At 68.8% G+C, this 44,772-nt stretch carries 37 protein-coding genes and 6 pseudogenes; 17 read left to right on the forward strand and 26 right to left on the reverse strand.

The features are described from left to right. The first annotated feature begins 271 nt into the window (after window positions 1-271). Window positions 272-631: a VOC family protein gene (locus AC559T_RS25785; RefSeq protein WP_498870354.1), complete on the forward strand. Its 360-nt coding sequence runs from the start codon at window positions 272-274 to the stop codon at window positions 629-631. Window positions 632-786: 155 nt separating this feature from the next. Here the strand turns inward: AC559T_RS25785 and AC559T_RS25790 are convergent, their stop codons facing one another. Next, the gene (locus AC559T_RS25790; protein WP_112107305.1) at window positions 787-1,230 is read right to left on the reverse strand and encodes a MarR family winged helix-turn-helix transcriptional regulator; all 444 of its coding nucleotides are present in this window, start codon (window positions 1,228-1,230) and stop codon (window positions 787-789) included. Window positions 1,231-1,915: 685 nt separating this feature from the next. Here AC559T_RS25790 and AC559T_RS25795 point away from each other — a divergent pair. Genes AC559T_RS25795 through AC559T_RS25810 form a run of 4 tightly spaced genes read left to right on the forward strand, consistent with a single transcriptional unit; the run spans window position 1,916 to window position 5,517 of the window. Beyond that, window positions 1,916-3,187: an aromatic ring-hydroxylating oxygenase subunit alpha gene (locus AC559T_RS25795; protein WP_498870355.1), complete on the forward strand. Its 1,272-nt coding sequence runs from the start codon at window positions 1,916-1,918 to the stop codon at window positions 3,185-3,187. Continuing rightward, window positions 3,184-3,525: a hypothetical protein gene (locus tag AC559T_RS25800; RefSeq protein ID WP_112108967.1), complete on the forward strand. Its 342-nt coding sequence runs from the start codon at window positions 3,184-3,186 to the stop codon at window positions 3,523-3,525. Before AC559T_RS25795 ends, AC559T_RS25800 begins: the two co-directional genes overlap by 4 nt. Further along, window positions 3,522-4,766 (forward strand): metal-dependent hydrolase family protein, encoded by a 1,245-nt coding sequence (locus AC559T_RS25805; protein WP_498870356.1) that lies wholly within the window; start codon window positions 3,522-3,524, stop codon window positions 4,764-4,766. The genes AC559T_RS25800 and AC559T_RS25805 overlap by 4 nt, the downstream gene beginning before the upstream one ends. Then, window positions 4,759-5,517, forward strand: a complete 759-nt coding sequence (locus tag AC559T_RS25810) for an SDR family NAD(P)-dependent oxidoreductase (RefSeq protein ID WP_498870357.1) — start codon at window positions 4,759-4,761, stop codon at window positions 5,515-5,517. The genes AC559T_RS25805 and AC559T_RS25810 overlap by 8 nt, the downstream gene beginning before the upstream one ends. Before the next feature lie 379 nt (window positions 5,518-5,896). On the opposite strand, the gene AC559T_RS25815 is transcribed toward AC559T_RS25810, so the two are convergent. The 3 genes from AC559T_RS25815 to AC559T_RS25825 all read right to left on the reverse strand — a co-directional run bounded on the left by AC559T_RS25815 (window position 5,897) and on the right by AC559T_RS25825 (window position 7,874). Then, the gene (locus AC559T_RS25815) at window positions 5,897-6,772 is read right to left on the reverse strand and encodes a hypothetical protein (RefSeq protein ID WP_498870358.1); all 876 of its coding nucleotides are present in this window, start codon (window positions 6,770-6,772) and stop codon (window positions 5,897-5,899) included. Window positions 6,773-6,829: 57 nt separating this feature from the next. Next, window positions 6,830-7,411, reverse strand: coding sequence for an RNA polymerase sigma factor (locus AC559T_RS25820; RefSeq protein WP_498870359.1), 582 nt, complete (start codon window positions 7,409-7,411; stop codon window positions 6,830-6,832). Window positions 7,412-7,625: 214 nt separating this feature from the next. After that, the gene (locus tag AC559T_RS25825) at window positions 7,626-7,874 is read right to left on the reverse strand and encodes a hypothetical protein (protein WP_498870360.1); all 249 of its coding nucleotides are present in this window, start codon (window positions 7,872-7,874) and stop codon (window positions 7,626-7,628) included. Between the two features lie 454 nt (window positions 7,875-8,328). On the opposite strand from AC559T_RS25825, the pseudogene istA reads away from it, so the two are divergent. From istA to AC559T_RS25845, 4 genes and pseudogenes are all read left to right on the forward strand, one after another. Next, a pseudogene (gene istA / locus AC559T_RS25830) lies at window positions 8,329-9,805 on the forward strand (IS21 family transposase); the annotation flags it as partial. 82 nt (window positions 9,806-9,887) lie between these two features. Further along, window positions 9,888-10,829, forward strand: a complete 942-nt coding sequence (gene istB / locus AC559T_RS25835; RefSeq protein WP_498870361.1) for an IS21-like element helper ATPase IstB — start codon at window positions 9,888-9,890, stop codon at window positions 10,827-10,829. Between the two features lie 216 nt (window positions 10,830-11,045). After that, a complete protein-coding gene (locus tag AC559T_RS25840) occupies window positions 11,046-11,690 on the forward strand; it encodes a group II intron reverse transcriptase/maturase (RefSeq protein ID WP_498870362.1) in 645 nt (214 codons plus the stop codon). A 116-nt stretch (window positions 11,691-11,806) separates the two neighbouring features. After that, window positions 11,807-11,971, forward strand: coding sequence for an HNH endonuclease (locus AC559T_RS25845; protein WP_498870363.1), 165 nt, complete (start codon window positions 11,807-11,809; stop codon window positions 11,969-11,971). 800 nt (window positions 11,972-12,771) lie between these two features. Here AC559T_RS25845 and AC559T_RS25850 read toward each other — a convergent pair. Together AC559T_RS25850 and AC559T_RS25855 are read right to left on the reverse strand one after the other, a co-directional pair. Beyond that, window positions 12,772-13,038: pseudogene (locus AC559T_RS25850) on the reverse strand (IS6 family transposase); the annotation flags it as partial. A gap of 61 nt (window positions 13,039-13,099) precedes the next feature. After that, a complete protein-coding gene (locus AC559T_RS25855; RefSeq protein WP_498870364.1) occupies window positions 13,100-14,308 on the reverse strand; it encodes an ABC transporter substrate-binding protein in 1,209 nt (402 codons plus the stop codon). 247 nt (window positions 14,309-14,555) lie between these two features. Here AC559T_RS25855 and AC559T_RS25860 point away from each other — a divergent pair, with 247 nt between their 5' ends. Beyond that, complete coding sequence (locus tag AC559T_RS25860) at window positions 14,556-14,891, forward strand: hypothetical protein (protein WP_498870365.1); 336 nt, start codon at window positions 14,556-14,558, stop codon at window positions 14,889-14,891. Window positions 14,892-15,842: 951 nt separating this feature from the next. On the opposite strand, the gene AC559T_RS25865 is transcribed toward AC559T_RS25860, so the two are convergent. The 9 genes from AC559T_RS25865 to AC559T_RS25905 form a co-directional block, all read right to left on the reverse strand. Continuing rightward, on the reverse strand, window positions 15,843-16,103 hold the full coding sequence (locus AC559T_RS25865) for a cupin domain-containing protein (protein WP_498870366.1): 261 nt from the start codon (window positions 16,101-16,103) through the stop codon (window positions 15,843-15,845). 976 nt (window positions 16,104-17,079) lie between these two features. After that, entirely contained in the window at window positions 17,080-18,072 is a 993-nt protein-coding gene (locus AC559T_RS25870; RefSeq protein WP_498870367.1) for an AAA family ATPase, read from the reverse strand. After that, complete coding sequence (locus AC559T_RS25875) at window positions 18,069-19,088, reverse strand: dioxygenase family protein (RefSeq protein ID WP_498870368.1); 1,020 nt, start codon at window positions 19,086-19,088, stop codon at window positions 18,069-18,071. Before AC559T_RS25875 ends, AC559T_RS25870 begins: the two co-directional genes overlap by 4 nt. Before the next feature lie 77 nt (window positions 19,089-19,165). Next, on the reverse strand, window positions 19,166-20,287 hold the full coding sequence (locus tag AC559T_RS25880) for a maleylacetate reductase (RefSeq protein ID WP_498870369.1): 1,122 nt from the start codon (window positions 20,285-20,287) through the stop codon (window positions 19,166-19,168). Continuing rightward, window positions 20,284-21,795 (reverse strand): aldehyde dehydrogenase family protein, encoded by a 1,512-nt coding sequence (locus AC559T_RS25885; protein ID WP_498870370.1) that lies wholly within the window; start codon window positions 21,793-21,795, stop codon window positions 20,284-20,286. Before AC559T_RS25885 ends, AC559T_RS25880 begins: the two co-directional genes overlap by 4 nt. A gap of 5 nt (window positions 21,796-21,800) precedes the next feature. After that, the gene (locus AC559T_RS25890; RefSeq protein WP_498870371.1) at window positions 21,801-22,799 is read right to left on the reverse strand and encodes a hypothetical protein; all 999 of its coding nucleotides are present in this window, start codon (window positions 22,797-22,799) and stop codon (window positions 21,801-21,803) included. A 40-nt stretch (window positions 22,800-22,839) separates the two neighbouring features. Then, window positions 22,840-23,340 (reverse strand): cupin domain-containing protein, encoded by a 501-nt coding sequence (locus tag AC559T_RS25895; protein WP_498870372.1) that lies wholly within the window; start codon window positions 23,338-23,340, stop codon window positions 22,840-22,842. 191 nt (window positions 23,341-23,531) lie between these two features. Continuing rightward, window positions 23,532-24,413, reverse strand: a complete 882-nt coding sequence (locus tag AC559T_RS25900; RefSeq protein WP_498870373.1) for an AraC family transcriptional regulator — start codon at window positions 24,411-24,413, stop codon at window positions 23,532-23,534. 85 nt (window positions 24,414-24,498) lie between these two features. Continuing rightward, complete coding sequence (locus AC559T_RS25905) at window positions 24,499-25,194, reverse strand: hypothetical protein (protein ID WP_498870374.1); 696 nt, start codon at window positions 25,192-25,194, stop codon at window positions 24,499-24,501. Window positions 25,195-25,290: 96 nt separating this feature from the next. Here AC559T_RS25905 and AC559T_RS25910 point away from each other — a divergent pair, with 96 nt between their 5' ends. Both AC559T_RS25910 and AC559T_RS25915 read left to right on the forward strand, forming a co-directional pair. Then, a complete protein-coding gene (locus AC559T_RS25910; protein ID WP_498870375.1) occupies window positions 25,291-26,721 on the forward strand; it encodes a VWA domain-containing protein in 1,431 nt (476 codons plus the stop codon). 100 nt (window positions 26,722-26,821) lie between these two features. Next, a pseudogene (locus AC559T_RS25915) lies at window positions 26,822-27,022 on the forward strand (IS5/IS1182 family transposase); the annotation flags it as partial. Between the two features lie 45 nt (window positions 27,023-27,067). Here AC559T_RS25915 and AC559T_RS25920 read toward each other — a convergent pair. Genes AC559T_RS25920 through AC559T_RS25930 form a run of 3 tightly spaced genes read right to left on the reverse strand, consistent with a single transcriptional unit; the run spans window position 27,068 to window position 29,592 of the window. Further along, window positions 27,068-27,703: a 3-oxoacid CoA-transferase subunit B gene (locus AC559T_RS25920; protein WP_498870376.1), complete on the reverse strand. Its 636-nt coding sequence runs from the start codon at window positions 27,701-27,703 to the stop codon at window positions 27,068-27,070. After that, window positions 27,704-28,399 (reverse strand): 3-oxoacid CoA-transferase subunit A, encoded by a 696-nt coding sequence (locus AC559T_RS25925; protein ID WP_498870377.1) that lies wholly within the window; start codon window positions 28,397-28,399, stop codon window positions 27,704-27,706. Then, window positions 28,396-29,592 carry a thiolase family protein gene (locus AC559T_RS25930; RefSeq protein ID WP_498870378.1) on the reverse strand — a complete coding sequence of 399 codons (1,197 nt, stop codon included), beginning with the start codon at window positions 29,590-29,592 and terminating at the stop codon, window positions 28,396-28,398. Before AC559T_RS25930 ends, AC559T_RS25925 begins: the two co-directional genes overlap by 4 nt. Window positions 29,593-29,663: 71 nt before the next feature. Between AC559T_RS25930 and AC559T_RS25935 the strand changes: the two genes are divergently transcribed. After that, window positions 29,664-30,578 carry a LysR substrate-binding domain-containing protein gene (locus tag AC559T_RS25935; RefSeq protein ID WP_498870379.1) on the forward strand — a complete coding sequence of 305 codons (915 nt, stop codon included), beginning with the start codon at window positions 29,664-29,666 and terminating at the stop codon, window positions 30,576-30,578. Window positions 30,579-30,747: 169 nt separating this feature from the next. On the opposite strand, the pseudogene AC559T_RS25940 reads toward AC559T_RS25935, so the two are convergent. The 3 pseudogenes from AC559T_RS25940 to AC559T_RS25950 form a co-directional block, all read right to left on the reverse strand. Further along, window positions 30,748-30,985: pseudogene (locus tag AC559T_RS25940) on the reverse strand (DDE-type integrase/transposase/recombinase); the annotation flags it as partial. 21 nt (window positions 30,986-31,006) lie between these two features. Beyond that, window positions 31,007-31,252 (reverse strand): annotated as a pseudogene (locus AC559T_RS25945) (helix-turn-helix domain-containing protein); the annotation flags it as partial. A 119-nt stretch (window positions 31,253-31,371) separates the two neighbouring features. After that, window positions 31,372-31,619: pseudogene (locus AC559T_RS25950) on the reverse strand (GGDEF domain-containing protein); the annotation flags it as partial. Between the two features lie 115 nt (window positions 31,620-31,734). Between AC559T_RS25950 and AC559T_RS25955 the strand changes: the two are divergent. Continuing rightward, window positions 31,735-33,405: a diguanylate cyclase domain-containing protein gene (locus tag AC559T_RS25955; RefSeq protein WP_498870380.1), complete on the forward strand. Its 1,671-nt coding sequence runs from the start codon at window positions 31,735-31,737 to the stop codon at window positions 33,403-33,405. 161 nt (window positions 33,406-33,566) lie between these two features. Here the strand turns inward: AC559T_RS25955 and AC559T_RS25960 are convergent, their stop codons facing one another. From AC559T_RS25960 to AC559T_RS25975, 4 genes are all read right to left on the reverse strand, one after another. Further along, entirely contained in the window at window positions 33,567-33,911 is a 345-nt protein-coding gene (locus tag AC559T_RS25960; protein ID WP_498870381.1) for an integrase core domain-containing protein, read from the reverse strand. 259 nt (window positions 33,912-34,170) lie between these two features. Beyond that, window positions 34,171-34,584 (reverse strand): integrase, encoded by a 414-nt coding sequence (locus tag AC559T_RS25965; RefSeq protein WP_498870382.1) that lies wholly within the window; start codon window positions 34,582-34,584, stop codon window positions 34,171-34,173. 370 nt (window positions 34,585-34,954) lie between these two features. Next, window positions 34,955-37,561, reverse strand: coding sequence for an ArnT family glycosyltransferase (locus AC559T_RS25970; protein WP_498870383.1), 2,607 nt, complete (start codon window positions 37,559-37,561; stop codon window positions 34,955-34,957). Beyond that, window positions 37,558-38,985: a bifunctional glycosyltransferase family 2/GtrA family protein gene (locus AC559T_RS25975; protein WP_498870384.1), complete on the reverse strand. Its 1,428-nt coding sequence runs from the start codon at window positions 38,983-38,985 to the stop codon at window positions 37,558-37,560. The genes AC559T_RS25970 and AC559T_RS25975 overlap by 4 nt, the downstream gene beginning before the upstream one ends. Before the next feature lie 616 nt (window positions 38,986-39,601). Between AC559T_RS25975 and AC559T_RS25980 the strand changes: the two genes are divergently transcribed. Then, the gene (locus AC559T_RS25980; protein ID WP_498870385.1) at window positions 39,602-39,832 is read left to right on the forward strand and encodes a hypothetical protein; all 231 of its coding nucleotides are present in this window, start codon (window positions 39,602-39,604) and stop codon (window positions 39,830-39,832) included. Between the two features lie 140 nt (window positions 39,833-39,972). Then, the gene (locus AC559T_RS25985; RefSeq protein ID WP_498870386.1) at window positions 39,973-40,413 is read left to right on the forward strand and encodes a hypothetical protein; all 441 of its coding nucleotides are present in this window, start codon (window positions 39,973-39,975) and stop codon (window positions 40,411-40,413) included. Between the two features lie 285 nt (window positions 40,414-40,698). On the opposite strand, the gene AC559T_RS25990 is transcribed toward AC559T_RS25985, so the two are convergent. Next, the gene (locus AC559T_RS25990; RefSeq protein WP_498870387.1) at window positions 40,699-42,051 is read right to left on the reverse strand and encodes an IS701 family transposase; all 1,353 of its coding nucleotides are present in this window, start codon (window positions 42,049-42,051) and stop codon (window positions 40,699-40,701) included. A 238-nt stretch (window positions 42,052-42,289) separates the two neighbouring features. Here AC559T_RS25990 and AC559T_RS25995 point away from each other — a divergent pair. Next, on the forward strand, window positions 42,290-44,772 hold a 2,483-nt coding region (locus AC559T_RS25995), incomplete at its 3' end, for an FUSC family protein (RefSeq protein ID WP_498870388.1).

The following is a 44,772-nucleotide window of genomic DNA, read 5'->3' on the forward strand; positions in this document are numbered from 1 at the left end:
GAAAAGGCGCCGCAGCGCGGGCAGGCTCCACCAGCTGCCCGAGCCCGAGCCGCCAGCAGCAGTCGATCCCCGATCTGCTCAACATGGTCCACGATCACATTTGCCAGATGCGGGAACAGAACCCCGAGGTCAGAGAGGCACCGCGCACACGATCGCAGCTATCTGGGTCTGGTCCACCACGGACCAGAGCACGTGGTCGTCGCTCGAACCTGAGCGGGGACGCCACGACCTGACTCACTGTGACCGGTTCAGATCCGGAAGAATCAGCCGCATGGCGGTCCGCTGGTTCAGCGTCGTCGTCGACTGCGACGATCCTGCGGCCTTGGCCGAGTGGTGGGCGACGGTCCTGGGGTTCCGTGTGGTCTACCGCAACGAACGCGAGGTCGACATCGCGGCGGACGCGGCCAGCTTCCCCGGCCTCGCTTTCCTGCGAACGCCAGACCGGAAACGGTCCAAGAACCGGCTGCACCTCGACCTCAACCCCGACGACCAGGCTGCTGAAGTGGCCCGCCTTCTCGAACTCGGGGCGACCCGTGTCGACGTCGGGCAGGGCGACGGCGTCGACTGGGTAGTCATGGCAGACCCAGAAGGCAACGAGTTCTGCGTCCTGGCTCGTCAGGACGGCTGGTAAAGGGCCCTCCAGCATGACCCGGCTAGGCCCCGCCAAGTGGCGCTCCGTAACAGGTTCTGACGACCATCACGTGATCGTCGCCAGAACCGGTTCTCGGCTGCGTAGCCAAGTCCGCCAGCGCCGACTCAACGTCCTCCCCTAGCGACCAAAGATCGCTAGCCCTCCACTGCGTCGTCCTCTGCCGGCGCGCGCTCCACCAGGCGGCGGAGGAACTCCCGGAGCATCTCCTGCTCGGCAGCGTCGAACACATCGAGCAGCTCCTCTTCACAAGTGAGGGCGTCGACATGGCAATCGGTGCTGACCCGCAGGCCCTCTTCTGTGAGGTACGAGCGAAGGATCCGCCCGTGGTTGGCGTCGGGCTTGCGTTCGATCAGGCTGCGACGCTCGAGCGTGGCCAGCGCCAGCTGGACTGCCTGCGGCGTGATGAGCAAACGCCGGGCCAGGTCCGCGCCGGAGAGGCCAGGAGTGTCGGCCAGGCGTTTGAGGACGCCGAGCTGCTCCGTCGTGACACCGTGGCTGCGGATGGCACTATTGACCGCCTGGCGGGTGGAGTGAGCGGCTTGTTTTAGCAGCCACATGATGTGGTCCGTAGTGTCCATGACGATCAACCAGGGGATCGGGCGCTCGAACCGACCGGCGCACGACTACTGAATTGGCTCGTCGCTGAACAAGGCCGTGCACAGAATCCCGTGCGGTGACCTGAGGGCATGGGGCGCCACCTGGCGCAGCCCCATGGATTGGTCAAGATCACAGCGTCACACACCTCCCACTCGTGGCGATACATGAGCTCGAGTGCCAAGCCTCGGTCGAGCAGCTTCTGGCCGCTCCGAGCACATGCTGACCATATGCGAGGCCCCTGCGCCGAGGACCGGGGACCGACGTGAGCGTCGGAACAGGCGGGTGCACCTTCCGCGGCGCCGCTGGCTCTCTCGGGTCTGGTGCACGCCCGTCCCCCGGCTGGCTGCGCGCCAGCGGCCCCGGACGGCTCCGCTGTCGCGGTTTCGCCCGTGATCGACGTTGCACGGCCCGGCGGCGACCGTGGACCTGCCAGGACTCCAACGTCGCGCTCGGGGCGCCCCGCGCATCTCGGCGGTCCGGGTAGCGGCGGCGGGCGGCCCGCTGCCACCTGGCCCAACCCCTCCGCATCAGTGTCAAGGACATGATATCAAGTGCTTGTGTTCGCCTCGGGGGCCGTATAGATTTCAGCCAGAGCGTTCTGGGGCAGCCCGATTCCAGCGCACACTCCCCCGGACCAGCGCTGTCATCTGAGGTAGAGGAGTAGCAGTGGCTCGTTGGCCCAAGCCGCCCGAAGGCAGTTGGACGGAGCACTATCCGGAGCTCGGGACCGAGCCGGTGTCCTACGAGGACTCGATCTCGCCGGAGTTATACGAGCTCGAGCGGGAGGCGATTTTCAAGCGCGGCTGGCTGAATGTCGGGCGGGTGGAGCTGCTGCCGAGGAACGGCAGCTACTTCACCAAGGAGATCCACATTGCCAAGACGTCGATCATCGTCTTGCGCGACAAAGACGGCAAAGTGCGGGCATTCCACAACATTTGCCGCCATCGTGGCAACAAACTGGTGTGGAATGATTTCCCTGGCGAGGAGACGAGCGGTACGTGCAGGCAGTTCACCTGCAAGTACCACGCCTGGCGTTACGACCTCGACGGGTCGCTGAATTTTGTGCAGCAGGAGGGCGAGTTCTTCGGCCTCGACAAGAATGACTACGGCCTCGTCCCCGTCCATTGCGACGTCTGGGAGGGCTTCATCTTCGTCAACCTCGCCAAGCGGCCCGAGCAGTCGCTGCCGGAATTTCTCGGGCCGATGGTCACCGCGATCGAGGGCTACCCCTTCGACAAGATGACCGAGCGTTGGCACTACCGCTCCGAGGTGAAGGCGAACTGGAAGCTCTACATGGACGCCTTCCAGGAGTTTTATCACGCACCCGTGCTGCACGCGAGGCAGTATCCGGCGAAGTTCGCCAACGCCGGACAGCAGAAGGGTTTCGAGGCGCCGCACTACCGGATCGACGGTCCGCACCGCCTGGTGAGCACAGCCGGGATCCGGACGTGGGAACTCGACCAGGACATGCGCAAGCCGATAGACGATATCTGCCGCAGCGGAAATTTCGGGCCGTGGGATATTCCCGACCTCGGCGTCGAGAAGATGCCGCCCGGCGTGAACCCCGCTGGTTGCGACCCGTGGGGGCTCGACTCGTTCCAGCTCTTCCCGAACTTCACGATCCTGATCTGGGGACTGGGCTGGTACCTCACCTACCATTACTGGCCGACGGCGTACAACAGCCACATCTTCGAGGGAACGCTCTATTTCGTCCCAGCGAAGACGCCGCGCGAGCGCGTGGCCCACGAGCTCACCGCGCTGACGTTCAAGGAGTTCGGCTTGCAGGACGCCAACACTCTCGAGGCGACGCAATCGATGCTGGAGTCCCGGGTGGTGGACCGGTTCCCGCTGGGTGACCAGGAGGTGCTGTGCCGGCACCTTCACAGGGAGACAGCCAAGTGGATCGACGACTACCAGCGCGGACGTGCGGGGGTATGACAGACGTGATCGAAATGCTGCCCAAGGAGTTCGCCGACCTCGAGCCATTCGTGGCTGACTGGTGCCTGCCGACCGAGCCAGAGCGTTACGACAAGCGCCTCGCCACCTCGATGGACGACATGCAGGCGTATTACGACGTCATCACGCCACGCGCCGAGGCCGCGCTGACGTACCTCGACCAGTACAGCCTGGACGACATGCCGGAGGAGGCGCTCAGGCTGCTGTACATGCTGTATTCGATGGTCATGGTGTCGTTCCCGGTCGAGTGCTGGCACCAGCAGCGCATCCCTGACTCGGGTGCGGCGCAGCTCGACTGCCTGGTTGCGCCAGTCCCGTGAGCGACGCGATCGTCCTTCGGGCCCATCGCTGGGTCGACATCGATGCCGGGTTGGTGAGGTCACCTGCGGTGATCGTGGTGGAGGGCAACCGCATAGTCGCGGTATGCCCCACCGAGCTTCCGGCGACGGCGACCGAGGTCGACCTGGGCGACGTCACGCTCCTGCCCGGACTGATGGACATGGAGCTGAATCTGCTCATCGGCGGTCCCGGTGGCCCAGACGGGCTGCCGAACCCGATGCACGGCGTCCAGGACGATCCAGTATACCGCACCCTGCGGGCCACCGTGAACGCCCGCGCGACACTGCTGGCGGGCTTCACGACCGTGCGCAACCTGGGGTTGATGGTAAAGACCGGCGGCTACATGCTCGACGTCGCGCTGCAGCGGGCGATCGACCAGGGTTGGCTCGAAGGCCCGCGCATCATCCCGGCCGGGCACGCCGTCACGCCGTACGGCGGCCACCTCGACCCGACCGTATTCCAGCGGCTTGCGCCCGGGATCATGCCGTTGGGTGTGGCCGAGGGCATCGCCAACGGCGTGGGCGAGGTACGCGCCTGTGTTAGGTACCAGATCCGCCATGGCGCGAAGGTGATCAAAGTATCGGCGTCCGGTGGCGTGATGTCGCACTCCACGTCGCCGGGCTCGCAGCAGTACTCCGACGAGGAGTTCGAGGCCATCACCGACGAGGCACACCGTGCGGGGATCCGGGTCGCCGCCCACGCCGTCGGCGACTCCGCAGTCCAGGCCTGCATCCGGGCCGGCGTGGACTGCATCGAGCATGGCTTCCTCGCCACGCCCGAGTCGATCCAGATGATGGTCGATCACGGGACGTTCCTCGTGTCGACGACATACCTCACCGAGGCGATGGCGATCGAGCGGGCGGCTCCCGAGCTGCAGAAAAAGGCCGCGGAAATCTTCCCGCGGGCCAAAGCGATGCTGTCCAAGGCGATCGCCGCCGGGGTAAAGATCGCCTGCGGGACCGATGCGCCGGCGATCCCGCACGGCCAGAACGCCAGGGAACTCGTCGCGCTGGTCGACCGCGGCATGACGCCGATACAGGCGCTGCGCGCTGCCACGGTCACGAGCGCCGAGCTCATCCAAATGGACGACGAGCTCGGCCGCCTCGCGGCTGGCTACCTCGCCGACGTCATCGCCGTCCCCGGCGACCCGTCCGAGGACATCACCACCACACAGGACGTCCTGTTCGTGATGAAGGAAGGTCGTATCTACAAACATGTCTGAGCAGCACGCACAGCACGTCGCCGTCGTGACCGGCGGCGCCTCGGGGATGGGTCGCTCGATCTGCGAGCAGCTCGCGGCGCGCGGGCACAGCGTCGCGGTGCTCGACATCAACGGTGACGCGGCGCAGGCCGTTGCCGACGAACTCCGCTCTGCCGGCGCCGACGCGCTGGCGTGCCGGGTCGACGTGGCCGACCGGCCGTCTGTCGATGACGCGTTGGGGAAGGTGCGCAGCGAACTCGGGCCCGTGGCGATCCTGGTAACCAGCGCAGGCGTGACGGCGTTCGAGCCCTTCACCGAGATCACCCTCGAGTCCTGGCGCCGCGTCCTCGACGTCAACCTGACCGGTACGTTCCACTGTGTCCAAGCGGCGATCCCCGACATGGTCGATGCCCGATGGGGTCGGATCGTGACGATCTCGTCGTCGAGCGCCCAGCGCGGCACGCCCGGGATGACGCACTACGCGACGTCGAAGGGCGGCGTCATCACCCTGACGAAGTCGCTGGCCCGCGAGTTCGCGCCGTACGGGATCACCGTCAACACCATCCCGCCGTCCGCCATCGACACACCGATGGCGCGCCAGTCCCAGTCCGTCGGCAACCTGCCCAGCCGCGAGGTCATGGCCCAGGCCATTCCCCTGGGCCGCCTGGGTACAGGCGATGACATCGCTGCCGCCTGCGTGTTTCTCTGCTCTGAGGGGGCGGGTTACATCACCGGGCAGGTCCTCGGCGTCAACGGGGGGTCGGTCATATGACCCTGTGGGGCTCCAGAACCCCGATTCGGCCTGTGAGCTGGTCTTTTGCGGTTGACGGGATCTTCCGTGCAAGTGGTCGGGCAGTGTTGCGATATTCGTTGATCAGCCCGCCGAGGATGCGTGTGCGACAGGTGTCGGCCCCGCCGGGGTGCGGGGTCGGCGGGGGCAACCGGCGGCTGGTCGAGCCGCTCGGCGTGGATCCCAAGACCGCGCAGCACTGGGTGAAGGGGTGGCCCGCTCTGTCGACACCGTGGGTGGAGGATGGTCACGGGCGATGAGCGACGGAAACGCGCGGAGCGCTCAGCAGGCGGAACGATGTCTGGTAGATCACGTCGGCACGGCTGCAGTGATCTACCAGACATCGTGTGACGCCTCCCGGTCAGCGATGCACCGACGGGGCCGCGCTGGCACCGAGTCCGGCGCCGCCCTGGCCGGCGTTTGCGCCCACCCCCACGCTCGGAACCTGCGCGCCGACACCAGCACCGCCCGGCCCCGCACTCGCACCCACTCCTGCGCTCGGCGCCACATGGACGCCAAGACCCGCACCATCCGGCCCCGCGCTCGCACCCGTACCCGCACCCGGAACCTGTGCGCCGACACCAGCACCGCCCGGCCCCGCACTTCCACTCACACCGGCGGTGGTGCCCGGTGTCGCGGCGGCGTCGGTCTCTGCCTGTAGTGCCTTCGCGCAGAAGGCGTCGACCTTGTCAGGGCTGCCGGCGGCAGTGACGAGCGCGCGCATGTTCGGGGAATCGAGAGTCGTGCGGGCGTCGGTCGCTGCGGCGGCTGTGTAGGTGTGGCACAGGCCGAGCAGTGACGCCGAGACGGACGCGCCGGCACTCGGCACGGGGATCGCCGGGATGCTCACCTCGGCGGAGGGCGAGGCCGTCGGGGACACAGCGGCGCTGCCACCCCCACCGGCGATGGGGAGTACTCCTGTGCTGGCAGCGACGGCGACGCCACCGATAGCCGTGGCCCCGGCCGCCATTGCGGCGGCCTTCACGGTCAGGAGTTTTGCGAACATCAGCTTGATCATGGGTTTTCTCCGCGGCTGGGTGACGTGGGTGAGACGCGCCTCCCGGAAAGCGGCCACGGCCGCTTCCTCACCGTCAAGTTCGCCATCGCGGGCCGGAGCGGCCACGGCGGCGAGCAGGTCGGCAAGGGGATCCGCACCGACCCCGTCGTTGACCGGGCCGCCGCGAAGCATCCGTTCTGCCTCGCCCCGGCCGATCCGACGGGGTCGGTGTGTGCTCATCTCACGTCCTTCAGCGTCGAAGCTCTCGCCGGTGTTACACCGGGCCGCGGCCCATGGTCATCGTCGCGTGCTGTCACCCCGATCATGTTCACCTGCCTCCGGTCGACCGGCTTCGGTGATCCCCTGCTCAGCGAGCTGTTCGGCGAGCCGGCGCAACCCCCGGTGCGCCGCGGTGCGGACTGCGCCGGCGCGCTTGCCCAGGACCCGCCCCGCGGTTTTCGCGTCCAGCCCCATGACTACCCGCAGGAGCACCGCCTCCGCCTGGTCCAACGGCAGACCCGCGATCAGGCGCATGGCGGCCTCGGTGGACATCGCCTCCAACGCCCCTCCGGCGGTGTCGTCGGGCGCGGCCAGTTCTGTCGTCACCATCTCAACCGGTATGTCGTCTCGCTGGCGGCGAGTGCGTCGGCGCAGGTGGTCGAGCGCGCGGTGACGCGCGATCGTGGCTGCCCAGCCACGAAACCCGTCGAAGTCCCCGCGGAACGATGCCAGGTCCCGGGCTATCTGCAGCCACGCCTCGGACGCCACATCCTCGGCGTCGTTGCCGACGAGTACCCGCAGGTACCGCAGCAGACCCGGCTGGATCAGCCGGTAGATCAACCTGAAGGCCGCCTCGTCACCGCGCTGCGCTTCGATCACTGCCGAGGAGAGATCCAGTTCCTCGATCGGCGGACTGTCGGCCCCGGCGAAGGCATGTGGAACCGGTGGCGCCGATGTCAGCGAGGCTGCCGTGCTGACAGATGCGGATGTCGACCCCGCGGGGCCAGATGATCGTCGCGGGGTGCCACCGGTGGCGACTGCGTCTCCGCTCATCTCCGCGCTCTCGCTCACCGCGCAGATGATGCGACCCCGGTCAGAACAGGACGACAGCAGGGGCTTGCTGGTAGCAGGACGACACCGCACCGATACGGTCAGCTGCACATCTCGCCGGCTGATACGCGGTCGAGACCTGGTCGGGTGGCCCGGGGGGATCGCACCCCCGGCTCCCGCAGAACGGAGCGTGAGCCTCTCGGTTCACTCCGCTCTTCTCGTCGCACTGTTGCAGGAGGGGGGACAGCTGCGACCGGTAGAACCGGCCGTAGTAGTTCATCCAACCCGCCACGACCGCATTGATCAGCGCGGCGAGCTCGCCCAGGTCGTGTCTGGTTCGCGTGTGGAGCCGCCTCGGCGGACCTGCTGGCTCATCCTCCCCAGCGCCTCAGGGCTGACCGCGGGCTGGAAGCCCACGAACATCGTCCCGGCGGCTCTCCTGGCGCCTCTGGGCCGGAAGGCGTACCCCAGGAACGTGAACGAGGTGTGCTCGTACGAGCCACGTCGCCTTCCGTCCTTGCAGTACACGATCCTGGTCTTGGTCGGGTGCAGCCGCAGCTGTGGACGGTCACGAAATTCCCCAGTCGTGAGGGGCTGACGGTCACGTAATTCCCCACCTCGATCACGTAATTCCCCGTGGGGACGGGGTGCGTGTCGGGCTTGGAGTGGTCCTCCCGTTCGAGCACTGTTGCTCCTCGTCTGCGCAGGTCAGGCGGGGGGTGCCGATGGCGAGGAGAACCTTCGAAGTGATCGACATCGTGGAGATCCTGGTCCACTGGCACGCCGGCCGGTCGAAGAACGAGATCGCGGCCGCAAGACGATCCGCAAGTACGTGGCCCCGGCGGAAGCCGCGGGCCTGGTGCCGGGCGGCCCGCCGGTGGCCGAGGCGGAGTGGACCGCCCGGGCACGGGAGTGGTTCCCCGAGCTGGCCGACACCCGGTTGCGGCAGGTGACCTGGCCGGAGATCGCCAAGTACCACGACTACATCGCCGACCAGCTGAAGGCGGGCGTCACCGTGTCGACGGTCCACCAGCGGCTCGCCTGCGAGCACGGTCTGGCGGTCTCGGTCGCCAGCCTGCGCCGCTACGTCCGCGCGAACATGACCGAAGAGGCCCGCCGGTCGCAGGTCACCGTCCGCGCGCTGGCCCCGTCGACGCCGGGCGAGATCGGCGAGGTCGACTACGGCCGGCTCGGGACGTGGACCGACCCGGCGACGGGGGCGCGGCGGACGGTGTGGGCGTTCGTGCTCGTGCTGGCCGCCTCCCGGCACCTGTTCGTCCGCCCCGTCGTCGCGATGGACCAGCACGCCTGGACCGTCGCGCACGTGCTGGCGTTCGCCTTCTTCGGCGGCGCGCCGGCCCGCCTCGTCCCGGACAACCTCAAGACCGGGGTCGACCGGCCGGACCTCTACGACCCGAAGCTGAACCGCTCGTTCGCCGAACTCGCCGCGCATTACGGGGTGCTGGTCGACCCGGCCAGGGCGTTCCGGCCGAAAGACAAGCCGCACGTCGAACGGCAGATGCCCTACGTCCGCGACAGTTTCTGGCGCGGCCGGACGTTCACGTCGCTCGAGCAGATGCAGGCCGAGGCGCTGCGCTGGTGCACCGAGGTCGCCGGGGCACGGGCGTGCCGGCCGCTGGACGGCGCCGCCCCGCTGGCCGTGTTCGACGCGGTCGAACGCGGCCCGCTGGTCCACGGTGAAGGTCGGACCCGACGTCCACGCCCGGGTCGAGAACAGCCTCTACTCGCTGCCCTGGCGCTACCTCGGGCAGACCGTCCAGGCCCGCTCCACCGCGACCATGGTGCAGTTCTTCGTCGCCGGGCAACTTGTGAAGACCCACCCGCGCAAGGTGCGAGGCAAGCAGACCGACCTGGGCGACTACCCGCCCGAAAAGATCGCGTTCCACATGCGGACCCCGACTTGGTGCCGCGCCCAGGCCGAGAAGGTCGGACCCGCCTGCGTGCAGCTGGTCGGCGGGCTGCTCGCCGAGAACGCCCTCTACCGGCTGCGCGCCGCCCAAGGCGTCCTCGGCCTCGCCGACCGGCACGACCCCGCCCGCCTGGAGGCCGCCTGCGCCAAGGCCCTCGCGGTCGGCGACCCGTCCTACCGCACCGTCAAAGGAACCCTTCGCCGCCGGCACCGAAACCCAGCCCACCGCGGCGTCGGCCGGCGACGCCGGAGCGGCGGCGTTCCTCCACGGCCCCGACCAGCTGCTGGCCGACGTCATCCCCCTGGCCGTCCCGACCCCCGCCGACGCCGCGGACCCGGCCACCACGCCCGCCCCGACCAGCACGGTCAGGCGTCGTGACTCCCACGACCGCCGTCCCCCAGACGACGGCCACCACCGCGACCGCGGTCCCCGCGGCCGCCCCGACCACAGGCAGGACAACCATGACGACCACCATCCCTCCCACGGTGACCGACCGCAACGGCCTGCTGCAAACCCTGCGCGCGCTGAAACTGTCCGGGATGCTCGACACCCTCGACGCCCGCCTCGCCCAGGCCGCCGCCGGCCAACTCGGCCACCTCGAGTTCCTCCAGGTCCTCTGCCAGGACGAGGCCACCCGTCGCGACGCCACCGCCATGACCCGCCGGCTACGCCGCGCCCGCTTCCCCGAACAAGCCACCCTCGAAGGCTTCGACTTCACCGCCAACCCGAAACTCCCCGCCGCCCAGATCCGCGACCTCGCCGCCCTACGCTGGCTCACCGCCGGCGAACACGTGATCCTCTACGGCCCCGTCGGCGTCGGGAAGACCCACATCGCCCAGGCACTCGGCCACCAGGCTGTCCGCGCCGGCGCCGACGTCCGTTTCACCACCCTGTCCCGCGCGTTGGCCGACCTCGCCGGCGGCCACGCCGACGGCACCTGGACCCGACGGCTCGCCGAACTCGCCCGACCAGCACTCCTCGTCCTCGACGACTTCGCCATGCGCGAACTCACCGCCACCCAAGCCGACGACCTCTACGAACTCATCCGCGAACGCTCCGGGAAGTCCGTCCTCCTCACCTCGAACCGCTCACCCGTCGACTGGTACCCGCTCTTCCCGAACCCCGTCGTCGCCGAGTCCCTCCTCGACCGGCTCGTCAACGCCGCCCACCAAGTCGTCATGAACGGCCCCAGCTACCGGCCCAACAAGCGCCCAAGAAACCCCGTCGTCCCCCCGGCCAACACGACCACCAGCCCGCATCAACATCGCGGGCCACCTGGGGAATTACTTGCACACAGCCCCTGGGGAATTACCTGATGGTTCACAGTTGGGGGCGTAGTATCACCCGTATTGTCTAACATTTATCTGCACCGGTTGGACGAGTTCGTCGAGACAGTTCTCATCCCGGAGTACACCCGAGGGGAACGCAGGGCACCCAACCCTGACTATGAGAGAGCGAAATCGGCTGCCCGGCGGGCACGTGCACGCGGAGACCACGCCACCGCGCGGGAACTACATGTACGGCGGCGGAGCATGCCCAGCACGGATCCGAACGATCCGGGCTACCGGCGGCTTCGCTATATCCGCTATGCCGACGATGCCCTCCTCGGGTTCACCGGACCACAAGCCGAGGCGGAACAGATCAGATCACGCCTCGCGACGTTCCTGCGTGACGACCTCAGGCTGGAACTCAACGAGGACAAGACCCTGATCACGCATGCCAGAACAGGCGCAGCGTCCTTTCTCGGCTACGAGATCATCGCCCAGCACAGCCCGACCCGCCCGCGCGTCAACGGAGTCATCGGGCTGCGCGTACCCCGGACGGTGGTCCAGGCGAAATGTTCCCCCTACCTGAAGCACGGAAAACCCGAGCGCCGCCCCGAGTTGTTGAACTTCGACGACTCACTCGTCATCAGCACCTACGGGGCCGAGTACCGGGGCATCGTCCAGTACTACCTGCTGGCCGGTGACGTCTGGAGACTGAACCGGCTGGAATGGGTCGCCAAAACCTCCATGCTCAAGACGCTGGCCGCCAAGCACCGTTCGACGGTGACGAAGATGGCCCGTAGATACCGGGCCAAAATCGACACCCGCACGGGAAACGCACGTGCTTCGAGGTCAGCGTCGAGCGAGCAGGCAGAAAACCACTGGTCGCCAGGTTTGGTGGAATCCCGCTGAGACGGCAGAAAAAGGCGGTCATCGACGACCGGCGACCCGCCCCGGCCACCACCCGCAAGGAGCTCATTACCCAGCTCCACGCAGGCCGACGCGAATGGTGTCAGCGACACACGGACGTGGTAGTCCACCAGGTCCGCACACTCGCCGACCCCACCAGGCCGGGACGCCCACAGCCCGCGTGGACGCAACTCATGGCCGAGATGCGTAGAAAAACCCTGGCGGTCTGTACCACCTGCCATCAAACCATCCACGCGGACACCCATACCGCAATCACGGCGTAAGTCACTGGAGAGCCACGTGCCCGGAAACAGGCCCGCGTGGTTCGGACCGGGGGCCGGCGGAAAAGGACCCGCCACACAGCGGGTACCTCGCCGCCGGCCTACCGGTGTGGCCGGAGACCTTCAAGCAGGGTGGGCCGTGGGGCGAGGTGTCTGCTGGGCAGATCCTTTTCCCCACGGCCTCCCACCGAACCGGACTGGCCCGTTTCCGAGCATCCGGCTCTCCAGTGATCTCGGAGGACACCAAGCACCGTGTCGGCGTTCTGCATTTCGCATACCTCCCGGCAGTGTGATGTCCGATCACCTGCACCCCTTCGCCCTGTGGACGGCTTTCCCATCCTCCCTGGCGGGTCGTTACTCCCGCGACTAATACGGGTGCTCCGTCGCCGTAGGGCTCGCGCCCCTTAGGCGATCCCACGTTCGTCCTGGCCGTACATAGCAGCGTGACGTAGGCGTCCCACTCATCTCCTTGAATACCCTCGCTGGGCATCGCTCCGCACCCCGAAGGTTGCACCAGCCAACGTACGAAGCCGGTGCAGGGCGCAGCGTCGGTGTCAGGCGTCTTTCCGGCGGACGGGACGTTGCATCATCTGGAGATTGGGATTCAAGCAGTCCAGCCTTCGCCATATCACGCGGGTCTCCCAGCGCACCGCCCCATACGCCTGGGCACAGCCGCTGGTTTCCTGGCATGCTGCTGTCCCCGTCAGCCTTTCGACCTCGGGTAAGCCATCAGACCCAGGGACCTCCCTTCGAATCCCTCCCAGCTGAGCCGGGGATACGGCCAAGCGCCTCGTGGCGCACTACGTTTCGTCGATGAACCATCTGTCTCCGGGACGGTGCCGGCACGGCCGGGCCGCTTCGACCAGCGAGGGTGTGAAGCGCTGCACCCACCGGTAGACCGTGACGTGGTCGACGGCGATGCCGCGTTCGGCGAGCAGCTCCTCGACATCCCGGTAGGACAGCGCGAACCGCAGGTACCAGCGGACCGCCAGCACGATCACCTCCGGTGGGAACCGCAACCCCGCGAACTCCGACGTCGAAGCCGGTGGACGGACACGACGTCGGCGCATCACTCGATCATGACTGATCGGCGGCCTCGATGGCGGACTTCGCCGATGCGACTGTGCCCGCTCAACTCCCCGTACCGTCGGCACAGAGGCGTTCCTGGGTGACCTGGAAGATACGGCCCATCGGATCGACCTGGACGAATGCACTGCATTCAAGCGGCTTGCCGACGTTGGTGGCGAGGTCGACCGGCTCGATCAGACCGCCCGCGTCGTAGCCGGTAACCTCGCGTAGCCCGCTAATGAAGCTTTCCCGGGTCGGACAGGCGCCAGCCTCCTCGAGTCCCCGAATGAACAGGTCCGCATAGATATACCCGTACATCGCGAACTGCTGCTCGGGCATGGCAAGTTCCGGAGCGAACCGTGCGATCGCACTTCGATAACGTTCGATGGCCGCTCCTCCGGCCTCGAATGGACGGAAGTACACCGGAAATGAGACACCAGCCAGGGCGGTCCCCAGTGTGCTCAGCACACCGCGGTCGTACCCGACGAGCGAGACGGCGGAAACAAGTTTGGCGTTTGCGCTGCGAGCAGCCTGCATGATGCTGGCGAAGTCGTCCGGAGTGGTGACGCTCACCAAAGAGTCGGCTCCGGAATCGACCAGCTGCTGTGCTACCCGAAGAGCGCTGTCACCGCTCGAGTACGACACGGTTCCGACCATGGTCAACCCCATCGCCTGCAGGGCCGAGACATACCTTTCAACATAGCTCGCTGTGAAGGCTGACGCACCGGCGGTGATGAAAGCGACCTTTGTCCCGCCATTGGCTTGGATATAACGGCCGACGGTCTGCGGCGACATCTCATAGGAGTTCGAGAACATGTTCGGGTGGCTCTTCCAACTAGCATCGGCGAGGCCTACAACTGGAATTCCTGCGGATCCCAAGCTCTCGATCGAGCCGCTGATCGACGTGGTGATGGCGACGACGCCGAACACAGATTCCACGTTGACAAGCTCGGCGACAGCTTTGGCGTTCTGTGAAGGGGAGGCCGCATCGTCGCGCCATTCGTAGACAGGGCGACGTCCATTGACTCCGCCTTCGTGGTCTGCCAGACCAAGCCTGGCGTCGACCCCGGCACGAGCCGAGGACAGCGTCTGGTTTCCGGATCCCGAGTCAGAGAAGACCAGGCCGAACTTCACCTGATCAGAAGTGACTCCGGGGCTGTCGCAGGCGGTAGCCACCTCTCTTCCAGAGTCAGATCCCGAACAACTGGTCGCGGCAGCCGCAATAATCGCAGCCATCGCGACAACAAGTTTTGCACCCTGCGCTAATCGCATACGCTTCCCCTAGAAGATCACGAACGAGCGCCTGGCGTCTAGTCGGTCGCGGCCCGAGCCTTAGCGGGCACCTCGCGGTCGAGCGCATCGTCCACATAGATCAATATGCTGATACTGAAGGCATACTAGCTAGCTAGCGACCCTCGACGTCGAGCCACACAAGCCCCCGACCTGCGCATCTATCCCGACTGGACCGCCGCGCCATCGGTCAAAAGGTGCCATACTGGCGGTTCCCATTTTTAATGATTTGCACGTCAGTCACGAGTGCGTCACCTATCCGGCATCCGAGACCACGCTGGCCGTTCTGTCACCCGCCGCTGACGCCCTCCGCCAGATCGCGAAGCAGGAATCGGCCGACGAGGACGGTATCGAAGCGATCATCGCCGCGCTCGTCGACCGCCAGGTGGCCAAGGCACCGGCCTCGGCGCTGACCCACGTTGATTCCGCACGAGGCCGCGCCCATGCGCGTTCTGCGCGACCCACCCAGCACCGCAGACCGATCGGCGCCCCGCCCGCTGTACAGCCGGCTCTACCCACCCCTGCCGGTGGCAAGGTCAACCACCGTCCGCACCCCCTGGACTGAGAGCGACTCCGAACAGCCAAACCCCCTACCAGCCAGCAGCGTCCCACCGTCGGGAACGCTCCACCGCCACGCTGTTCCCGCTGGTCGATCGCACCGGCCCGCCCAGCGCGGATGTGGTCGGGGGCGATGGGCCACCGCCCCCGACCACCGGCGGTCAGCCCGGGCGTGGCTCGCGTGCCCCGGACATCGCCGGCTCGCGGTACAATCGGCTGCCGCGGGAGCAGCTATGCCGATCTTCAGCACGGAGCTGTCTCAGACTGCACGATCACCTGGTCTCGGGAAAGGGCGGACAGCCGCGCTGGCCGGTGCGCGTTCGTGGGCGCGACGAGCCCGGCGGGTACCGCCCGCGCCTTGACGGTCGTCGATGTGTCCGGTGACAGTCCATCAGCGGTCTCTCTATCCAGCTGCCAGCGGATTGTCACCGGCAATGATGTGAATGAACTAGTCCGGCGGAACTATGAGCTGGTGGCATGCGGGTCGAATCCCATGTCGATCAACTTCTGCACGGTCGAAAGGCACCCGTCGGGTCCCGTCAACGGGGAGGAATCAGCATCCGCCGGGGCGGCATGGCGCCCCGGCGGCGTCGTTCCCCGAGATCCTCGCCACAGACCCATCGAAAAAAACTATGAATGTAGTTGAGGCTCTCCTGGGAGAACAGGCATGAAATCCGGTCTCTTCTTGTAGCGGTTCATCGAGCTACGGAAGGAGGTCGCCCGTGCACGATCCGGCCCACGCCGGTCCCGAATCCCCAGAATCCTCCTTTACCCCGTCCTGCCCCCGCCCCACAGCCCTGGGCGCGCCCGCAGGGCGGCTCACAACGCGGACGGTCCCACGGCCCCGGCCCTCCACTCGCCAGCGCGCCCGCACGCTGATGTGCCTCTCACCGGGACACAGGTCTTCCCCGGTTGGCATGGCCCATGACTTCCACGGCGCATAGCCCAGACAGCAAGCTCAGGATTCCGGCGTCAGCTCAAGATGCCCGGGTGCGACTGTCACGAACAGCATCCATCGATCGCCTTGTCCTCGTGTGACATGCCCAGCGCCGGTGTCATCGTCGATGAATGCCATGTCACCTGCGACGGGTCGGGTCACGGTCCCGTCACCTGTTTCGTTTTCGGCGCATCCGTTGAGTGTGATGCCCAGCTGCGGACGTGGCCCGTTGTGCCAAATGCCCGGTACATAGGCGGCGTCACCGTAGTCGCGGCGTGTCACGAAGGCTCCCTTGGACTTGGGCCAATGCTCAACCGCTGGGACCGGGGCCAGGGAGCCCGGCCAACGGAACGGCTCTGAGCGCGACGATCCGTTGTCGTCATAGATCCACGTCAGGAGGGGCCGCCCCGTCCGTACGATGCTGTCACGTCGCGCCTGATTGTCTCCCGGTTCCGGTAGCCAGCCTGGGGTGAGAGCGATAAACAGCCAGGCGTCTCCCTCCCATGCGTGAGTGAGGGCACCGGCAGATCGGACGTCTGCGCAGACCATGTCACCGGGACCTAGGTTGACCGGGCTGGCGTGCTGAGCGACGACGCGCACCTCGCCCGACAGGATCACCATGAAGTGACATCCAAATGCGGCCAAATCCGGTGCTGCGCCTTGCCGCAGGCGAGTCAGCCAAAAGGCACTAGCCCCGCTCCTTCATCGCATCAGGAGCACTTTCCTATTTGCCACCGCCCAACAGACGATCAGCCCCGCGAAAGCCCGAGGCTAAGGCCATGCCTATAGGTCCAGCACCCGAGATAACGACGGGAGCCGCCGACGAGGCGTCTTGGGTAACGGGCACGATCTCTCCTAGCGCCTACTCAATTCCGTCTGCCGGAATCTGATTTCAATCTAACAGGTACGGGTCGCTGTGTCGAGGGTCACTTTGCGCTGGTGGGCGGCGTCCGTAGCGAGTCACGCGCCGGACGGCGCGAGGACGATGTCGAACCGCACCCACGACCAAGGCGTGTCGCGTAGCGCGCGGCCGTCGTTCGACATGGCGACCGGTGGATCGGGCGGTCCATCACCCCGCCTCACACCTGGATGATCAGGTTGGGGTGGCTGCAGGTGAGGCGCGTCGCGATCCGGGCGACAGTCTGTCGTCGCGGCGCTGGTGTTGGACGCGTTGGGTCGCGCTGGTCGCCAGTTCTGCCTGGCGAGGTGTTCGAGGCCGCATTGTCGACCTTGATGGCGTCTAGTGGGCGCGAAAGGATCAGTTCCCGCCCAGTTGGGGGATGTCCAGCTCGTGCTGGACCACGTCGATGTCGGCCTGCTGTTTGAGTAATACGGTGATGGTCCTGGCGAAGGTGGACCCGTCCAGCTCGGTGATGTTCAGCAACGCGAGCGTGCGGGCCCAGTCGATGGCTTCCGACAGCGATGGGGGCTTGCGAAGGTTGAGCTCACGGATGGTGTGCACGATCCGGACGATCTGGGTGATGAGTGCGGGCTCGATCTCGGGCACCCGAAGCCGGAGGATCTCCGCTTCCCGCGCGATGTCGGGGTAACTCACGGGGAGGAAGAGGCAGCGGCGTCGCAGCGCATCGGAAAGCTCGCGGGTGCCGTTGGAGGTGAGGAAGACAAGAGGTTGGCTGCGGGCGCGCAGCGTGCCGAGCTCGGGAATGGTCACCTGAAAGTCGGACAGCACCTCCAGCATGAGGGCTTCGGCCTCGACCTCCACCCGGTCGATCTCGTCGATGAGGAGTACTACCGGGTCGGCGGCGAGGATCGCTTCGAGCAGGGGCCGGGCCAGCAGGAACTCCTCACTGAACAGAGCGGCGGAAGTTTGTCTCCAGGCCATCTGATCGGCCGACGGGTGCACCGTCGCGCTGGTGGTCGCCTCACGTTGGCGAGGACCCACCGAAAGGGGATTCGCCGCCTGCAGCCACAGCAGTTGCTTGCGGTAGTCCCATTCGTAGAGCGCCTTCGTCTCGTCGAGCCCCTCGTAGCACTGCAGCCGGACGAGCCGCGCGCCGACGGTCGCGGCGACGGCCTTGGCCAGTTCGGTCTTACCCACGCCGGCGGGTCCCTCGAGGAGCAGTGGCCGGCCAAGGCGTTCGGCGAGGAAGACGGCGTCGGCCGTCATCGCGTCGGCGAGATACCCGCAGCCGAGCAGCCGAGCGCGAATCTCCTCTGGCGAGGTGAATGGCTTCGGCTTGACGCGTGGGAGGTCGCCGACCTCGTCCCGGCGCCAGGGGATGGCGCTCACCGTGCGGCGTCCCAGGTTTCCTGCGCCCCCGCCGCCGACGTCTCCTGCGCGGGCGTCGGCAGGGCGGCCGGCGCGAGGATCACATTGAAGGCGACCGAGTACCAGACCTGGTCGGATCCGACGCCCGGTGGCCGGTCGGCCTCGCCGGGGGCATGCCGGTGGAAGTGGCGGATGAGCGAGTGTTTGACGCCGAACACGGCGTCGCTGTCCAGGTAGCGGCTTTCATCGTCGAAGAGGTGGGTGGTGACCTGCTGGTACCCGGGTGCTCGGACCGTCATGTGCAGGTGAGCTGGTCGCCAGGGGTGGCGTGCGGTTGACGTGAGCAGTTCCCCGACGGGTCCGTCGTCGGGGATCGGGTAGTCCACTGGCCGGACGCCGAGCAGGGCGTAGCTGCCGTCAGAACGGGTGCGGAACACCCCGCGGAGGTTGGTCGGCGGGGCGGCTGGGTCCTGGACGGCGTACAGCATGTTGTCGCCGTTCTGCCAGACATCGACCTCGGCGGAGGCGATGGGCCGGCCGCCGGTGTCCAGAACCCGTCCGGTGAGCCAGGCGGGGTCGCCGGACAGCCGTTCGGCGATGCTCGCTCCGTGCTCGCGGTGGGGGCCGCCGGGGACGTAGAACGGGCCGGTGACGGTTGACTCCGTCATCGCGACGGCGGTGACATCCGAATCGCTCGCCGCGCCGCCGGTCGGGTGGTTGACCAGGTCGACCAGCATGGACAGCCCGAGGATGTCGGAGAGCAGGATGAACTCCTGGCGGGTGTCGGTGCATGTCCGGCCGGTCCGGGTGAGGAAGTCGATCCCGGTGAACCATTCCCGCTCGGTGAGGCGAACCTCCTCGGCAAATGCGTGCAGGTGCCGAACCAGCGTTGTCATCACCTGCCGCAGCCGCGGGTCAGGGGTGTTCGCGAGGGCAGCCACGACCGAGTCAATGACGGATTGAGCGGTTGCTGGAGCGGGGTTCGGGCCGGTGTTCCGCGTCGCGGGTGGGGAGTCGGTGGGCGGGGAGACGGTCATCTCTGCTTCCTCGAGGACGGACGGGTGGCTAGCGGTTCAGCGTGGTGAAGAGCGTGTGCGCGTCACGCTGCTACGGCCTAGACCACGCCGAGGTGTCCCGGCGGCGTCAGCGAAGCCGGTGCATCCGGTGGTTCACCCGACCAGCAGGCTCGTAGCAGTTCGTAGGCGTCGTCGGTGGTCAGGGGCCGCGGGCTTGGGGGGTGCTTTGCGATCAGGGCGGTGGCGATGCCGGGCAGGCTCGCCTCGCCCAGGCCCAAACTGCGCAGCCCGACAGGGGTGCCAACCTTGCGGCCCAGGTCCCAGACCTGCTGAGGGAGCTGTTCCACCGGCGTGTCCAGTGCATCTGCCAGCGGAGCGAGGTGATCGGCGCAGGCCGGTAGCACAAACCGAAGAACATGCGGCAATACCACGCCATGGGTCTCGGCGTGCGGGAGGTCGTGGCGGCCGCCGAGCAGGTGGCACAGGGCGTGGTGCAGAGACGAGCCGGCCGTGTTCAGCGCGTGGCCCGCCAGGCAGGACGCCCACAGCACCTGGGCGCAAGCCCGCGAGTCGGGTGGACCGGTCTGGCCGGGGCGACCGTAGGCGGTGGGCAGCCAGCTGATAAGCAGCCGCGCGCCCTCAACGGCGATCAGTGTGGACAGCGGGTCGGCCTGCGGCGCGTACATCGCCTCGGCGCAGTGCGCGAGGGCGTTCATGCCGCTTGGCCCGACGACCGCCGGCGGGAGGCCGAGCAGCAGCGACGGGTCGTAGACCACGGTGCGGGGAAGGACCAGCGGGTTTCGCCCGGTCGTCTTGGCCCCGTCCGCGCTCTGCCCCCAGATGGTGGTCATCTCGGAGCCGGCGTAGGTGGTGGGCACCGCGAGCAGGGGCAGCCCGGTGCGCAGCGCCACCGCCTTACCCAGCCCCGTGGTGCTCCCGCCGCCAACCGTGACGACCAGGTCCGCGGCGAGCTCGCGGGCCTTCGCCGCGGCCCGGTCGGCGAGATCGACCGGGACATGTTGGCGGATCTCAGTCCACGTGTCGGCGAGCCGGGTGCCCAGCGAGAGCTCGACCCGCCCGCGCAGCCGTGCCAGCGCGTCCCCGCAGATCAGGAGCACCCGTTGTGCCCACAGCCGCTCGGCCTCAGCCCCTACCTGGTCGACGGCGCCGTTGCCGAAGACCAGGCGGGGTGCCCGGGTGTCGCGGGTGAACGGCTTCATCGTCTCGCCAGACCGTTCGCGGCGTCCGGTCCGCGGTACCAGCGCGGCACGGGTGCCTCGACGTTGACCCAGACCGAATGGGCCTCGGTGTACTCGTGCATGGCTTCAAAGCCCATTTCCCGGCCGTAGCCGGAGGTACCGACCCCGCCGAACGGCGAGCCTGGGTTCACCCGCTTGTAGCTGTTCACCCAGACCATTCCGGCGCGCAGCCGGTCGGCGATCCGGTGGGCACGGGCGAGGTCGGAGGTCCACAGCCCGGCGCCCAGGCCGTAGTCCGACGCGTTCGCCTGCGCCAGCGCGTCGGCTTCGTCAGTGAAGGTGCCGACAGTGACGAAGGGACCGAAGATCTCCTCGCGGGTGACCCGGTCGCCGCTGCGGGCCCGGACCACGGTCGGCTCGACGTAGTAGCCGCCGGCGGGCACGCCCCCCGACGGGGCCTGGCCCCCGGTGAGGATCTCACCACCTTCGTCCCGGGCGACCTTGACGTAGCCGAGCACCCGGTCGCGGTGCAGCGCGCTGGTCAGCGGTCCCATCTCGGTTGCCGGCTCGGACGGTCGGCCGACGCGGATCGAGCGGGTGAGGGTGAGAAACCGGTCGAGGAACTCGTCAGCGATGGACTCGGCGAGCAGCAGCCGGCTGCCAGCGATGCAGGCCTGGCCCTGGTTATGGAAGATCGCGAATGCAGAGCCGTGCACCGCGTCGTCCAGGTCGGCGTCGGCGAAGACGAGGTTCGCGCCCTTGCCGCCAAGCTCGAGCTGCACCCGCTTGAGGTTGCCGGCGCTGGCCCGTACAACACCGCGGCCGACGTCCGTGGAGCCGGTGAAGGACACCTTGTCGACATCCGGGTGCTCGGCCAGCCGGGCGCCGGCTGTGGTGCCGAACCCGGGCACGATGTTGACGACGCCTGGAGGGAACCCGACCTCGGCGGTGAGCTCGGCCAGTCGCAAGGTGGACAGCGGCGTGAGTTCGCTGGGCTTCATGACCACCGTGTTGCCGGCGGCCAGCGCCGGGCCGAGCTTCCAACTGGTGAACATCAGAGGGAAGTTCCAGGGGACGACCGCCCCGACCACCCCGACCGGTTGGCGCTGCACGTAGTTGAGGAACCCAGCCTCGACCGGCACCAGCGAGCCGGCGTACTTGTCGGCCATCCCCCCGAAGTAACGGTAGGTGGCCGCCGTGCGCGGCACGTCGAGAACGGTAGTGTCGCGGAGGGGATGCCCGGTGTCCCAGGTCTCGAGCGCGGCGAGTCCCTCGGCGTGGGCCTCGACGGCGTCGGCGAGGCGCAGCAGCAACCGGCCGCGGTCCGCCGCAGCCAGCCCCGCCCAGCCCGGCGCCGCCTTCCGGGCGGCCGTCACCGCCCGGTCGATGTCCTCTGCCCGTCCCTCGGCCACCTCCGTGATGACGCTGCCGTCATGCGGGTCGTAGCTGGGCAGCGTGGAGCCGGAAAGGGCGTCGACGAACTCGCCCCCGATAAACAGCTGGTTAGCGAGCTTGGCGCCTGTACTCATCACGGTCACGTGAAGTCGACGGGCTGCGGCTTGACCTGCCCCGAGCTGATCAGTTTGGGGATCTCTCCGCTGGCGTTTTCCCAGACAAGCAACATCGACCGCTTCGGCGAGTAGCCCTGGTGGCGGATGTCGGCGGGCATCGCGGCCACGTCGCCTGGCTTGGCTATGACGGTGGCGCGCTTGCGACCGGTGTCGCGGTCCTCGACTTCCCAGGTGATCTCGTCGGACAGTTGCACGAACCACTCGGCCCGGTCGTTCCCGTGGATGATCGGCAGGATGTACTCCTCGGTGGTCGGGCACATCAGTGACTCCCGGCAGACGGAGACGACGCTAGGGTTCCACGTCACGTCGGAGCGGGACAGGTAGGCGACGAGGCTGAAGGCGCCTATGCGGTCTTCATACCCCGGTTCCGGGCGCACTTCGGGTTCGTTCTGCGGGACGTCGATGAACTGCCGGTTGACCGGGTAGCCGCGTTCGTCCGACCGCAGCCGCTGGTCGCCGGGCAGCCCGACCATCCGCTCGGCGGTGACCCGCTCACGAGTTACCGCCGGGTTGTTGTCACCGTCCTTCGCTCCAAATGCGGATCCGGTCTCTGCGGGCGAGGCGAACGGGTCGAACCCGGCGTTCGTCCAGTCGGCGATAATGGACTTGAACGTTTCCCGGATCCGCGGCGTTTCGACCGTCTCTAGATGATCGAGCTCGGCCTTGCGGTAGGCGTCGTTATAGCGGCCGGCGAAGATGTCCACGGTGCCGTAGTGGTTGACCGTGCCGAAGACGCCGTCGAAGTTGACGATGCCGTAGAAGAAGTCCCAGGCCACATCCCGCTGCAGGGCGCGCAGGAAAGCGTCCGCGCTCATCACGTGGTAGCCCGTCGGCCAGGAGATGTAGACGAAGTACTCGTCCCGCCGGAACGAGAACTCGCCGAGGGTGAACGTGTGGTATCCATGCTCGTTCGGTGCGCCTGCTGCCTGCTGGGCAGAGTCGGCGTTGGTGTCGAGGCTCACTCGTGCCTTCAATCTGGGGTCGGCCGGTCTTCGGACGGGGTCAGACCGTGGTCTGGCAGATTTCCGCCCACCGGTAGCGGGTGTCGGGGCTTTCAGCGGTCTGGATGAGCAGGACGGCGGGAACCGGGGACGCGTAGCGGTAGGCGCTTCCCGCCGGCAGCAGGGCCATGTGGCCGCGCCGGGCGACAACGGTGCCCATCGCCGGCCCGGTGGGCTCGCCCGGCAGCTCGACCGACCCCAGCGTCGGCCGCTCGACCGCCGCCTCGGGCAGGTCGACGAACGAGAACGTGACCTCCCCGTCCATCACCAGGGCGAACTCGTCATGCCGGCTGGTGCGCCATGGCGAGTCGCCTTCGACCCGGACGACCTCCAGGACATATTCGAGGTTCTTCGCGACCGGGATCTTTTCGAATGGTTTCGCGTGTGCGGCAACCTCATAGACATTGGAGAATGCATAGTTGCGGGGGTCGTCGTCGACGATGACGACTTGGCCCTTTTCGTAGGAGTCGAGTGAGCCGAATCTGGTCTTGTACTCGGGCATTCTGCCTCCGCGTTGTCCGCAGGGCGGCTCGCAGGTCGTCGATCCGCCCGTGCACACGTTAACTAGAGGTCAATTGTGTGCCGTCAGCCGGGGAGCGCTCCTGCACATGCTGCGCGTCCTTCTGCCCAAAATGCGCGCGGCATAGGCGGGTGGCGGGGCGACCCGGGGCCGGGATTGCCGGACGGCCGTGCTCAGCCGTCGCGGCGCACGGCGGCCGGCGTGGTGCCCAGCCGTGCCCGCATCACCCGGGTCAGGTGTTCCTGGTGGGAGAACCCGCACTGGCTGGCGACCTGGACGATGGGGAGGTCGCTGGTGCGCAGCAGGCGGCAGGCCGCCTCCACGCGAAGCCGCAGCAGGAACCGGTGCGGTGTCTCGCCGGTGCTGACCTTGAACTGCCGAGTGAACTGGCTGATGCTCAGCCCGGCCGCGGCGGCGAGGTCGGCCAGTGGCAGGGGCTCCGCGAGCCGGACGTCCATCAGCTCGCGCACCGCGGCGAGCTGGCGGCTGGATAGTCCCTGGACCGTCTCAGTCGTCGCCCGACCCGACGGGGTGACGCTGTGCCGGTGAGCCAGTTGGGCGGCGAGCATGCCGGCGAGATGGTCGGCGTAGGTCTGCGCCGACGGCTCCCACCGGCGTATGACACCGTCCAGGGAGAGCATCAGCTGCTCGAGCAGCGGATCCGCGCTGCCCAGCTCCTCAGCGAGCGTGACGGGGCCGTCCCCGTCGTGCGCTTTCTGAAGGGTCGCATCGGCCAGGTACGCGTGGACGGTGTCGAGCTGTCCGCCGAGCTGGACGGTCAGCTCACTGCCCGCGGGATGCAGGAAGAGTCCGCCGGCGGGGATCTGCCTCGACTGGGTCAGCCGGGCATGGCCACGGCGGACCGTCACCGGTCCGTTCAGATGCAGGATCAGCAGGTGCGTGGCAGCCGGGTCGAAGGTCGCGTGGTACGGGCGCTCCCGCTGGGTGGACACGTAGATCCGGTCCCAGCCCAGTCCCGAACTGGTCCGGCGCGGGCGGATCCAGGGCATGCGCAGGATTCCGTTGGTGTCCATCAGGCCGAGTTCCGTCGCCATCCCAACCTCCCTTCGATCCAGGGTCCTCCGCCCATTCTGGGACGCCTGTCACGTCTTGCGCGATCCCATCCGCCGCGCCCTCCCCTCAACGAGTCGGGCCGCCCCACCCCATCGGCGGCGGCGGGTCCGCCGACCGGCCGGAACCCATCTGCAGTCGCTGCAGGTCGCCGATAGTCGCCGCGGATAGCTGGGCGAGGTGGTCGAGGAGGTCGGTGGCGGGGAACACGCAGCACAGCTCGGACACCCCGGCGGCGGCGAGGTGCAGGATCCGCTGCTGGGCGTCCTCGAGCGTGCCGAACAGCCCTTGCTCCCGGGGATGCCCGGTCACCGTGAACACCGGCTCGGCCGCGGCGCGGGCGGCCGCCTCGGTGACCGTCCGGCCAATCGAGACCGGAACGTCGACCCGTAGCCGCCCCGACGTTCGGTGCCGGGTGACCTTCGCAAGCAGATCGTCCAGGCGTCGCTGCGGCCAGGTGGGAATCCACAGCGGGTCAGGGGCGTCCGTCGGGTCGTTGTCCGCCGGGCCCGCCGCCTGCCACTCGTGGCGTGCGGCGACCGACCAGCGCTCCGAGACAATTTCCGCGACACCGGCTGGGGTGTCCGCGATAAGCTCGCGGGCCAGTGCATCTGTGCTCGCCGGGTCGGGCGTCAGCTCGCCCTCCATCGGTATCAGCACCCGCGACACCCCGAGGCGCGGAGCGGCTGTCAGCAGCAGCTCGGCGGACCGGCGTCCGTGCCGTAGGTCGGCCCACACGGAGACGGTCAACAGGCGCGGTGGCACCGGCGACTCACCCCCGTCATCACGTCATTACTCATCACGATCATTCATCACCTTTATCGGTCGAGACGTAGCGATGTTCAGCGGACGGAGACCGGAATGAACAGTACGGGGACATCGAGGGGCCTGGCGCCGCAGACCGAACTGGCCGCGGCGCCGGACCGGCTGCTCGCCCGCGTCCAGCTCCTTGCCGCCCGGGCGCGGGCGGCCGGCCTGACGGTCTCGGTCGAGCAGGTCGCGGCGTTCGTGCGCGGCATGCGGCTGCTGGACGTGACGGAGCGTTCCGCCCTGCAGCGGCTCGCGGCCGTGACAATGGCCAGCCGGCAAGCTGACCTGCCGGCGCTTCGAACGTTGGTCGACGCGACCTTCCCCGGCCCACGGCCCGAGGGTCGGCCAGACCGTCCCGGGTCGGGAAGCGGCGACATCGACGATCTTCGGGAGGAGCTGCTCACCGCGCTGCACGCGGGCGACGTGCCAGCGGCCCGCCTGCTCGGCGCGTCCGCCGCGGACCTGGCGCCGGCGGCCGGTGGCGACCGGAGCAGCAGGTTGCGGTACGGCCAGCAACGGGTGCTGCGTGCAATGGACCTGTCCGCTCTGCTGCATCGGGCCATGACCGAGGATCCGGCGGATGGTGAGGCAGGAGATGGCCTCACCCGCAAGCTCGCCCAGGCCGACCGGGACGAGACCCTCCGCGCGTTCGAGCTGGCCCTGCTCGAGGAGTTGCAGCGGCGAGCCGTGGCGAACCACGACCCGGACAGCCCGGGTGCTGGACAGGAGCCGATGCCGGACCTGGCCGACGGCCTGCTTGACGCCGACCCGCGGCGGATGTCGCGGCAGGAGATGGCGGCGCTGGCGGAGCAGGTCCGCCCGCTGGCCCGCCGCCTGGCCGCCCGGGTTCGTAGGCGGCGGCGCACCCGGCGGGGACGGTTGGACATGCGGCGCACCCAGCGCCGGGCGCTCGCCACCGGCGGTATCCCGCTCGAGGTGGTGCTGCGGCGCAGGCGTCCCAGCCAGCCGCGGCTGCTGGTGCTCTGCGACGCCAGTGGCTCCATGGCCGACCACGCCCGGTTCGTGCTCGCTCTGCTGTCCGCGCTGGCCGCCGAGCTGCCCCGGCTGCGGTCCTTCGTGTTCGTCGACGGCGTCGCCGAGGTCACCGACCTGCTCGCCCGGCGGCCGGACGTGGTCGACGCGCGGGTTCTCCTGTCGGCACCCGGAGTCGTCGTCGGTGACGGCCACAGCGCCTATGCCGGTGTGCTGGGGGAGTTCACCGACCGGTACGGCCGGGACGTGACGGCTGCCACGACGCTGGTGATCCTTGGCGACGCGCGGACGCGGGGTGAGGACCCGCGGGCCGATCTGCTCGCCGGCCTGGCCCGGCGGGCCCACCGCGTCTACTGGCTGAACCCCGAGCCCGAGGCCGACTGGGACACCGGGGACTCGACAATGTCGGCTTACCGTCCTCACTGCACCGCCGTCGCTGAGGTGTGCACCCTGCGGCAGCTCGGTGCCTGGGTTCTGACGCTCTCCTGACCCGGCGCCGGTGAGCGGGCGCCGCATCTGCTAAGAAGGCGGCTGAGCCAGTCGAAGTGTGCCCCGCGTCCAACCAGTTGGCAGGCGAGCTGATGGGCTGGAAGCCAACGCACTGTCCGACGGCCAGAGGCGGCACAACCGGGTCCACAACGCGCTGCGGGCCGCCGGTGAGCGCGCGAGCTCCCTGCTCAAGAGCACTTTCCGCGCCCGGTGCAACATCAGCCTCGACCCCTGGAAGATCGGCCTCGTCGCGAAAGCCGCCCTCGCGACTCTCCACATCGAGCACCGCCGTACCACCTGAGGGCCACCACAGACACACACCGTGGTTACACACCACAGCGGTGGGTTACAGGGAAGGGCTCAGTGGGGTGTCTAGCCTTGCGTGGAGTTCGTTCACGGTGATGCCATGTGTCTCCCGCACCACGGCGCCGTTCGGCCCTAGTTCGAAGACGGCGAGGTCTGTGTAGACCCGGCTGACGCAGCCGATGCCGGTGAGCGGGTAGGTGCACGCGGGGACGAGCTTCGGGGTGCCTTGTTTAGTGAAGAGGGTCATCATCACGAACACCTGCTTGGCGCCGATGGCGAGGTCCATCGCGCCGCCGACGGCGGGGATGGCGTCGGGCTCGCCGGTGTGCCAGTTGGCGAGGTCACCGGTCACCGAGACCTGGTAGGCGCCCAGGACGCAGACGTCGAGGTGGCCGCCGCGCATCATGGCGAAGGAGTCGGCGTGGTGGAAGTACGACGCCCCGGGCAGCTCGGTCACCGGCACCTTGCCGGCGTTGGTGAGGTCGGGATCGACCTGGTCCCCCGCCGCGGCGGGGCCCATGCCGAGCATGCCGTTCTCTGTGTGCAGGACGACGCCCTGTTTGGGGCCGAGGTGGTCGGCGACCTTGGTCGGCTGGCCGATGCCGAGGTTCACGTAGGCGCCGGCGGGGATGTCGCGCGCGACCAGAGCGGCGAGCTCGTCGATGGTGAGCGCCATTTATCTCGCTCCTTGCACCGCGTAATGGCGCGCGTCCACGCGGACAACTCGGTCGACGTAGATCCCCGGTGTGACGACTGCCTCCGGGTCGAGCGACCCGGCCGGGACGATCTCGCTCACCTGGGCGATCGTCATCGTGGCGGCGGTGGCCATGACCGGCCCGAAGTTGCGGGCCGTTTTGCGGTAGACGAGGTTGCCAGCGGCGTCGGCCCGGTAAGCGCCGATCAGGGCGACGTCGCCCTTGATGGGATACTCCAGCACGTAGGTGCGGCCGTCGATGACGCGCGTCTCCTTTCCCTCCGCCAGAGGCGTGCCGGCACTGGTCGGGCAGAAGAAGGCGCCGATGCCGGCGCCGGCGGCGCGCATCCGCTCGGCGAGGGTGCCCTGCGGGACAACCACGAGCTCGATTCTGCCCGCCTGGTAGAGCTCATCAAAGACGTAGGAGTCGATCTGGCGCGGGAAGGAACAGATCAACCTCCGGACCCGACCGGCCTTGAGGAGCGCGGCTAGGCCGACCTCCCCGTTGCCGGCGTTGTTGCTGACGACGGTCAGTTCCTTGGCGCCGTGGCGGATCAGCGCGTCGATGAGGTCGAACGGCATGCCGGCCAGGCCGAAGCCGCCGACCAGGACGGTGCTGCCGTCCTCGATCCCGGCGACCGCCTCGTCGACGGTGTCGAGGACCTGCGTCCGGCTCACTGTGCAGCATCCCTGGGGCCGACGTCGGTGTTCTCCAGCACGATGGCGAGCCCCTGGCCGACGCCGATGCAGATCGCAGCCACGCCGTACCGCTCCCCGCGTTCCCGCAGCACCTTCGCCAGCGTGCCGAGGATGCGGCCGCCGCTCGCGCCCAGCGGATGGCCGATCGCGATAGCACCGCCGCGGGTGTTGACGATCTCGGGGTCGATCTTCCAGGCGTCGACGCAGACCAGCGACTGCACCGCGAACGCCTCGTTGAGCTCGACCGCGCCGACCCGGTCCCAGCTGATGCCCGCCCGCTCGAGCGCGAGGTTGGCGGCGTCGACCGGTGCGTACCCGAACGCCCGCGGCTCCAACGCGAAAGCGCCGCGGCCGGCGATACGGGCAAGCGGGTCGAGGCCGATGGCGGCGGCCGCACGCTCCGAACCGAGGAGCACTGCGGACGCACCGTCGCTCAGGGGCGAGGCGTTACCGGCGGTGATGGTGCCGTCCGGGCGGAACGACGGCTTGAGGCAGGCGAGCTTCTCCGGCGTCGAGTCGGGACGGACGCCCTCGTCATGGGTCAGGCCCTCCACCGCGACGACCAGGTCGCCATAGAAGCCATCCTGCCACGCGGCGTGCGCGAGCCGGTGCGAACGGGCGGCGAAGGCGTCCTGGCGCTCCCGCGGGACGCCGTACTTCTCCCGCAGCTGCTCGTTGCACTCGCCCATCGAGACCACCCATTCCCGAGGCATCCGCGGGTTCACCAACCGCCAGCCGAGCGTGGTGGACACAGCCGTGAGATCGCCGGGCGGGAAGCCCTTTGCGGGCTTCGGTAGGACCCACGGCGCACGGGTCATCGACTCCACGCCGCCGACCAGCACGACGTCGGCGTCTCCCGTCTCGATCTGCCGCGAGCCGATCATCGCCGCGTCGAGGGAGGAGCCGCAGAGGCGGTTGACGGTCGTGCCCGGAACCGAGACCGGCAGTCCCGCCAGGAGCGCGGCCATTCGGCCGACGTTGCGGTTCTCCTCGCCGGCACCGTTGGCATTGCCCCAGACGACCTCGTCGACCGCGCCACGGGCGAGGTCAGGCGCCTTCGCGAGCACCGCCTCGATCGCGGATGCTGCGAGATCGTCGGGACGGACTCCGGCGAGGGCACCGTTGAAGCGCCCGAAGGGCGTCCTGGCTGCGGCGTAGACGAAGGCACTCACAGCACCGACGTTAGGCGGAAGATTCGATACGGTGAAGTACGAGTATCCCGCCTCATTGAGAGGCTGTGCATATGGATCTGCGTCATCTCCGCTACTTCGTAGCGGTCGCCGAGGAACGTCACTTCGGGCACGCGGCCGAGCGGCTTCACATGGCCCAGCCGCCGTTGTCGCAGCAGATTCGACAGCTCGAGGCCGAGCTGGGCGTCGAGCTGTTGCAGCGCACCACCCGCCGTGTCGACCTCACTGAGGCCGGCCGCGCCTACCTGCACCGGGCCCGCGCAATCCTCGCCGAGGTCGACGACGCAGCGCACGAGGCCCGGCGCGTGGCAGCCGGCGCGGTCGGGCACCTCGCGATCGGGTGCGTCGGCTCGGCGACGTACAGCCTGCTTCCGGACCTCTCCCGTCAGCTCTCCGCTGAGCTGCCCGGCGTGGACTTCTCCTTCCGCGGCGAGATGCTCGCCCCCGATCAGGTCGAGGCACTGCGCGCTGGCGAGATCGACGTGGCGTTGCTGCGGCCGCCGGTAGCGGACGTGTCGGTGACGATGACGATACTGCGGCACGACCGGCTCGTCGTCGCGATCCCACACGACCACCCACTCGCCCGGGCGGCCCGCGTGCGTCCGATGGACCTGCGGGGCGCCGACCTGATCGTCCACTCAGCCGAGCGCCGGTCGGTGATGTACAGCGTCGTGCTGCGCCTGTGCCACAACGCCGGAATCGAACCACGCATCCGCCACGAGGTCGGCGAAACCTCCACCCTGATCACACTCGTCGCCGGCGGACTCGGCCTCGCGGTCGTCCCCGAACCAGTCACCGCGCTCGCGCTCGACGGCGTCACCTACCGACCACTCACCCAGCCCGCGGCCTCGGTCGAGCTGGCAGTAGCCCACCGCGCCGACCGCACAGAGCCACACCTGACCCGCGCCGTAGACGCGATCAAGCACGTCGTAACTCTCACTCAGCGGACGGATCCGCCCGTACGCTGACGTCGAATGCGGCGACGTCGAGCAGCGTGAGGGCGCGGGGCCAGCCGATGGTCTCCGCCACGGACGACGCAAGTGCCCCCGGACGACCGCCCTCACCCGATCATTGCCTCAGTGGGCCTTGTTGTGTTGAGGGGTGGTGGGACGCGGCGCTCCCCGGCTGGTGCCGTGATCAGACGGCCACGGCGAGTTCGGTCAAGCGGCAGACAGCCGCAGCAGCGGGTGGGTGTCGGTTCCGAGTTCGTAGTGGCCGCGGCGGATGTTCCGGACGAGTGCGGGGCCGGCGCTAACGGTCTGGACGGACCGAAGGCGTTTGACGCCGCGCATCGGCCGAAGTCGGGTTTGAGACGGCTGTGATCGGATTCGATCCGGTTGTTCTCTCGCCGGGTGTCGACATGGCAGGCGTCGGGCTGTCGCCGACGCTGGGCGGTGTAGCCCATGCGGTGCCGCAGTTTCGCGACCCCTGTCAGGGTGTAGGACTGCCCGAACAGCCGGTCGATCAGCGTGGCGACCCGCGTCAGGGTCCAGTGCTGGTCCCCTGTCCAGCCGTGCGCGGCCGGGCCGCGGTCAGCGCCGGCCAGCCGGACCCGCTCTGTGTCGTCCGGACGCGGCCGTGACGCCGGCCCTCGAACGCAACCCGTCACAGCCGGCGGTCCGCCAGGTTTGACACCAGACATAGGCCGACTTTCTTTACACCCGCAACCGCACGACCACCTGCGGTGGGGACGACCCGGCGGTGAACATCCCAGCCGGCTGCAACCGGACCTGCTCACGACGGGCGCGGTACGGGGGTGTGGGTGGTGTCGCTGGCGGTGCCGTGAGTAAAGACCTGTTGCAACCGGCGGGGTGAACAGCGTGCGGTTCGCCAGGCCGGTCAGGGGGTCGTGGAACGCCTGGTGGTCTAGTTACTCTTCGCGTTCCCGGATCTCGGCGAGCAGCCGGGGTGTTCTCAGCGAGGGTGACCATCTGCCGAACCAGTACCAGCAGCAGTGTGATCACGCCGTAGGTCTCGAACCGGTCAAAGCGGGCGCCGGTGGCCGGTTTCGCCTGAAGGCGGGCTATTCGACCGCGGACGGCCTGCACGAACGTCAATCTTCGCTGTATCGTAGCTGTCCGAATCCGAATAATTTCGATACGCTTCCATTGAGGGATTCGAGCGATGTCCGGACTCCGCAGCGTCGTCGACACTGTGCACAGCCTGCGGCATCCGACCGGTACGGGTCGCGCGCCGCGGGTGTTGTGGTGCGCCGTTGTCGCCTCCCTGATGCTCTTGGGGCTGGATGTCGCCTTTGCGGTGCTGCTGGACCTGCGATCCGCCCTCGTCGCCACGACGTTCGTCAACGCCGTCGCCCAGTTCGCCGCCACAGCCGCCTGCTTCGGCACCGCCCGGCGGGTGCGCGGGGCGGAGCGCCGCTGGCGGGTGCTCATCGGTTCCATGGCCGGCGGCGCGATGGTCTGGAGCCTCGCAGTGATACCGACACTGGCGGCCGGCGACCTCCTCGACGGTGGCATGTCCCCGGCGCATGCCAACCTTTTCGTTACCCATGCCAGCCTTTTCGTTACCTACGGGGTGGCCCTGGCCGGGCTGCTGTCCCTGCCCACCGACCCGATGGACAGCCGGGGTGGGAGTACCGACCGGCAAGGGCACGGCACCCACCGCTTGCATGCGATCACCCTGCTGGACTGCCTGCTGATCGTCGGTTCGATCATCCTGCTGCAGTGGGGGACGGTGCTCGCCCCGCTCGTCCGGGCCGGCCCGCTCGACACCACGCCCTTCCTGCTCCTCCTGATCCACCTGATCGCCAGTCTGATCCTTGCCGCGGCGGTCATGCTGATTGCCAGCTTCCACCGGCCGCGTTCCCCGGCGACACTGGCGTTGCTCGGCACCGGCCTGCTGACCTACGGGCTCAATACCAATGCCCTGACCTATGTCGTCGCGGAGCAGGGGCTGGGCTTTACGCGATGGAACCCGCTCGGGTTCGCCTTCACCTTTTTGTTGATCTTCCTTGCCACGCTCGTGCCGGTTCCCGCCCGCGCGCCCGAGAACGACCCGGTGCCGCCCAGCCCGCGGGCGATGTGGACGCACGCCGTGCTGCCCTACGCCGTGCTCGCCGCCGCGGGCCTGCTGGTCATCGCCAAGCTGGCGACCGGGGCGCGGCTCGACCGGTTCGAGATTTTCGGCATGACCGCCCTCCTGCTGCTGGCACTGATCCGGCAGATGATCACGCTTGCCGAGAACGCCCGGCTGCTCAACGAGGTCCGGATCCGCGAACGGCAGCTGCACAACCAGGCGTTCCACGACCCGCTCACCGGCCTGGCCAACCGAGCGCTGTTCACCCGACGGCTGCACCGGGCACTCGACACCGACACCGACACCGCCGACATGGTGTCCGTCCTATTCATGGATCTCGACAGCTTCAAACAGGTCAACGACACCTTCGGCCACGCTGCCGGCGACGAGCTTCTCAAGATCAGCGCCGAACGGCTCCGGACGGAAACCCGCGCCGCCGACACCGTCGCCCGCCTCGGCGGCGACGAGTTCGCCATCATCCTCGACGGCGGCGACCCCGACGACCCCCGCCGCATCGGTGAACGGCTGGTAACCGCCATCCAGACCCCATGCCTGCTGGCCGGACAGCCCTACACCCCCCGCGCCAGCCTCGGCCTGGTCACCCTCGACAGCGCTGCCCGGCCGGCCACCCCCGACACCCTGCTCCACCAAGCCGACCAGGCCATGTACGCGGCCAAACGGGAACAAGGAGGCCGACTCGTCATCTACCAACCCGACCTGCCCGCCCGCACCAACCACCCCTACCCCGGCCACTCCTAATCGCTGGTTGGTCAGGTTGGGGTTGCCAGCGGGTGGGAGTGACCTACGTGGTCAAGCAGTGCTGCCAGTTCCGGTGGGGGCGGGGCGTGCGGGTGTCGGAAACTGGGTTCGGGTCATGCGGCCTGCCGGTATTCGTGGATGAGCCCACCGAGCCGATCATGTCAGACGGCCGAGATGCCGGGCTCGGGCGGTGGGCTGGTGCCGGTGCTGAGCGGTGCCTGTTGTTGGAGTGATCGGTGGGGGCGGTGCTGGTTGTAGTGATCGACGTAGTCGGTGAGGACGGCGGTGGCGTGTCGTTCGCCGAGGACGACGAGGTGGTCGAGGCACTCGCGGCGGACGGTGCCGACCCAGCGTTCCGCGAAAGCATTCGCGACCGGGGTCCGTACGGGTGTCCGCACGATGGTGATGTTGTCGTTGGTGAAGACGGTGTCGAAGACGGCGCTGAACTTCGTATCACGGTCACGGATGAGGAACCGGAACCGTGCGGCCCGCTCGCCCAGAGTCATGGGCAGGTTACGGGTTTGCTGCCTGACCCGGCTGTTCGTCGGGTGGCGGGTCACACCGGCGAGATGCACCCGGCGGGATTCGACTTCGCTGAAGAACAGCGCGTACAGCTTGCTCAGCAGGACGGTGTCGACGGTGAAGAAGTCACAGGTGAGGATGCCGTGGGCTTGGGTGTGCAGGAACTGTCGCCAGGTGGGGCCGGCGCGCCGGGTCCGGGATCGACGTGGGCGGAGCGCAGGATCGTCCAGACGGTACTGGCGCCTACCTGATAGCCGGGTTGGACGAGTTCGCGGTGGATGCGGTGGTAGCCCCAGCGGGGTTCTTCTTGGCGAGGCGGAGGATCAGCTGGCGGATCTCCGTTGGGGTGGAGGGCCGGCCGGGTGGGCGGTGCGGCTGGGTCCAGCGGCGGCGGACCAGCTGGCGATGCCAGCGCAGAATCGTCTCCGGGCGGACCGGCAGGATCGGCGATGAGGCGCGCGGGAGCAGCCGTGCCAGCCCGGCGAGGATCGCGCGGTCGGCCCAGCAGAACCGGGGCCGGGACACCTGGCGGTGCAGCACTGCGAGTTCGTGGCGGAGCACGAGGATCTCGGCGTCTTTCGCCGCCGAGCTGCGGGCCACCAACCCCAGCCAGCCCACCAGCCGACAGAAGACGAGGTAGATCAGCCGAACCGCCATGGCCAGAATCATCCACACGGTGGTGTCCCGGTCAACAGCACCTGATGGCCGGCAGAGCACGGCTGGACGACAGGCAGAGGTACAGGTGTCCGATCGTCTTCGACGGAAGGCCTATCGATCACCGGGTGGGATCGTCGAGTGAGCCAAAACCCCTGCTCAGGGCTCACGGACGAGTTTCGGGCACCCACACCACCTGCCCCGCCGCAGCACCGAAACCCTGCCGTCCCGGCCCAGGCCGACCACCCGGCAGCAAGAACGCCCAGCCCACCCCACGCCACGACGTGCACATAGCGGGCAAACCGGACCCCACCAAACGGCAGACGAAGAAGTCCACGACCCCACGACCACGCCGCACAGGTTAAAGATCAAGCTAGTTGCTCACCGGCTGGGTGAGGTCGTAGACGGTCTGCCCACCGACGCTCAGCGCGGTGAAGTTCTCGCTGACCCACGTCGAGATCTCGCTGTTGCCACCGAAACCGCCGCCGCCGAAGTTCGGCATACCGCCGCCGATGGTCGCGTCACCACCCACACCAGCTGCTTCCTGCCCGCCGGCACCGGACTGTGCGCTGCCGGCTCCGCCGGTCGCGTCGGTACCGGTCGCGTTGGCACCACCGAACCCGCCGGGGCCGCCGCCCCCGATGAAGTAGTGGATCTTCCCATCGGTGACGTACTTCTTGAACTGCTCCAGCGTGATCGCCGGGTCGCTGCCGGAGAAGCCGCCCATCGCCATGACCGGCTTGCCTCCGGTGGCGAGCTCCATCGACGCCGCGGACGTCGAGTTGCTGGTCGCGGCGACCCAGCGGAAGCCCTCGGCCCCATCGGACAGAAGCTTGGCGACCTCGCCGCTCACCTGCTCGCCCATGCCGCCGCCACCACCGCGCTGGCCGCCGGTGCCACCGCCGGGGAAGCCTTGGCCACCGCCGGGAAAGCCCTGGCCGTTGGCACCGTCCTGGCCGTTGCCGCCGGGGAAGCCCTGGAGGCCACCCGGCCCCTGGCCACCGTTCGCTTCCGCACCGGACTGGTTGAAGCCGCTCGGCAGGCCGCCGCCCGTCCCCCCGAAGCCGCCGCCCATGCCTCCGGTTGGCCCGGCGAGCGGAATCGAGCCAGTATGCGGCTGCGAGGCGGTTTCGAGCGCGTAGCCCGCCGGCGCCGCCAGCGCGCTGAAGGCGACGACCACGGCGAGCGCCACTGCCGCCCGGCGGACCAGACGGTGGCCCATGAGCAGCACGACCGCCGCGAGCAGGCCCGCGACCAGCGCCGGCAGCCGCAGCCAGTCCTGCCAGTCCGTCCGTCCGAGCAGGACGTACGTCCAGATCGCGGTGACCGCGGCGCTGGCCGCCAGGAACACCCGGGAGATGATCTCACCGCGGGTACGCCACAGCGCGTGCACACCCAGTGCGACCGTGCCGGCGATGCCGGGGGCGAGCGCGACCGTGTAGTACTCGTGGACGATGCCCCCCATGTAGCTGAACACCAGGCCGGTCACCAGCGTCCAGCCGCCCCACAGCACCAGCCCGGCGCGGGCGCGGTCGGCGCGCGGCGCGCGCCGGGTCGCCCACAGCCCGCCGACCAGCAGGATCAGCGCGGCGGGCAGCAGCCAGGAGATCTGGTCGTCGAAGCTGCCGCCGAACAACCGGTCGATTCCGGTGCTGCTCCCGAAGCCGCCGCCACCCCGACCGCCGCCACCGGGCCCGCCGTTGATCTGCAGGCCGCCGGGAGCACCGCCGTTCGCGGCGAAGTACTGCTCGAGCTCGGCGAGCATCTGCCTGCCACCGCCGCCCGGCATGCGACCGCCGCCACCGCCGCCGTTGCTCTCGCCGAAGATGCGCCCGAGGCCGTTGTAACCGAAGGTCAGGCCAAGCACGCTGTTGTTCTCCGAGCCGCCGATGTAGGGCCGGGAGCTCTTCGGCCACACCTCGGCGGCGAGCACCCACCAGCCGGCGCCGGCCAGGATGCCGCCGACCCCGGCGAGCACATGGACGACCCGCCGCCACCAGCCGGTCGGCGCGGCGATCAGGTAGGCCAGGCCGAAGGCGGGAACGACCAGGAACGCCTGGAGCATCTTGGTCAGGAACGCGAAGCCGATGGCCACACCGGCGGCGACCAGCCACCGCCACGACCCGGCCTCCAGCGCATGGGTGACCGCGTACGCGCCGACCACCAGCAGCAACACGAGCAGCGCGTCCGGGTTGTTGAACCGGAACATCAGCACCGCGACCGGGGTGAGCGCGCACAGCGTCCCGGCGAGCAGGCCGGCGACCGGCCCGGCGACGCGGCGGACGGTGGCGTACAGGATCCCGACCGTCGCGACGCCGCACAGCGCGTTCGGGGCGAGCATGCTCCAGCTGGAGAAGCCGAAGATCCGGCCGGACAGCGCCATCATCCACAACGAGGCCGGCGGCTTGTCCACCGTGATGTAGTTCGACGAGTCCAGCGACCCGAAGAACATCGCCTTCCAGCTCAGCGTGCCCGCCTGGACAGCCCCCGCGTAGAAGCTGTTCGCCCAGCCCGAGTCTCCCAGGTCCCACAGGTAGAGCACAGCTGTCGCGGCGAGCAGGACCAGCAGCGCCGGACGCACCCAGCGTGGGTCGTCCGGCCGGCCGCGAACCAGCCGGGCGAGCCGCCCACCCGACGCCGCGCCACCCGCCCGGTGTGCCGCGCCGGCTCGTTCCAGCCCTGGTTCGGTGGGCTGCTCCGCGCCCGGGACGTCCGCCTCCGCCGGACCGCGCTGCACTGGCGGCGGGACCACAGCCACCTGCCCGGCCGCGCCGGAGTCCCCATCAGAGCCCGCCGCGGAGTTGTCGCCGGCCGGGCCGCCGGCGGTGGACGGCCCGGGTTCCGGCGACCCGCCCGCGCGCTGCGGGCCAGCCTGCGGCGCGCCCATCTGCGGCCGGCTCGCATACGGCTGGCCGTAGGCCGGCCCGCCGGAACGAGGCGCGCCGTGAGGGCGCTCGCCGGCGTCTCTGTTGACTGTCATCGGTCGTTCTCCGGATTCCGGGGACGGACGTGGGTCTGGACATAGGTGGGCGCCGTGGGCGTCGGCGCCGTGGGCGTCGGCGACGTCCGCGGCGAGGTGGGCGACGACGACGGAGCGGGTACGGCAGCAGGTAGGGAACCGGGCTCAGCCTCGCCCGGGTCCTCTCCCGCGGTCTCGCCACGGCGGGGGTGGAACACCCAGACCCGGAAGGCGACGAACCGCAGCACCGTGGAGAGCAGATTCGCGATGACGAGCACGGCGAGCTCGACCCCGCGGCCGGGGTCGTCGTCGAGCGCGTGCAGACCAGTGAGCGCACCGCTGGTCAGCGCCAGCCCGATCCCGAAGACGACCAGACCCTCGACGTGGCTGCGGGCGCCGATTCCGCGGACGCCGAAGGTGAGGCGGCGGTTGGCCGCGGTGTTGGCGATCGCGGTCAGGAGCAGCGCGACGAGGTTCGCGCCCAGCGGCCCGAGCCAGCCACGCAGCGCGACGTACACGATCAGGTAGGCGACCGTGCTCGCGACGCCGATGCTGGCGAACCGGACGAGCTGCTTCACCAGCCGGCCCGGGACCTCCGGCAGGTCCGGTGCCAGCGGCGCACGGCCGAGCTGGGCGCGCAGCTGGCTGACAGGCAGCCGCCCGGTCGCCAGTGCCCGGCCGACCCGGGCCACGCCACGCAGATCCGCGATCGCGGTGGCGACGATGTCGACCCGGCTGTCGGGGTCGTCCACCCAGTCCACCGGAACCTCGTGGATCCGCAGGCCACAGCGCTCCGCCAGCACCAGCAGCTCGGTGTCGAAGAACCAGCCGGTGTCCTGCACCAGCGGCAGCAGCCGGCGGGCGGCCTCGGTCCGCATCGCCTTGAAGCCGCACTGTGCGTCCGAGAAGCTGGCGCGCAGCGTGGTACGTAGCAGGAGGTTGTAGCAGCGGGAGATCACCTCACGCTTGGGGCCGCGCACCACCCGGGAGCCGCGCGCGAGCCGGGACCCGATCGCGACGTCCGAATGGCCGGAGATCAACGGCGCGACCAGCGGCAGCAGGCCGCCGAGGTCGGTCGACAGGTCGACGTCCATGTAGGCGACGACACGGGCCCGGCTGGCCAGCCAGACCGCGCGCAGCGCCCGGCCGCGGCCCTTCTGTTCCAGGTGGACGGCCCGGACGTCGGTCAGCTCCTGCGCCAGCAGGGTCGCGCAGGCCCAGGTTCCGTCGGTGCTGGCGTTGTCCGCGATGGTGATGACGGTGCTGAACGGGAAGGTGTCCCTCAGGAAGGCGTGCAGCCTGCGGACACTCGGGCCAAGATCGTTCTCCTCGTTGTAGACCGGAATGACGATCTCGACGTCCGGACCCCCCGGACCGGTGTCCGGGGCCTGTTGCCCTGAGGTCACGCCCGGAAACGGCCGCGATTCGACATCCTCCAGCATCATGGCGTCAGCGTCGCGGAGGAGCCTGACACCAGCCTTTGCCTGACCTGTGAGTTAGCTATGAAATACGCCCCGTGCTGATCGGCCCGGCGCCACCCGGGCTCAAAGCAGACGAAATAAAAACCCAATAAGTCAAAACAAAGCGCACCTCGCGCCCGTCTGTGTCCGGAATCACGGCTCGCGACCATGACCCGACAGTGCCCCGGCGGCGCCGATCCGGGCAGATGAAACCCGCGCGAAACCCGGCTGCGCCTTCGTGTCGACGCGGCACCCCCACTTCCGCGAACCCGGGTGCACTCGGCTGTACTCCGGCGCGCTTCAGCGCGCTACGCGTCCGGTCGATCATGGTGGTCCGAGATACCTGGCGGGGGCCGTCGGCGGACGAGCGGACCGCAGTGATGATCGACTCTGCGATGGACGACGACCGTGAGCAGGTCGCGGTCTGATGAGAAGCGGTCCACATCGCCGTGCCCGGCGGCGGCGATCGTGCGACGACCCTCGGCCCGCGTCGCCGCGGGGCAATTCGTCGCCAAGGCGAACCGCGACGCTGGTTCGTGCGTCCAAGAAGCCATGACGTCAATGAACGTTGTTCGCAGGCTGACGGCTTGCCTGTCTTGTGGTGGCCGGGTGTGGACGCTCGGGCGAACCGACGCCGCCGCGGTCCCTGTCGTCGGCGACCAACGGCGGCACCGGCACGCCGGTCGCCGTCGACTGCGGGAGCGAGCGGATCGGGCCGCGCAGCCTGGCCGCCGGGGACGCGCGGCGGCGCTTCGTCGAGGCGGTCGCCGCCGGGCGGTCAGCGACACTGGAAAGCACCGTGCTCGACACAGAGGGCGATCCGACCGTCTAACTCGCTCACCAGTGACACCCGAGGTGGCGTCACCGTCATCGAGGACCGCAGCAAGGCCCGGTTCCGCGGCGCCGACGTGCCAACCCGGGTCCGCTTCGTCTGTACGTCGATCGACAGCGCCGAGGAGACCAGGCCTGGCTATGCCGACCTCGTCGTTCACCGCCTGCGCGGCTGTACCTCTCCCGAACCCGCCTGATCCCACCGGCCCGTTGCTGGATCGCCGGACGCGCCGGACACCAGCGGCCGAGCCGCCACACGGCAAGCCGGTCCGTCACACGGCGAGCACGTCCGTCACCGGCCGCCGCTGGACCTTCGAAGAGATCATTCAGACCTCCAGGAAATCGGCCGCACTCGACCAGCACCAGGTCAGCGTCTGGACCTCCTGGCACCGCTGGGCCATCCTCGCGATGCTCTCCCACGCCTTCCTGACCGTACCGCCGACGACCATCGGCGAGAGCCTCCCGCCCATCACCGTCAACGAAACCGGAGACTGTCTAACGCGATCATCGGCCTGCCAGCCCCGCACCGGGCAAAAGTTCGCGTACGTCAATTGTTGGGCACAGTGGGTAACAGCACGCTAAAATTGACACGTCACCTTTCGGTAGGACGTCGCGGAAGTGTTGCCTCTTCGAGCAACCCTCCGTGCACTGGCTTTGTCGTGCTCCCTGTCCCAGACGAGGTCGCGAGCTCGCTATGGTCTATTTGCTGGATCGAATGGCAAGTTCCGCCGGCGGGGAGAGCGTAGGAACGGTCACCTTTCTCGCGGTTGACCGGGACGAACGCAGTACCAGATCTTGAATGGTCGGGGTCTGGCTACGGGGGCTCTGGATCGAGGGTCAGGCCGGTACTACATTCCGAGATCTTGTTTAGACACGTAGGACGAGGGGCGCCAGGTCGCCTCGACGGCGGTAGTGACTGAGCAGGGTTCGGTTCTGGTGTGCCATGCGCCGCAGTTCCCGGGCGAGCACGTTGTCGGGCAGGGTGTGTCGGGCGGCCAGGAGGGTCGTGGCGAGGAGCCGGCGGATCGACCGGGTCGAGTGACGGATCAGCCGGCGGTCTCCTGGGTCCGGGGGGCCTTTTCCCAGGTCGGCGCGGGTAGCGGCGAGGAAGGCGTGGGCGAGCATGTTGATCGTGACGTGCCGGTGCCACGGGGTCCACTTCCGGACCTGGTACTGGTCGAGACCGAGGGCGTCCTTGCCTTGGCCGTTGTCCTCCTCGACGGTCCACCGCGCACCGGCTGCTCTCACCATGTCGGGAACACCTGTGGGCGCGGGAGCGTGCACGAGGAAGTACTCGAACTCGTAGCTCGTCTTCCCATCCCGGGTCCGCGGCGCGACGGACTTGCGGACGAGCAGGGCGTGGCCGTCGGCCGGCCGCTCGTCGGCGACGGCGACGGCGACGGCGAGCGCGGCCCAGTCGTACCAGCGGACACCTTTCGCCCCGGCCCCGCAGGAGCGGCGTTCGAACACCCCGGCCGGCAGCCGGGCGTGCAGTCGGTCCGGCCGGGTCGGTCGGCCCCGCGCGTCGAGCAGCGGCAGGCTCTTGGGGACCGCCAACACGTAGGACAGCCGCCGGTCGTGGCAGAACCCGCGCAGCCCAGGGTCCTTGCCGTACCCGCTGTCGGCGGCGACCCAGCGAAACGGCGTCCCCACCTCGACGGCCCGCGCGAGCATCTCCACCGCCAGCCGCGGTTTCGTCGCGAACCGGCAGCCGGCGGGGACACCGGCCGCCCGGCACCGGGCCGGGTCGTCGGTCCACACCTCGGGCAGGTACAGCTCCCGGTCGGTGAAGGCGTGCCCGTGCTCGGAGGCGTAGGTGCACATGACCATGGTCTGCACGTTCGCGACGTCCCCGGTCAGCCCGTAGTACTGAGGCGCCACCCCCACCGACCGGGTCCCTTTCTTCAACGCCTGCGTGTCGTCGACGACCAGCACCGCCTCCGGCGACCCGAGACGGTCGACCACCAACGCCCGCACCGCGTCCCGTAGCAGGTCCGCGTCCCACACCGCCCCGCCGAGCAGGTGCTCGAACGGTCGCGGCGTCGGGTAACCGACGTGCTCCGCCAGCCCCCACGAGTTCTTCTTCGGCACGTCCGCGAGCAACGCCCGCACGAAGTCGGCGAACACCCGCTTCGACTCCGGTCGGTTGAACAACCAGCTCAGCCCGTCCGTCAGCGCCGTGAGCTCCTGCTCCCACCCGGCAATGTCCCGCGCCGTCACGACCCCCACCATGGCAGCGCACCTGACGAGGGTGTGGGTCGGTGGTCGATATGGGACGTGCGGCGGGTTGGGTTCTGTCTAAATATTTCCGTCTTCAGTAGGGGTGTGGGAGGGTCTGGGTCAGTATGGCGACGATCCAGGGCTGGTAGAGCTGCTGATGCGGAACGGACGGTCGGGACGGCTCGCTGGGGCGTTCTCCGGCGACCCCGGGCTGATTAACCTCAAGACGGCCGTCCGGGTGGCTGTCGTAGCCCCCGTGTTGCTGGCCGTTACCTATCTGGTCGGCGGGGACGTGCGGCTGAGTCTGTTCGCCTGGTTCGGCTCCTACGTCCTGTTGGAATTCGTCGAGTTCACCGGGCCGGCTAGTGCCAGGCTGATGGCCTATGCTGCGTTCGCGCTCGGCGCCGTTCCGCTTCTCGTCATCGGGACGCTGTGTTCCCGGTCGGCCTGGCTAGCGGTACCGGCGACTGCATTGGTTGCATGGGTCGTGCTATTTTCCGGGGTCCTCAACGCGTATTTCGCCGTCGCCGGACAGGCCACGCTGATGGCCTTTGTCCTGGCGGTCATGACCCCTGGCCCTGCGTCGGCCATTCCGGAACGGCTTGCCGGCTGGGGCATCGCCATGGTGGCGGCCGTTACCACGGCCATGGTGCTGTGGACGGAGCGGCCACCGACACGGCTGCGTGCCGCGCTGGCCCAAGCGTGCCGGTCGATGGCCGACGGGGTGGCGTGGACGACGATGCCTTCTGCGTGGTCTGACGGGACCGGGGCGGAGGACGTCCACCCGATCTGGACCGATGTGTTCCATCTGCGCCGCAGCTTTGTCGAGACCGCGCACCGGCCCGGCGGTGTCGGCGGGCGCACCGCGGCGTTGGGACATCTGGTCGTGGATGTCAACTGGTTGGTCCCGTTCGCTGAACCGCGCGCGGACCGGGATGGGCTCGCGGCGGTCTGCTTCCGCCGGGAGGCGGCCGAGATCCATGCCGCCGCCGCTGCCACGCTCACCGCCGCTGCCGATCGGCTCGACCGCGGTCCACGGACGGGCGGGCCGCTCGGTCTAGACCGCCTAGAGCGGGCTGAGAGAGGGATGCGTACAGCCCTGCTGGACTACATAGAGCGGTCAGGTCACCGGCTGGTGCCTGACGTTGCTGTGTCAACCGCCCGATCAGCCCACAAGTCAGCCGATGCTGGTGCCGCGGGGTCGGAGCCGCCTCCAGCGAACCTCGCTATCGCCGAGGCGTTCCGGCTGCGCAGGCTGGCCCGGGGTACCCGGGAGCTGGCGGTGAACGTGCTGCGGGTGACCGCCCCGGCTCCGTCGCCGCGCTCCTGGCTACGGCCGCGTGGCTGGTCGGACAGGCTAAGGCGGCTCACCCGCCGCGGCGTCGCCGCTACCGATCTTGCCGCCGGATACGCCAGCCTGCGGTCCGTGTGGTTCCGCAACAGCGTACGCGGCGCCGTGGGGCTCGCCCTCGCTGTCGCTGTGGCCCAGAACATCGAGGTGCAGCATGGCCTCTGGGTCGCGCTCGGCACGCTGTCGGTCCTGCGGTCAAACGTGGCGGCGACCAGCTCGACGATCCTGCGGGGACTGCTGGGCACCGGGATCGGCATTCTGGTGGGTGGCCTGTTCGTCGCCCTGGTCGGCGCCCATACCGTGGTGTCGTGGCTGGTGCTGCCACTGGCCATGTTCGTCGCCGGCTACCTGCGGCGCAAACCATCCTTCGCGCTGGGGCAGGCAGGCTTCACCGTCGCCATCCTCATCCTTTTCAACATCATTGAACCGTCGGGCTGGCAGGTGGGCCTGGTTCGCATCCAGGACGCGATGATCGGTTTCGGGGTGAGCCTGGCCGTGGGAGCGCTGCTGTGGCCCCGGGGAGCGGCGACGCTGATCCGGCGCCGGGCCGCCGCCGCTTACCGGACGGGCGCGGACCTCCTCGCCCTGGTCGTCATGCGGGCACCCGGAGACGACGATCCGCCCAGCGCCCGGCCGCGGACCTCACCATGGCTGTACCCGCCCTACACCGGAACATCGGGCCATCCAGGCAGCTCCGTGGACACCGCCGCCGCACCAGCGAGCCGGGTCGACACCCCCCGCACAGAGAACGCCGACACCACACTCCCGGACAACGGGGCCGTCTGCCATCCCCGTCGGGACGAGCACATAGCCGCCGCCGCACGCGACGCCATCCGCGCCGGACGGCTGCTCGACGACGTGGTCCGCCAGTACCTGTCCGAACAGCCCAACGATCGGCTCGACGTCGACGCACTCATGACCATCGTCGGTGGAGCACTGCGGCTACGCCGAACCGCACAGCTGCTACGGGCCGGCGACGTACCCTGGCCAGCGGACATCCTGCGGACCGGGGGCGACGTCAGCGCGACCGCCTCGACCATGGAGATCTCCGCCGTGCTGCCCGATCTGGCCGCAGCCCAGGAGGCGGTCAGGGTGGAGACGGTCGAGCTGTGCGCCTGGTACCGGCGATTCGCCGAGGCACTCGATGACAGCAGGCCACCACTACCAGCAGACCCGAACCCTGGTCCAGGCCCGGCCAGCACGGCGGCACTGGCCGTGGTGCGTCACGGCACCACGGCGCGCCGACCCCCGGAAGTGCGTGCCGGCGTGGCGCTGGCAGCGCGCGCGACCTACCTCGACATCCTCTGGGATCTGCGACCAATGCTCACCGACGCGGGCACGGCGCTCGCTCACCGGCCGGGCCAACTCTG

The organism is Frankia sp. Hr75.2 (genome assembly GCF_949319125.1).
Lineage (GTDB): Bacteria > Actinomycetota > Actinomycetes > Frankiales > Frankiaceae > Parafrankia > Parafrankia soli.

What these genes read in the sequence shown, in the direction of transcription:
- AC559T_RS25920 (WP_498870376.1), bottom strand. Translation starts at nt 27,703, where the DNA reads ATGGCGCTCACCATCGACGAGCTCGCCGCTCTGGTCGCGCGCGACATC.
- AC559T_RS25935 (WP_498870379.1), top strand. Translation starts at nt 29,664, where the DNA reads ATGGATCTGCGTCATCTCCGCTACTTCGTAGCGGTCGCCGAGGAACGT.
- AC559T_RS25880 (WP_498870369.1), bottom strand. Translation starts at nt 20,287, where the DNA reads ATGAAGCCGTTCACCCGCGACACCCGGGCACCCCGCCTGGTCTTCGGC.
- AC559T_RS25875 (WP_498870368.1), bottom strand. Translation starts at nt 19,088, where the DNA reads ATGACCGTCTCCCCGCCCACCGACTCCCCACCCGCGACGCGGAACACC.
- AC559T_RS25810 (WP_498870357.1), top strand. Translation starts at nt 4,759, where the DNA reads ATGTCTGAGCAGCACGCACAGCACGTCGCCGTCGTGACCGGCGGCGCC.
- AC559T_RS25910 (WP_498870375.1), top strand. Translation starts at nt 25,291, where the DNA reads ATGAACAGTACGGGGACATCGAGGGGCCTGGCGCCGCAGACCGAACTG.
- AC559T_RS25900 (WP_498870373.1), bottom strand. Translation starts at nt 24,413, where the DNA reads ATGGCGACGGAACTCGGCCTGATGGACACCAACGGAATCCTGCGCATG.
- AC559T_RS25790 (WP_112107305.1), bottom strand. Translation starts at nt 1,230, where the DNA reads ATGGACACTACGGACCACATCATGTGGCTGCTAAAACAAGCCGCTCAC.
- AC559T_RS25815 (WP_498870358.1), bottom strand. Translation starts at nt 6,772, where the DNA reads ATGAGCACACACCGACCCCGTCGGATCGGCCGGGGCGAGGCAGAACGG.
- AC559T_RS25895 (WP_498870372.1), bottom strand. Translation starts at nt 23,340, where the DNA reads ATGCCCGAGTACAAGACCAGATTCGGCTCACTCGACTCCTACGAAAAG.
- AC559T_RS25885 (WP_498870370.1), bottom strand. Translation starts at nt 21,795, where the DNA reads ATGAGTACAGGCGCCAAGCTCGCTAACCAGCTGTTTATCGGGGGCGAG.
- AC559T_RS25800 (WP_112108967.1), top strand. Translation starts at nt 3,184, where the DNA reads ATGACAGACGTGATCGAAATGCTGCCCAAGGAGTTCGCCGACCTCGAG.
- AC559T_RS25965 (WP_498870382.1), bottom strand. Translation starts at nt 34,584, where the DNA reads ATGGCGGTTCGGCTGATCTACCTCGTCTTCTGTCGGCTGGTGGGCTGG.
- AC559T_RS25975 (WP_498870384.1), bottom strand. Translation starts at nt 38,985, where the DNA reads ATGATGCTGGAGGATGTCGAATCGCGGCCGTTTCCGGGCGTGACCTCA.
- AC559T_RS25985 (WP_498870386.1), top strand. Translation starts at nt 39,973, where the DNA reads ATGCCGACCTCGTCGTTCACCGCCTGCGCGGCTGTACCTCTCCCGAAC.
- AC559T_RS25840 (WP_498870362.1), top strand. Translation starts at nt 11,046, where the DNA reads ATGCCCAGCACGGATCCGAACGATCCGGGCTACCGGCGGCTTCGCTAT.
- AC559T_RS25960 (WP_498870381.1), bottom strand. Translation starts at nt 33,911, where the DNA reads ATGACTCTGGGCGAGCGGGCCGCACGGTTCCGGTTCCTCATCCGTGAC.
- AC559T_RS25955 (WP_498870380.1), top strand. Translation starts at nt 31,735, where the DNA reads ATGTCCGGACTCCGCAGCGTCGTCGACACTGTGCACAGCCTGCGGCAT.
- AC559T_RS25785 (WP_498870354.1), top strand. Translation starts at nt 272, where the DNA reads ATGGCGGTCCGCTGGTTCAGCGTCGTCGTCGACTGCGACGATCCTGCG.
- AC559T_RS25855 (WP_498870364.1), bottom strand. Translation starts at nt 14,308, where the DNA reads ATGCGATTAGCGCAGGGTGCAAAACTTGTTGTCGCGATGGCTGCGATT.
- AC559T_RS25970 (WP_498870383.1), bottom strand. Translation starts at nt 37,561, where the DNA reads ATGACAGTCAACAGAGACGCCGGCGAGCGCCCTCACGGCGCGCCTCGT.